The organism is Erythrobacter sp. SN021 (assembly GCF_021864455.1).
The window spans coordinates 114,733-170,443 of sequence record NZ_JAKKUW010000002.1; the positions used below are offsets into that span (position 1 = coordinate 114,733).

Here is a 55,711-nt window from a genome sequence, read left to right on the forward strand (position 1 = left end):
AGTGAACAGGACAGCCGCAGCTCTTTTCAATTTTCGCCTAATTTGGTCGGACATCGGGTCACCTCGATATGACTGACGCATCAGTCAGCGAGGAATTACAGCACAGCGCGCCAAGACGTTCGATAGGGGTCCAAGGGTGTGGCTAGCCGTCTAAACTGAAACCAACAGACGAGGACAATCCTCCAAACAATCAACGCTCAGTTATGACGCGCCCCCCGATTTTCCTCCACAAGCGCTTAGATTCTGGCCTTGAAGGACAGACAATGAAGCGTGCAAGGTTCGTAAGAGCAGATTATCGGGGTTCTGAAGGAGGCCGAGGCGGGTTCGAAAACCGCCGACCTGGCCCGTAGGTACGGCCTATCGGAAGCGACGACCTACCACTGGAAGTCGAAGTATGGCGGGCTGGCAGTCAGGCGACGACGCAGCCGCAGGCGTGCTGTCGGCACGAGAGCGCCTGCTCCGGCGCTGGCGCTGCCGAACCACCGCTGAAGCCTCGACTTCGTTCACGAGTAGGTGGCTTCGCGAAGACGGCTCCGCGTGCTCAACGTAGTCGATGACGTGACGAGGGAGTGCCTGGCAGCGGGACCGGACACCTCGATCTCGGGCCGCCGTGTCGTGCGCGAACTGACCGAGCCGATCACCCGGCGTGGCAAGCCCGGCATAATCGTCAGCGATAATGGCACCGAACTCATCAGCAATGCCATGCTGGCATGGTGCGGCGAGATCAGTGTCGAGTGGCATTACATCGCGCCGGGAAGGCCGATGCAGAATGGTTATGTCGAGAGCTTCAACGGACACATGCGCGACGAGCGTCTCAATGAGACCCTGTTCCACAGCATGGCCCACGTCCGGGTCGAGATCTCGGCATGGGTGGAAGACTACAACCGGGAGAGACCGCACTCCTCCCTCGAGAACGAAACCCCGGCGGCGTTCGCCGCCAAACTGGATAAGCAATGGCCTGCTTCGCTACGCCCTACGGGCTCCGCTACGCAGCCCATTTCGGACCAGCTCTACGCAACATTTGCCATTTTGCTCGATCCCTCAATCGCGACTGTCGTGTCGGACATCGTGGTAGTCCTGCTGATGACCTACCTCGTGACGTCGGCCGACAGCGCAATCCTGATCGTGAACACGATCAACGGCGCTGGCGAAACCGATGGCGAGCGCAGGCATCATACCATTTTCTGAAGAGCGGCGCTCGCCTTCGTCGTGGGCAGCATGCTCATCCTTCGAGGCATCGATGCAATCCGGATCACGATGATCATCGGCGCGCTTCCGTTCTCCTTCGTCGTCGCGATGATGGCCGTTGGCATCCTCAAGGCGATTGCATTCGACCTCGTTCGTAAACGCCACCGAGTCCCCGCTACTGCAGAGGGTTGCGCCGCGATGGCTAACGCCAAGTAACAGCCAAACAACAGGTTAACCTATAGGGTTGACGCCCACTTTGGCATACTTCAAGAACTAAAAAGACAGAAATCAGCAAAACTCTGAATAAATTATGGAAATATTTTAATACTCTTGAAAATTGTCAGAAATATAGAGTCGCATTTGTCATATTGTTGACTCCTTGCAATACTGAAAATGGATTTCAAGGAGTCTCAGAGCGCCTGTGGTGGTCCAGCAATTCGGTGGTCATTGGAAAATTTCGGTGGAGATTTCAGGATTTCTGCCGGTTGAACTTATTCCTATCCGGATTTTATTCGGATTCTGACTAGTCAAGAACCGAGGGGGCTCTCCAGTCATGAAGTATCTCGTAGTCGGCGCATCCGCCGGCGCAATTGCCATCGCCATGGCTGCGCCAGCAGTCGCCCAGGACGCGCAAACTGCCGATGACGGGCGTAGAGGCGGCGTCGATATCCTCGCGCTCGCGCATCGCCTGCGTTGGCGCAAGGTCGCGCAATCCTGAAATCCTGCATGAGCTGACCTCGGAGCAGATCGACAACTTCGGTGAGAAATTCATCGAAGACACACGTATCCATCGGCAGGGCGCGCCATTTTTCATCGACAAGATGCCGAACAATTTCCGCCATATTGGGCTGATCCACCTGATACTGCCCAATGCCAAGATCATCGATGCCCGCCGCGATCCGATGGACTGCTGTTTTTCGGGCTTCAAGCAGTTGTTCGCGGAGGGCCAGGAGTTCACCTACGGCCTGACCGAGATCGGCCGCTATTATGCCGATTACGTCGACCTGATGGACCATTGGGACCGCGTGCTACCGGGCAAGGTCCTGCGCGTGAAGCACGAAGACGTGCTCGACGATCTCGAAGGACAAACCCGGCGGATGCTTGGCTATCTGGAACTACCGTTCGAGGAAGCCTGCCTCGATTTTCACAAGAGCGAGCGCGCGGTTCGTAGCGCCAGCAGCGAACAGGTGCGCCAACCCATCAACCGCAGCGGGCAAAATGCCTGGAAGCCGTTCGAGCCTTGGCTCGATCCGCTGAGAGAAGCGCTCGGCTCTCTCACCTCCTAGGCCATTCGTGCGCCATTGGACACTTCGCCATCGGGCGCGGCGAGCACGATCCGCCCTTCGGCATCGGTAAAGCCCAACACCAGCACCTCTGACATGAACGGGCCGATCTGCCGCGGCGGAAAATTCACGACAGCCATGACCTGTCGACCGACAAGATCTTCCGGCGCGTAAAGATCGGTAATCTGCGCAGAGCTCTTGCGTTCGCCGATCTTCCCGCCGAAATCGACCCACAGCTTGAGCGCGGGCTTGCGCTCTTCGGGAAAAGGTTCGGTGCGAAGGACGCTGCCGCAGCGAATATCGATCTTGAGGAAGTCTGAGAACGTGATTTGATCCATCGTCTCAGCCTATTGGACAGCCGAACGCTTGTCGAACCTCATTCAATCCCGAACTCCCTTATAGAAGTCGAGCCGAGAGATTTGACCAAGCTCGAAAATGCTCATTCCATGCTGGCCGACTGACAAGCAATATTGTCTGCTTTCAGGACCCAGGAACTCGGGAGCCAAGGCCTCGGATATGGCCGCGAAGCGGTCATTTCAGGAGACAAAGGGCTGGGTCCTCCCCTGCCCCAATTCGGTCGCTTCTGCTCGGATCCTCAGGCGGGACTCGAACTCAAACAGTAAATTGGGGCCCTTGCGAAGGATCCGTTGGGGAATGCCCTCAACAAGCGATTGCACAGGCGAGAAAAGCCGCCCCCCCGGCTCGACCGCGCAGTTGGGGGCATCGCTTGATTCCACGAAGACGAGAAACACGCCCAAGGCCCCGGCTTCAGGCGAACACATGCGGACGCATACGGCCCCAAGCGGACTGGCGTGGTAGCATAACTGTCATTGTAATCAGTGATTTGAGTCGAAAATCCGGACCCATGCGGAAGCAAGCGAACCGATGCGGATTCGAGATTGGTAGCGGAGGAGGGACTCGAACCCCCGACACGCGGATTATGATTCCGCTGCTCTAACCACCTGAGCTACTCCGCCCCGAAGAGGCCTGCCGGGGCAACAATCCGCTCGGCAGGCGGCGCATTTAGGGCGGTCGGGGCATGTGGTCAACCGCGCAATTGCGTGTCGCTCGCCTTTTCTGTGATGGGCTGCGAAACGGCTTCGTTCACGCGCCCGGTCCCGGTCACCAGCCCGCGACCAAACACCTCGGGCGAGGCCGTGTTCAACCGGGCATGGAAAGGGGCGCCATGCGCCTGCGCATAAGGATCGATCGTCGCTACCCGCAAACGCGGCGCGCCGCCGTCCGTCGCTGAGCTACTATGCCCCGCCGCTCCCCCTGAACGCAAAATCCTTCACCGCCTCCCAGGGTCCCCCGCGATAGCGGAACAGAGCAAGGCCGCGAAAGACAAAGGGGCGCGGTTCGATGGTGCCTGCCAGCGCCGTCTGCAAAGCGCGTGCTTCCTTGACGGCAACCTTGTTCTGGATCGTGACATGAAGCGCGGGACGATGCCGATCCTGACCGGTGAGCATGCCATGGAAATGGTCCGCGATCATGTCGCGCAGATGAAGCATGTCGGGGCTCGACAGCTTGATTGCGGTACCGCCGCCGAGCGGCATCAGGCCATCGACCTGTCCCATCACGGGCGCGAATTCGCCGGCAATCCTCTTCAGATGGCTGCACAGCTCGGCCTCGCACATTGCAGGCAAGGCGTGAAACAGCGTCACATGGGCTTCGAGATAGTTGCGCTCCGGCGGGAAATGCATGTCCCTCAGGGCGGTAAAGCGGGCGTGTAAATCCCGCGGAAGCTGCGCGGTAAGGATTAGCGGCGCGTCACCGGCTTCGCTCACATTTCCCCACGTTCGCGGCGGATCTCGAACCACTTTGCCACATTACGGTTATGCTCTTCCAGCGTTTCGGCAAAGGCATGGCCGCCCGTGCCGTCCGCGACCATGTAGCGCGCGCTCGTTTTGGCGGGATTCAGCACCGCTGCAATCGCCTCGCGGCCCGGATTGGTGATCGGCCCCTTGGGCAACCCCACCATCGTATAAGTGTTGTAATCGTTGATCGCGGCGATTTCCGATTGGCGGATGCGGCGGCCCAGAGGCTTACCCTTCGTGATCGGATAAATGATGGTCGGGTCGGCCTGCAGCAACATGCCGTCCCTCACGCGGTTCGAATACAGCCCTGCGACCATACGCCGCTCGCTCGGCTTTCCGGTTTCCTTTTCGACGATCGAAGCCAGGATGACGGCGTCCCTGATATTATCGACAGCGATATCGGCAGAGCGCTTGGGCCACGCTTCGGCGAGGTAATTCTGCATCGCCGCCTGCATCCGTGCGAGCACCGCGCTACGCGCCTCGCCGCGCTCGAAATCGTACGTATCCGGCAAGACAGAGCCTTCGACCGGAACGGGGATTTCGCCCGTCAGATACTCCTCCGCCATCAGGCGCTCATGTACCAGGATCGAGGGCATGCCTTCGGGTATCGTGACGAACCGGCGGATTACCTCACCATGCTGGAAGGTATCGAGAATCGCGGCATTGCTCACGCCAGCGGGAAGTAGAAACTCGCCCGCCATAATCGGATCGGACGATCCGAATATCTTGGCCCGAATCAGAAAGCCGTCGGCGTCGCCGATCAGACCTTCATCCGCCAGCTTTTCGGCGACCGATGTCAAGCTTGCGCCCGAAGGGACGATGAAGCTCGTATCCTCTTCGACCTCTGCATCGCCCCACCAGCCGGAAAGGAACCAGATCGCACCCACCGCCAAGAGCAGCGCGAGGACGCCTGCCACAAGGCAGCCGACTTTCTTCACATCAATCGACCTTCTTGACGATCAGCGACGCATTGGTGCCGCCGAAACCGAAGCTGTTGTTGAGGGCTGCTTTTACCTCGCGCTTTTTGGCCTGAAGCGGTACGAGATCGACGCCCTCGGTGCCCTCATCGGGGTTGTGAAGGTTGAGCGTGGGCGGAACCACCTGATCGCGGATCGCGAGGATGCAGAAGATCGCCTCTACCGCGCCCGCTCCGCCGAGCAGGTGGCCGATGGCCGACTTGGTGGAACTCATCGAAGCGCCGCTGAGATCGTCGCCCAAAACGCGCTTGACCGCACCCAGCTCGATCGTGTCGGCCATGGTCGAGGTGCCGTGCGCGTTGACATAGTCGATATCGGTCGCGTCGAGCCCCGCCTTCTTCAACGCCATGCGCATGGCGAGTTCCGCACCCTTGCCTTCGGGATGCGGCGCGGTGACGTGATATGCGTCGCCCGACAGGCCATAGCCGACCACTTCGGCATAGATCGTCGCGCCGCGCGCCTTGGCGTGTTCGTATTCCTCCAGCACCACGACACCGGCGCCCTCGCCCATGACGAAGCCGTCGCGATCCTTGTCATAGGGGCGGCTTGCTTCGGTGGGGCGGTCGTTCATGCTCATATTGAGCGCACGCGCCTGTGCGAAACCGGCAACACCCAGCGGATTGATCGTGCTTTCCGCACCGCCAGCGAGCATCACATCCGCATCATCGAGCGCGATCATGCGTGCCGCATCGCCTATCGAATGCGCACCGGTCGAACACGCCGTTACCACGGCATGGTTCGGCCCCATCAGCCCGTATTTGATCGAAACCTGGCCACTGATGAGGTTGATCAAGCGCCCATGGACGAAGTGCGGAGAAACTCGGCCCGGGCCACGCTCGTGCAGGACGATCGATTCACTCTCGATCCCGGGTAGGCCGCCGATGCCCGAACCGATCGATACGCCGGTCCGCAGCTTGAGATCGTCGTCCATCTCGGCAAGCCCGGCATCTTCGAGCGCCTGGCCGGCGGCATCGATACCGTAGACAATAAACGGATCGACCTGGCGCTGGACCTTGTGATCGACGCGCTTATCCGGATCGAACCCGTCCTCATGGTCTTTCGGCTTCACCTCGCAGGCGATGGTGCATTTCTGCCCGGTGGTATCGAAACGGGTAATAGGCCCCGCCCCGCTCTTGCCCGCGATCAGGTTCTTCCATGAGGTCTCTACGTCACCGCCCAGGGGAGTGACGAGGCCAAGTCCGGTTACGACCACACGACGCATGTAATTCTCCGCAGATAAGACAACAGGCCCGGCCCGTTATCGGGTCGGGCCTGTCCGTTCCCGCAACAAGCGCGGGTTCTGAAAAGCGCTGGGTTTAACCCTTGTGCTCTTCGATATACTTGGTCGCGTCGCCGACGGTGGTGATTTTCTCGGCCGCATCGTCGGGGATTTCGACGCCGAATTCTTCTTCGAACGCCATCACCAGCTCGACGATGTCGAGGCTGTCTGCGCCCAGATCGTCGATAAAGCTGGCTTCCTGGGTGACCTTGTCGGCCTCGACGCCGAGGTGCTCGACGACAATCTTCTGCACGCGGTCGGCAGTATCGCTCATTTTTGTCCCTCTCAGATTTGGGGGTTATTGAATTGCCTGTCGCCCTAATGAACGGCGCGGCGCAGCGCAAGGGCAACTCGTCCGATAGCTCGAACCCATGGTCTCTCCCGGCCGTTTATTCGATATGCACGACACTGCAAAGGGAAGCGAAATCATGGCAAGTACCGTATTCAAAAGTCTCACCGATACCACCTTCGACTCGGTCGAAGGTTATCGCCAAGCTGCCGAAAAAGCCGATAGCCCGCAGCTCAAGCAGGCCCTCAACCAGCGCCTGCAACAACGTGAACAGACGCTTGCGCAGATGAACGCCGAGCTCGAGCGGCAGGGCGACGAACTTACTACCAAGGGCACCCTGACTGGCGAAGCGCACCAACTGTGGCAATCGATCACCTCGGCATTCGAAAGCAATGACGAAGCCGCCGCCGAACGGGTCGAAGAAGGCGAGGATTACATCAAGGGTAAGTTTGAAAAAGCGTTGGAAAGCGGCCAGCTCGAAGCGCAGGAACGGACCATCGTACAACAGTGCTACAGCGAGATTTGCGAAGGCGAGCGTTTCGGCGACATGATCGAGAAACAGTACGACTGATCAAGGCTCGACTTAAAGAAAAAAGGCGCGGATTCCTCCGCGCCTTTTTGCTCGTCAGCCGTTCTCGTCGCGCCCTAGCTCGTCACGACTGGCGGCATTTCCATTTACGTCGGTGGCTTCGGCGGCATTACCGGATGATACCGCTTCGCGCGCCTGCTGGGATAGCTGAATGTTCAATTCGCGCAATTGTCGGGGCGAAACGATGCTGGGCGCGCCCATCATCAGGTCTTGCGCGCGCTGATTCATCGGGAAAGCTATGACTTCGCGGATGTTCGGCTCGTCGGCCAGCAGCATTACGATACGGTCGATACCCGGTGCCGAGCCGCCATGCGGCGGCGCGCCGAGCTTGAACGCCTCGATCATACCGCTGAAGTTCTCATCGACATCGGCTTGGCTGTAGCCCGCGATCTCGAACGCCTTGTACATGATGTCCGGGCGGTGGTTACGGATCGCGCCCGAGGAAAGCTCGTAGCCGTTGCAAACGATATCGTACTGCCAGGCGAGGATATCGAGCGGATCCTTGGTTTCCAGCGCGTCCATCTCCCCTTGGGGCATCGAGAACGGGTTATGGCTGAAGTCGATCTTCTTCAGCTCTTCGTCATACTCGAACATCGGGAAGTCGACGATCCAGCAGAACTTGAAGCAGCCTTCCTCGATCAGTTCGAGCACTTCGGCGACGCGGGTACGCGCGGCGCCGGCCAGCTTGGCGGCGTCCTTCTCCTTGCCCGCGGCAAAGAACAACCCGTCATTCTCGCCAAGGCCCAGCTCGGCATAGAGCTTTTCCATGCCTTCGGTGCCGTGGTTCTTGGCGATCGGGCCGCCGAACTCGCCGCCCTTGCGGGTGACGTAGCCGAGGCCTGCGAAGCCTTCCTTGCGCGCCCAGTCGTTCATCTCGTCGAAGAACTTGCGGCTCTTCTCATGCGTGTCCGGAGCAGGGATCACGCGGACGCGGCCGCCGCCACCGACGATCTTTTCGAACAGGCCGAAGCCCGACTTTTCGAAATGACTGGTGACATCGGAGATGATGAGCGGGTTGCGCAGATCGGGCTTGTCGGTGCCGTATTTCAGCATCGCTTCGGCATAGGGGATGCGGGGAAATTCACCCGCCGGTGTCACGCTCTTGCCGCCGGAAAACTCCTCGAACACCCCTGCGAGCACCGGTTCGATCGCTTGGAAAACGTCTTCCTGCGTGACGAAACTCATTTCGAAGTCGAGCTGGTAGAATTCGGGGCTGCGATCGGCGCGCAGGTCTTCGTCGCGGAAGCAGGGCGCGATCTGGAAATAACGATCGAACCCGGCGACCATCAGGAGCTGCTTGAACATCTGCGGCGCCTGGGGGAGCGCATAGAAGCGGCCTGGGTGAAGGCGGCTGGGCACAAGATAGTCGCGCGCGCCTTCGGGGCTGGAAGCGCCCAGAATCGGGGTCTGGAATTCACTGAAGCCCTGGTCGGTCATGCGGCGGCGCAGGCTGGTGATGACCTGGTTGCGCAGCATGATGTTGTTGTGCACCCGCTCGCGGCGCAGATCGACGAACCGGTATTTGAGGCGCGTCTCCTCGGGATAGTCTTCCGCCGAATTGACGATCAGCGGCAAATCGTCCGCGCGGCTCTGTACGCTCACCTCGCGCGCGAACACCTCGATTGCGCCGGTTGGCAGGTTCGGGTTCACCGCAACGTCGGCGCGCGCCTTGACGGTTCCGTCGATGGTGACGACCGATTCCAGCTTGATCTTGTCGAGGATCGGGAGCGCCGGGCTGTCTTCGTCGGCCACGATCTGGGTGATGCCGTAATGATCGCGCAAATCGACGAACAGCACGCCGCCATGGTCGCGCTTGTTGTGCACCCAGCCGGACAGGCGGACGGTTTCGCCGACATTGTCCTTGGTCAGCGCGGCACAGGTATGGGTACGGTAGGCGTGCATGAAAAGCTCGATCTTTCTGCCGGAAATTGATTGGGGCCGCGCGCGCATCCGGGCGCCGCGCGAAAACGCGCCCCTAACAGCCATCGGGGGCCGATTTGTCAAGATTCGTCTGGCCTGGAACTAGGCGATACGGGCGCGGCGCAAGGCCCGCAACGTCCCGGCCCTGACCCAAGGCCGTGCGCCAGGTGTCGGCACCCGCACCCCGCAACGAGCCAGAAGCCCATTCATCGCCCAAGCGTCATCCTGCAGCAGGCTGTCGCGTGAGCGCCAGGTCACCGAGAGCGAGATCGATGGGGCATCGCCAACCGTCACCGTATGCGCCGCCTTGAACGGGACATGCAGGGCATCGCCCGGCCCCATATCGAAATGAAGCGCGCTTTCGGCCAGCTGCGGCGTCCACGGCAGGAGATTGTCGCCCGTGCGATGAAACCGCTCATTATCGGCCTTGCCGGGCAGCCCGCATTCCGCCGGGATCACGCTGAAGCGCTTGCGCCCCGCGATCTGGAACAGAATGTTGTATTCGGGATCGAAATGCAGCGGAGTGAGCAGGCCGGGCGAGCTGACGAAAAGAAACGCAACAGGCTTGAGCAGATCGCCCGTCACGGGGCCTGCGACAGGGGCAATGCCCGCCAGCACTTCCTCGACCAGACCCTTGAACTCGGGCCAGCGCCCCAGATCGCGCAGCATGATCCAGCGCTTCGCTTCGCCGAGCGAGGAGACCAGGGGGCTGAGTTTCGCTGGCAATTCGGCGAGCGGCCTGAAACGCCCAGCCGGACCGTCTTCGCGAATCTCGATCAGCGATCGGTCGCCCTCGTCGATGACAGTGCCGAGATTCTCCCATGCGAAGCAGCGCTCCGTCGCGAGCGTATGACCAAGCAGTTGCGCAGCGTGAGGATAGGCGAGCCGGAAGCGCGCATGATCGAACGGCCGGCCTGCCGCCTGCGCGTGGAAATGCTCGAGTGAATCGATCCGTCCCATGCGCCGCAGCGATAGCTCGCAAGCGTTAAGACTCGCTTGACCGCGCATATGGCAGGTCTAAAGCGGCGCGCGTCGCGGCGGTGCATAGCGCCGCCCGCGCGATTGCAGGCCGGGCGCAAATCCCGCTACCTTGCGCATGCGGGATGACCCCGCGCCACCGTATGGGCTTTGCCCCGGGGGCGGCACTCCGCCCGACAGAACACGAAAAGACACGATGAAAATACACGATCTGATTACCGAGACCGAACCGCTCGCCGAATTGTGCGAGCGTCTGGCGAAAAGCGATTTCGTCTGCGTCGATACGGAATTCATGCGCGAAAACACCTATTGGCCCGAACTGTGCCTGGTGCAGATCGGCAATACGGAAGAAGCGGCGGCGATCGATCCACTGGCCGACGGAATCGACCTTGCCCCGCTGTGGGATCTGATGTGCGACAATGACGACGTGCTCAAAGTCTTCCATGCTGGCGGGCAGGATGTCGAGATCGTCTACAATTTCACGCAGCGGACACCGCAGCCGATCTTCGACACGCAGATCGCGATGATGGCGATCAGCCAGTCGGAACAGATCGGCTATGCCAATCTCGTCGAAAGCTGGCTTGGCCTGACAATCGACAAGGGCGCGCGCTTCACCGACTGGAGCCGCCGTCCGCTGACCGACCGCCAGATCGAATATGCGATCGGCGACGTGACCCATCTGGCGCAGATCTTCCCGCGCATCCTCAAGAAGCTGATCAAGACCGGTCGCGGGGCCTGGCTCGACGCCGAGATGGAAAAGCTCGCCGATCCTGAAAATTACGCCAACGACGCGGGCAAGGCTTGGCAGCGCATCCGTTCGCCGGGGCGCAACCCTGCCGTGCTCGGGCGTCTCAAGGCGCTGGCCGCCTGGCGCGAGAGCGAAGCGCAGCACAAGAACATCCCGCGCGGGCGCATCATGCGCGACGAAACGCTGGCCGATATCGCCAGCCACCCCCCCAAGAAGCAGGCCGATCTGACCAAGGTTCGCGGCTTGTCGAATGCGTGGAAAGACAACGACATCGGCAAGCGTCTTATGAAAGTGCTCGAAAAGGCGGAGCCGCTGCCGAAAGACGAGATGCCCGATAAGCCGAAACGCGGTGCGCCGTTGGGCAAGGAAGGCGCGCTGGTCGCCGATCTGCTCAAGCTGCTGCTCAAGATCCGCGCGCGCGAAATCGATGTCGCTGCCCGTCTGCTGACCAAAGCCGACGAAATGGAAGCGCTTGCCGCCGGCGTGCGCGACCTCAAGATCCTCGAAGGCTGGCGCTACGACGTCTTCGGCAAGGATGCGCTCGAATTGGTCGAAGGCAGGCTCGCTTTCGCGGTCAAGGACGGACGGTTGCTGATGACCCATGTCGACGAAGTTCATGCGGGCATGGTCGAAGCGCAGGCAGCGGAGTGAGCACCTACCTTCCGACCCTCAAGCAGCTCCAATATCTCGTCGCGCTGCATGAGCACGGCCATTTCGGCCGCGCGGCGGAGGCCAGCTTCGTGTCGCAATCGACGCTGTCGGCGGGCATTCGCGAGCTAGAGTCGCTGCTCGGCGTGACTCTGGTCGAGCGCAGCCGCCGCGTTGTGCGCTTCACGGCGCTGGGCAATCAGGTGGTCGACAAGGCGCACCGCATCTTGCGGGAGGCCGAGGAACTGGCCGACCTGGTCCAGGCCGCGGGCAAGCCACTCGCCGGGCAGCTACGCATGAGCGTCATCCCGACAATCGCGCCCTTCCTGCTGCCGCGCTTTCTGCCGCGCCTGCGCAAGGAACGGCCCGACCTTGAGCTGTTCCTGCGCGAGGAAACCAGCCAGGACGCGGTCGAATCGCTCCAGCACGGGCGCGTCGATTGCGTTCTGCTCGCCCTTCCCTTCGCCACCGGCGAGGTCGAGAAGGCGCATATCTCGGATGACGAACTCTATGTCGCCTTCCCGAAGGACGATCCGCGCGATCCGCCCGACATCATTCCGCCGAGCATGATCGACGAAGGGCGCCTCCTGCTGCTCGAAGACGGCCATTGTCTCAAGGATCACGCGCTGGCCGCCTGCAACCGCCCCGAATTGCGCGCTTCTGCGACGATGATCGGCACCAGCCTCCATACGCTGGTACAAATGGTCGACAACGATCTCGGCCTGACCATGCTGCCCAAAATGGCGGTGGATGCGGGCATTCTCAACGGCACGGAAGTCGTCGCTCGCCCGCTCAAGAGCAAGAACGCCACGCGCGAAATCGCCCTGATCTGGCGCAAGAATTCGCCCCGCCGCGACGATTTCGAACTGTTGGCCGAAGAACTGCGCGCGGGTTAGGCTCCCGCCGCGAGGGCCTTCAATCCATGTGTTTGAGGCCGACGCGCAGATAATCCCAGCCGGTAATTACCGTCAGCACGGCAGCCGCCCATAGCGTCGTGAGCCCTACAGTATGCGGGACATTCGCTTCCACTTCGCCCAGCATCACGGCCCATCTCGGCAGGCCCTGACCAAGGATCAACGAGCCGAGCGCGACCATCTGGAAGGTCGTTTTCCACTTGGCGAGCTTGGACACGGGCATCGACACCTGCAATGGGCCGAGGAATTCGCGCAGGCCCGACACCGCAATCTCTCGCATCAGGATAATCAGCCCGGCGATGACATGCATGTCGCCGACATAGGGACCGCGCAGCACGCCCTGCGCCGCCAGGACGAGGATCACCGCGGCGACCATGATCTTGTCGGCGATCGGATCGAGAAAGATACCCAGCTTCGACACCGTCCCGCTTGTCCGCGCGAGATAGCCGTCGAAATAGTCCGTAATGCCCATCAGGCAGTAAAGCCCGAAAGCGATCAGATAGCCCGCTTCCCAGCCCGGCCACCAGAGGAAATAGGCCAGCAGCGGGATCGCGAATATGCGCGAAAGCGTAAGGATGTTGGGCAGGTTCAGCATCGTGTGGGTCTGCCTAGCGGCATTCGCCCCGTCGCAAAAGCCGCTCAATTTCCTTGTCCGCCACGGCGAGGTCACTAGAGTCGATCGGAAGAATGGGTTTCGCCCCGGGGGGTCATGCTTACATCCACGCATTTGCTGCGCCGCAGGCGGTTCCTGCCGCTGTTCGTCACGCAGTTGTTCAACGCATTCAACGACAATCTGTACAAGACCACCATGGTCCTGTTCGTTGTGTATGCGGTCTACAGCGACCCGGCCACCGAAGCGAGTTTCAGCGGCCTGGCCTCGGGCCTTTTCATTCTGCCGTTTTTCATCCTTTCGGCGCTCGCGGGACAACTCGCCGACATGCGCGACAAGGCGAAGATCATCCGCACGGTGAAACTGTGCGAGATCGGGTTGATGATGATCGGGGCGACCGGCCTCTACATGGCCTGGCAGGGCATCCTCGTCCACACGGTGGCCATCCCGCTGCTGCTGCTGGCCCTGTTTTTGACCGGGGTGCAGTCGACCTTTCTCGGCCCGATCAAATACGCGATTCTGCCGCAGCACCTGAAGAAGGACGAGGTTCTGGCAGGCACCGGGCTGGTCGAAGCGGGCACCTATATCGCAATTCTGATGGGCACGATCCTCGCCGGCCCGCTGGCAGTCGATTACACGGGGTGGGCGGCGATCGGGATCATCGTGATTTCCTGTATCGGCTATCTGGTCAGCCGCCAGGTGCCACCCGCTCCGCCCATGGGCGAGGTCGAGAAGCTCGACTGGCACATTCTGCGCGCTTCGGTGAAGCTGGTGCGCGATACGATGCACAATGCGGAAGTCTATTACGCCATCCTTGCGATCAGCTTCTTCTGGACGATTGGCGCAGTGCTGTTCATCCAGTTCCCCCCGCTGGCCAAGAACACGATCATGGCCAGCCCCGAAGTGGCGAGCTTGTTTCTCGTGGTCTTCTCGGTCGGCGTGGCGATCGGATCGGTGGCGGTCAATGCGCTGCTCAGGGGACGGGTATCGGCACGGTACTCGCCGGTTTCGGTCATCGCGATGGGCGTCTTCGTCGTGGCCTTCTACGTCGTCGCGAAGCTGTGGGAGGCCGACCAGCCGAGCCGCCTGCTGAGCGTCGGTGAATTCGTTGCCTGGCCGATGGCCAACGTCCTCTTGCTGTGTCTGCTGGGAATTTCCGTCGCAGGCGGGATGTTCGTGGTACCGCTTTACGCCTTCCTCACCACACGCGTTTCGCCCGACAAGGCCTCGCGCACCATCGCGGCCAACAATATCGTAAACTCGGGAGCAATGGTGGTCGGGTCGCTCGTGGCCATGGGCTTGAGCGCGGCAGGCGTGCCGATAACCGAACAGATCCTGCTGTGCGCAGCCATGTGTCTGGTCTCGGCATGGCTGGCGAAGCGCCTGATCGCCGCAGAGAACGAAGCCGCCGAAGCGGTTGCGACAGTCAGAGTCTGAAACCTAGACGATGAAGGCCAGCACCGCGGCCACGGTGGCGAAATAAGTCGTCGCCACGCCGCGCACATCCTCGGCGGTCAGGCGCCAGTCGATCGTCTTGTCCTGGGGTAGATCCGCGAAACCACGGCGGCGCTGCGGCAGGCTGGCCCGGAACCAGTGCCGGTTGCCGTCGCTCGTCAGGACCAATGCGCGTCTCATGATGCCGGGTTAACGAAATTTTAACCATTCGGTATCCTCTCGAGTCCGGCCTGTCCCCAATTGGCACGCTTTGGCAAAAATTAACCATGTTTGCAGCGATTGCACCGCTCCGATTGGCGAGCTAATCGCCGCTGTCATGACAGCGCCCGACACACCGCAAGCCGCCCAACTCCTGATCGATTGCCTGACCAAGCAGGGCTGCGATCGCATCTTCACCGTTCCGGGAGAAAGCTTCCTGCAAGTGCTCGACGGGCTCGGTCGGCAGGATGCGATCGATGTGGTCACCTGTCGGCAGGAAGGCGGCGTCGCGTTCATGGCCTGCGCAGACGGGGCAATGACCGGCCGGCCCGGTGTAGCCTTCGTCACCCGCGGGCCGGGGGCGACGAATGCCAGCATCGGTGTCCATGTAGCGATGCAGGATTCGCAGCCGATGATCCTGTTCGTCGGTGACGTCGATAGCGAAATGCGCGATCGCGAAGGGTTTCAGGAAGTCGATTTCAGCGCCTTTTTCGGCCCCATCGCCAAATGGGCGGCACGGATCGACAGCGCGGATCGCATCCCCGAATATGTCGCCCGCGCCTACGCCACAGCAATGTCCGGTCGCCCCGGTCCCGTGGTGCTCGCTCTACCCGAAGACATGCTGAGCCGCGATACGGATAGCAAGCCGCGCCCGTGCGTCGCACGTCCCGCGCAGGCCCCCTGCCCCGATGCGATGCAGGCGATGATGGCGCTGATCGCCGATGCCGCTTCACCCATCGCGATCATCGGCGGGGCGGGCTGGAACGCGAAGGCACGCGAGAACTTCCAACTCTTCGCCGAGCGCCTCGGCATCCCCGTCGCAACGGCCTTCCGGCGGCAGGATGCGATTTCGCCCTCGAGCCCGGTCTATGCTGGCAATCTCGGCTATGGCCCTAACCCCAAACTCGTCGAACGGGTAAAGAGTGCCGATCTTGTCCTCGCCATCGGCGCACGGCTCGGCGAGGCCACCACCGACGGCTACACGGTACCCCCGCTTACCGCATCGGATCGCAAGCTAGTCCATGTCCATCCCGATGCGAACGAGCCGAACAGCGTGTACCCGGCCGATCTGGCGATCTGTGCGAGTATGGACGAATTCGCGGAAAGCGCGGCTCTGTGGGACCAGGGCGATGCGATCGATTTCGACGCGGGTCGCGAGGCCCATGCCGAGTGGGAAGCCTGGGCGACCGCGCATCCGAACGATCACGCGCTCGACATGGGTCAGGCCGTTCAGTTCATGCGCGACACGCTCCCCGCCGACACGATCATCTGTAACGGCGCGGGCAATTTCTCCGGCTGGTGGCACCGCTACTGGCGTTACGAGGGCCTTCCGACACAGCTCGCGCCGACATGCGGCGCGATGGGCTATGGCGTTCCCGCAGCGGTCTCGGCCGCGCTGCGTTTCCCGCAGCGCACGGTCGTCGCCGTGGCGGGCGACGGCGATTTCCTGATGAATGGACAGGAACTGGCAACCGCCGTCCAGCATGGCGCGAACCTCATCGTCATCGTGGTCGACAATTCCGCCTACGGGACCATCCGCATGCATCAGGAACGCGAATTCCCGGGCGAGGAGCGAATTAGCGCCACCCGCCTCGCCAATCCCGACTTTGCGGCATTGGCGAACGCTTTCGGCGGCTGGTCTGCCCGCGCGGCGACCACTCAGGAGTTCAAGGATGCGCTGGTCGATGCGCAGGGGCGTGGCGGATTGCGGCTGATCCATTGCACGATCGATATCGAGCAGCTCGCCGCAAGCGGCGCGAGCGTTAGCGGATTACGCAACCGCTAGGTCAAGCGGCGGAACCTCGCCGCGGAGGGAGCTTCGCTCTTGCACGCGCCCGCCTCCTTCTTTCGGCTGGCTCTGTCAGATCCCCGCCATGGCGCAGATCACCGACCATTCGTCGGGCTTGATTTCGGCGACCGAGAGGCGCGACAGCTTGACCAGTTCGCAATCCGCGAGCTTGGGTTCGGCCTTGATTTGCTTGAGGGTTACCGGGTGCGGCAGTTTGGTCTTGGGTTTGACCTTGACCGCCGCCCACTTGCCTTCGGGATCGGTCGGATCGGTAATCCCCGCGACGCTCACTTCGCAGATGCCGACGATTTCGAGGCCTTCCCGCGAATGGTAGAAGAATGCCTGATCGCCCACTTCCATCGCGGCGAGGTTGTTCTTGGCGCGATGATTGCGCACTCCGTCCCAAGTCCCCTCCTCTTCGGCGACGAGATCGTCCCAGCTATATTTGAAGGGTTCGGATTTCATCAGCCAATAGCGCATCGGGAAAGCTGCTCCTTCAATTTCGGTTCCGTAACGGCGCGGGTAACGCGCCCTGCACACGATGGCCAGACCGTGTAACCGGCCCCCCGCGAAAAACACCCGATTAACGGGTTTTTAGGCGATAAGCCCTATCGGTCTCTGCGTGACACGGTCCCACGGGACGGTTTGGTCGGGAGGAGCGCAAATATGGCCAGTAATGGACCCGCCGGAACGGGCAAAGCCAGCGCTCGTCAAGATCACGACCTCGTCACGCTGGGAATCGCGTTCGCGGCCATAATCCTCTTTGTGGGCACGGCGGGAATAGTCGTGCCAAACCTCGTCAAAGCATGGAACGGTCAGGCCGCTTCGCCCGATGTGGCACTAAGCAATGCTCTTCTGCTGAATATCGCGCTGATTTTGCTGGGCTGGAATCGTTACAAGGCGCTGACCGAAGAACTGCGAACCCGGCGCGTATCCGAAGAGGAAGCGCGGCGCCTTGCCGAGATCGATCATTTGACGGGCTGCCACAACCGGCGGAGCTTCACTGGGGTATTGGCCGATCTTCTCGTCGGTCTGGAACGCCGCGAACGGGCGCTCGCCGCGATCGCTATCGATCTCGACAACTTCAAGCAGGTCAATGACCTTCATGGCCACCAGGCGGGCGACGAAGTGCTGCGGAACACGGCTGCGCGGATCCAACGGATACTCCCGGAGGGCGGTGTGCTGGCACGATTGGGCGGCGACGAATTCGTGTGCGTTGTCCCTTATCATCCGCAAGTACCCAACCGCATCGACCAGCTCGCCACGCGGATGATCCAGCATGTCGCGCGCCCGGTCGCAAGCGGAGAAGCGACGATCGACGTAACGATGTCGCTTGGACTGGCGTCCAGTATGCAACTCGATAACGTGCGCGAAGGCACTTCATCGGCGCAGGACCTGATGCACAAGGCCGACATCGCCATGTATCATGCCAAGAAGCAGGGCAAGAACCGCTTCTACTGGTTCGAACCGTCGATGGAAAACGAGCTACGCTTCCGCAATGAACTCGAGGCGGGCATTCGCCGGGGAATCGCGAATGGCGAATTCCGCCCCTATTACGAACAACAGATCGATCTGGAGACCGGCGAACTGGTCGGGTTCGAGATGCTGGCGCGTTGGGAATCGCCCGAAATGGGCGTGGTCGGCCCCGACATCTTCATCCCGATCGCCGAAGAGATCGGCGTCATCGGCGACATGAGCGAAGCGCTCATCGCGCGGGCTTTCGAAGATGCCCTGTCGTGGGATCCCAAGCTGACCCTCTCGGTCAACATCTCTCCCGTGCAGATGCGCGATCCGTGGTTCGCACAGAAGCTGCTCAAGCTGCTTGTCGGCCACAATTTCCCGCCCCACCGGCTGGATATCGAGATTACCGAAAGCTGTCTGCACGAGAATGTCGGCATGGTCCGTTCGATGATCAGCAGCCTGCGCAATCAGGGTGTAGGCGTGAGCCTGGACGATTTCGGCACCGGCTATTCGAGTCTGGCGCAATTGCGCAGCCTGCCATTCGACCGTCTCAAGATCGACCGCGCGTTCATTTCCGAACTCAAGGACCAAGAGCACGGCGCCAAGCTAATCGACGCCATTTTGACCATGAGCGACGGGCTCAAACTGCCCGTTACCGCCGAGGGTATCGAGGACGAAGTGGTTCTCGAGGCGCTCAAGCGCATGGGCAAGATGAAGGGCCAAGGCTATCACTATGGACGGCCCGAGCCGTCCGAACAGGTCATCGAAAGGCTGCGGGCCAAGAACCTTCTGGCCAAGGACGGACACGACAACGTCACGAAGGTCGATTTCACGTCTCGCGAAGCGCGAAGCGGGGGCGGCAAGCTCACGGGCTGACGCATACACTGGACGCTGTGGCGCCAAGTGCATAGATGCAGCGGCGCAATGCGCGTCGATTTCACAAAAATGCACGGACTGGGCAACGACTTCGTCGTGCTCGATGCCCGGGTGCACCCCATTCCCGCTATCGATACAGCGCTAGCGCGCGCCCTCGCCGACCGGCGCACCGGAATCGGCTGCGACCAACTGATCCTGCTCGAGCCCAGCGATGCTGCCGATTTCCGGATGCGAATATTCAACCATGATGGCGGCGAAGTGGAGGCATGCGGCAATGCCAGCCGTGCCGCCGCACTGCTCCACGGATCTGCTGCGAGCGTGGAAACGTCCGGCGGGACGATCCATGTCGAACCGACAAATGGGGGCGCAAGCGTGGATATGGGCAAACCGCGCTTCGACTGGGAAGCGATCCCCCTTGCCTATGGCATGGACACAGCGGTCATGCCGGTCGGCTGGGAAGGCTTGGACCGGCCCGGCGCGGTCAATGTCGGCAATCCGCATGTAGTCTTCTTTGTCGAAAACACCGATGCGGTTCCGCTCGACGTGATCGGACCGCAGATCGAAACCGATCCGCTGTTCCCGCAGCGCATCAACGTCAATGTCGCCACTATCGAGAACCGCCGGCATATCCGCCTGCGGGTATGGGAACGCGGTGCCGGTCTCACACGCGCCTGCGGAACCGGCGCCTGCGCAACCGCAGTACACGCCATGCGCCGCGGCCTGGTCGAGCGCGAGGTGACAGTGACCCTGCCCGGCGGCGATCTGATCATTGGATGGGACGATAGCGAGCGCATCCGCATGACCGGGCCGGCCAGCGAAAGTTATCGCGGCAGTTTCGAATGGGACGATTTCGCGTGAGCGAGGCGCAGGTCATTTCGCTCGGTTGTCGGTTGAATATCTCCGAAAGCGAGCAGATCCGCGCAATGGTTTCGGCGGAACGCGATCTCGTGGTCGTCAATAGCTGTGCGGTAACCAGTGAAGCCGTGCGCCAGACTCGCCAGGCGATCCGGCGCGCCCGGCGCGCGAATCCCGATGCGCGGTTGCTTGTCACGGGCTGCGCCGCCGAAATCGAACGCGGCCAAATCGCCGCCATGCCGGAAGTCGACGGCCTCGTCGCCAACACGGCCAAGCTCGATCCGCGCGCCTGGAACGTCCCTTCCGAAGCGCCCCCTGCCCCGCAGGACCGCACCCGCGCCTTCATCGCGGTGCAGAATGGCTGCGATCACGCCTGTACGTTCTGCGTCATCCCTCAGGGGCGCGGGCCGAGCCGCTCGCTATCCATCGCGCAGGTGCTTGCCGAGGTGGAACGCCATCTCGACTTTGGCGCGCGCGAAGTGGTGCTGACCGGCGTCGATGTGACATCATGGGGGCACGATCTACCCGGCACACCTGCGCTGGGGAAGCTGGCTCTCGCAGTGCTCGACACCTTCCCGCAACTTGGGCGGTTGCGGATGTCGTCGCTCGACGGGATCGAAATCGATCCGCTGTTGTTCGAACTGTTCGCGCACGAACAGCGCCTTATGCCGCACCTCCACCTTTCGCTGCAGCACGGGCACGACATGATCCTGAAACGGATGAAACGCCGACACCTTCGCGGCGATGCGGTGGATTTGATTACCCGTCTGAGGGAACTTCGTCCCGATCTGGCGGTGGGTGCGGATCTGATCGCGGGCTTCCCAACCGAAACCGGCGCGCATCACGCGGCAAACCTCTCGATCATCGACGAGTTGAAAATCGTGCACGGACACATCTTCCCCTATTCGCCCCGCCCAGGCACGCCCGCCGCGCGCATGCCGCAGGTCGAGCGTGGCGAGATCAGGCGCCGGGCCGCCGAACTGCGCGCGGCGGTGAGTGCAAGGCGCGATGAGTGGCTGGCGTCGCTCGTCGATAAGCCGAACGCGGTCCTCGCCGAACGCGACGGGACCGGCTACACGCCGCATTTCGCTCGTGTTTCCGTGCCCGAGGGCACTCCCGCCGGTGACCTGGTCACTGTGACGCCGACCACATTCGAGAATGGCCTTCTGCAATGAGTGACAAGCAAAGCTGGACCGACCGGCTGTTCGGAGGGTTTCGCAAGACCTCCGAAAAGCTGACGAGCAATCTCACCGAGGTCGTAGGCACGGCCAAGCTCGACGATGCGACACTGGACGATGTCGAGGACGCGCTGATCCTGTCGGACCTCGGCCCTTCGGCTGCCGCGCGTATCCGCGAGAGGCTGCGCGATAAGCGCTTCGGTCTGGAAATCAGCGAGACGGAACTCAAGGAAGCCGTTGCCGAGGAAATCGCCGCGATATTGCGCCCTGTCGCCAAGCCGCTCGAAATCACCGCTTTCCCGCGCCCGCAAGTGTTGCTGGTGATCGGCGTCAATGGCAGCGGCAAGACCACCACGATCGCCAAGCTCGCCCACCTGTTCCAGGAAGACGACTATGCGGTGATGCTGGCGGCGGGGGACACTTTCCGCGCCGCCGCCATCGGCCAGCTACAGACTTGGGCCGACCGTGTCGGTGTGCCGATCGTGCGCGGGCCGGAAGGCGGCGATCCGGCCAGTATCGTTTTCGATGCGGTCAAGCAGGCGACCGAGATCGGTACCGACGTACTCATCGTCGATACCGCAGGGCGCCTCCAGAACAAGCGCGAGTTGATGGACGAACTGGCCAAGATCAGGAAGGTCCTCGGCCGTCTCAATCCCGAAGCGCCGCATGACGTTGTGCTGGTGCTCGATGCCACCAATGGCCAGAACGCCTTGAACCAGATCGATGTGTTCAAGGAGGTCGCAGGCGTCAGCGGCATCGTCATGACCAAGCTCGACGGTACGGCGCGCGGCGGCGTATTGGTGCAGGCGGCCGAGCAATACGGCCTGCCAATCCATGCCATCGGCGTGGGAGAAAAGATCGACGATCTGCGCCCCTTCGATCCGGACCTCGTCGCCCGTGTGATCGCGGGAGTGGCATGATGGGTCCTTTCAGCGTCATTGCGAGCGGCGCGGCCGCGCGGCAATCCATCACCCGGGAACGTGCGGCCTCCGATGCACCATGGATTGCCGTGTCACCTGCAGCTCCTCGCAATGACTGATTGGGAAGAAATGACCGAAGCTGAAACCAATCCCAAACCGAAATCGGGCTGGCTCAACATCCTCGTCGACTATGGCCCGTTGCTGGTCTTCCTCGGCGTCTACAAGTTCTACCAGCCGCCGGAGACTTCGACCTTCGGCGAGATCGCCGCGGTGATCTACGGCACCATCGCCTTCATGATCGCGGCTGTCGCGGCGCTGGTTTTCAGCAAGTTCAAATTCGGCCATGTCAGCCCGATGCTGATCCTTTCCACCGCGCTGATCGTGGGCTTCGGCGGCCTGACCATCTGGTTGCAGGACGAAAAGTTCATCCAGATCAAGCCGACCGCGATCTATCTGCTGTTCGGTGTGCTGCTGATCGGCGGCTGGCTGCGCGGCAAGGCGCTACTGCAAATCCTGCTCGAGGCCGCCTTCGAAGGATTGAACCGCGAAGGCTGGCTCAAGCTGTCGCGCAACTGGGGTCTGTTCTTTTTCTTCATGGCGGGCCTCAACGAAGTCCTGCGCATGCAGTTGAGCTTCGAAAGCTGGCTCTGGGCCAAGCTGTGGGTGTTCATGCCCCTCTCGTTCCTGTTCACCTTCACCCAGATCCCGATGCTGCTGAAGCATGGCCTGGCGCTGGCGGAAAAGGACGAGGTGCTAAAGGACGAACCGCCGACGGCGTGACCGCAACCGGGAGCGTACTTGAATGTCGATTGAAGTTTACCTGACACCGCCCGATGCCGTCGCACAGGCCCTGAGCGATGGCATCGCCACCTTCAATCGCAGCGCAATTCCCGATCTTGAACCGAATGAGGATGAGGTTCGGTTTCACGTCGTCGCATCAAACGAGATGGGTCAGGTCGTCGGCGGCCTGCGTGGAACCTGTTACTGGAACACGCTGCACATTGAATTGCTGTGGCTTTCCGAGGATGCACGCGGATCGGGGATCGGCGCGCAACTCGTCGAGCGAGCTGAGACACTTGCACGCGAACAGGGCTGTGAGTTGGCGCTGGTCGAGACGACGAGCTGGCAAGCCAAGCCGTTCTACGAAAAAAGCGGTTACGAGCTTATGGCAACATTGGAAGGCCGCCCCAGAGGACACGCCTCGCATTATCTGCGAAAATTCTTGGTACGACCAAGCCGTTAAATCTCCACCTGGCTGCCCAGTTCGACCACACGGTTGGTCGGCAGGCGGAAGAAATCCATTGCCGTCGCCGCGTTGCGCAGCATCCAGGCGAAGATTTTCTCGCGCCAGATCGGCATGCCGGGCTTGTCGCTGGCCAGCAGCGTCTGGCGCGACAGGAAGAAGCTGGTGTGCATCATATCGAATTCACCGCCACAACGCTGCATCTTCTTCAGCCCCTGAGGCACGTCGGTCTCTTCCATGAAGCCATAATGCAGGATGGCGCGATAGAAGCCGTCGCCGAGATCGTGATATTCGCAGCGTTCCTCGGGATCGACATAGGGTGCATCGGCGATCAGCACAGTCAGGATCACCACTCGTTCGTGCAGCACCTTGTTGTGCTTGATATTGTGCAGCAGGGCGGAAGGCACGCCGGCCGTCTGGCTGGCCATGAAGATGGCGGTGCCCGGCACGCGGGTGGCGGAATTCTTGGCGCTTTTGGCGAAAATTTCGATCGGCAGCGCGGTTTCGCTCATGCGGTCGCGCATCAGTTTGCGCCCGCGCGCCCAGGTGGTGAGCAAGGTGAAGGCGACAAGGCCGACGACCAGCGGGAACCAGCCGCCATCGGGAACCTTGAACAGGTTCGCCGCGAAATACGCCCCATCGATAATCAGGAAGAAGATCACGACCGGCGCCGCGTACCACCACTTCCATTTCCACACCCCCACGAACAGAACGCCCATCAGCAGCGTGTCGATGGTGACCGCACCCGTTACAGCGATACCGTAAGCGCTCGCCAGATTGGATGAGCTCTGGAAAGTGAGCACCAGGATGACAACCGCCACCATCAAGGCCCAATTCACCACTGGAATGTATATTTGCCCGGCCTCGGTCTCGCTGGTGTGGCGAATCGACAGGCGCGGCATGAAGCCCAATTGCATCGCCTGATGGGTGATACTGAAGGCACCCGAGATCACCGCCTGGCTGGCAATGAAAGTGGCGACCGTGGCGAGAATCACCAGCGGCAGACGGAACTCCTCGCTGGCCAGGAGGAAGAACGGGTTTTTGACCACTGCCGCCGCCTGCTCCGGCGGAAGGCCCGCGATCATCGCGCCCTGCCCGAAATAATTGAGCAGCAGACACGGCATGACGAAGCCAAACCACGACAAACGCATCGGCCCGCGGCCGAAATGCCCCATATCCGAATAAAGGGCTTCAGACCCCGTCACCGCCAGGACCACCGCGCCCATCGCGAGAAAGGCAATGAACCCATCGGTTACGAAAAACATCACCGCATAATAGGGGTTGAGCGCCCACAGAATATCGGGGTTCTGAACGATCTGGTTGAGCCCGAGACCGCCGAGCGTAAGGAACCAGACGATCATGACCGGCGCGAACAGAGCTCCGACTTTCGCGGTGCCCCGCCGTTGCAGAAGGAACAGGCATACGAGCAGGACGAGGGCGATGGGGATGACGTAGGAGGTCAGACCTTCATCGACCACGGTTAGCCCTTCGACCGCCGAGAGCACCGAAATCGCGGGCGTAATCATGCTGTCGCCATAGAACAGCGAGGTCGCGAACACGCCCAGAAGTACGACCAGCCAGCCCCAGCGGGACTTGCCGATATGACGGCTGAGCAGCGCCACCAGGGCCAGGCTGCCGCCCTGCCCCTTATTGTCCGCCCGCATCAGGATGGTGACATACTGGATCGCCACCACGATCAGCATCGACCAGAAGATCAGGCTGACCACGCCAAGCACGTGCATCCGGTCGATCGCGATATTCGCCGCGCCGGAAAAGGTTTCGCGAAAAGCATAAAGCGGGCTCGTCCCGATATCGCCGAAGACGATACCGATCGCCCCGATCGCCAGTGCGCCTTTCGACGCACCGTGCCCATGGCCGTGCCCCGCTTTGGAAAGCCTACCTTCGGGGACCGGGTCTTGCGCTTGCGCGGTATCATTCATGAAAGATTGGGTTCCGACAGCATCGTGTCACTCAGCCATTAGGGCGAAGGCGCGGGCGTTAGCAGCCTAGGTTTGCGCTCGCAACATATCGCGCAAAGCGCTGTTTTTACTCCTGCTCTTCCGCCGCTCCACGAGGCGAAACACCCAAAAGGCCTTCAAGGCGTGCGAGTCGCGCGGCAAGCGGGAGACGCCATTGCGCATCGGCGGGAGCGGATTCGAGCAATTCGCGCCACAAGGAAAGCGTCTTGCCCGGCTCTCCCGCCCGCAGGTAGGACAGGCCGAGAAAATATGTCGGTGCCGGATTGTTCGGTGCTACCTGCTCGGCCCGCGAGAAGGCATAGAGGGCCGCTGCGGTGAGCCGTCCGTCGGCATGTTCCACCAGGGCATTGCCCAGCGCGACCCATGCTTCGCCATCCCCGGGATTCTCAGCCACGGCATTGCGCAGGAAATTCGCCGCCTGGTCATGCTGGCCGCGGCGCGTGAACGCGTCGGCGGTCACGACAAAACGGGAGGGCGCTCGGCCGCCTCCGTAGAATTCGCGGCGAGCCTCGACGAGCAGTTCACCAGTTTCCGGCGCCGCCGCCAATGCGGCCCCGGCGGGAGCGGATGCCTGGCCGGGATTGCCCTGTGTGGCGTAGCCCGCAAGCCCGAAGAGCAATGTCGAACCGAACAGCATCCACAGGCTGCGGCGCAGTTTAAGCGCATAGATCGCCAGTACGAAGACCAGGAGCGCGAGGACGAGGATCGGGAGCCAGTTCACGCCCGCCTCCGGAACCGACCGAGCAGGACAGCGCCCACGACAAGCACGAGCAGCAGCGGGATGGCGAATAGCGGCCAGGTGGTCGAACTGACTTCGGGCTTGTAGCTGACATAATCGCCATAGCGCTGCATCAGCCAACCGCGAATTTCGCCAGGGCTTTCGCCTGCGGCGATGCGGATGCGGACCTGGTGACGCATGTCGCCCGCCATCGGCGCGTCGCTATCCGCGATCGATTGCGATTGGCATGTGAGGCAGCGCAGCGTTTCCATCAGTTCCTGCGCCGCCGCCTCCTGTGCCGGATCGTCGAGCTGACGGTATGCATAGGGCGCCGGCGGCATGGATTGCTGCGCGGCGAGCGGGATCGCCAGAGCCAGAACGATTGACGAAACGAGTGCGCGGATCATCGCACTTTCTCCAGTTCGGCGAGCAACACCGACACATCGTCGGCACGAATGTCGCCGATATGCTGATAGCGGATCACGCCCTGGCCATCGATCACGAAGGTTTCGGGCACGCCGGACGAACCGATGGCAAGCTGGACTTCGGATAGATCGTCACGCCCGATCCGGCTGTAGGGATTGCCATGCCGGGCAAGGAAGCGCGCGATGTCCTCGGGCCGGTCGCGGATCGCGACGCCGACGATTTCGGCCCCCTGCTCTTTCAGGCTTTCGAGATGCGGCGCCTCGGCGATGCAGGGCAGGCACCAGCTCGCCCAGATGTTGAGCAGACGCGGCTTGCCATCGGCGAATGTCGCGTTCGAGACGCCCTCGACACCCTCCATCGCCGGCGGAAGATCGAAATAGGGCAACTCTTCGCCGACCATACGACTCTCGACGAAATCGTCTTTCGGCTGAGTGAGCTGATAGGCGGCAAGGCCGACGAACAGCGCGAAAACGAATAGCGGAACCCACAAGCGCCAGCTCATGCTATGGCCTCCCTATCGGCGCGCCGTTCGGCAATACGCGCCGCCAGGCGGCGATGGCGCAGGTCGCTCAATAACCGGCCGATCAACGCCAGAACACCGCCGAGCGCGACAAGTAGCCCGCCATACCAGATCAGTGTGACGAAGGGCTTCCACCATAAGCGCAACTGCCACCGGCCATCAGCCGCGCGATCGCCGACCACGGCATAGAGCTGGCCGTTCCAGCGTGCGATCAGCGCGCTTTCTGTCGTCTGTTGCGGCGGAGCCCAGAAGTTGCGGGCCTGCGGGGCAAGGACCTTCGCTTCACCGCCATTATAGCTTGCCGCGAGACGCCCCTCGATCGCCGTCCAGTTGGGGCCGGCGACGGGTTCCACGCCTTGCAACACCACTGTCCACGGACCAACCGTCGCGCTTCCCCCCTCCTCAACCGCCGCAAGCCGTTCCTCGGTAAAGGCGCTTTCGCTCGCCATGCCGATCAGGGCGACGGCGATGCCGAAATGGGCAACGACCATACCCCATGTCGCGAGCGGTGTACGCGAGAGTTTGCGCCCGCGCAGCGGCAGCAGGCTCGCAACCGCAAGGCCAAGGCCGAGCGCCAGCCCGAGCAGTGGGAGCAGGGCAATATCCGCCAACAGGCTGAACAGAATCAGCGCGGCCAGCACCAGCGCCGCGAAAAGCGCAATCTCCTTGCCGATCCGGTCCACCCGGTCCTGCCGCCAGCGTAGCAGTGGCCCGACCGCCATCACCGCCAGCATGGGGATAGTGAAAATCGCCCCAACCGGGTTAAAATAGGGCGGCCCGACCGAAACGCGTACATCGAAGGCCTCGGTCAACAGCGGATAGAGCGTGCCGAGGAGCACAATGGCCAGGATCGCGCTCAGCATGACATTGTTGAAAACCAACGCCCCTTCGCGGCTGGCAAGCGCGAAGCGCTGCCCCTCGTTGATCGTATTCGCGCGCATCGCGAACAGGAGCAGCGCGCCGCCGATGAAGATGCCGAGCAGGACGAGAATGAACGTCCCGCGTTCCGGATCGACGGCAAAGGCGTGGACGCTTGTGAGAATGCCCGAACGCACGAGAAAGGTACCGACCATGCTCATCGAAAAGGCGACCACGCCGAGCATGATGGTCCAGGTCCGCAGCGCATCGCGGCTGGCCAGCACGCTGGCCGAATGGAGCAGCGCGGTCGCGGCTAGCCATGGCATCAGCGAGGCGTTTTCCACCGGGTCCCAAAACCACCAGCCGCCCCAGCCCAGCTCGTAATAGGCCCAGTAACTGCCCGCCGTGATGCCGATCGTCAGCAGCACCCAGGCGCCCAGCACCCAGGGCCGCATTGCGCGTGCGAAGTCCGGTGTCACCTGCCGCGTCAGCAGCGCGCCGACCGCGAAGCTGAAGGCAACCGACAGGCCGACATAGCCCAGATAGAGCGTCGGCGGATGGAAGACGAGGCCGATATCCTGCAGCAGGGGATTCAGTCCCATTCCTTCCGCCGGCGGGTTGGGCATGCGCTCGAACGGGTTCGAGCTGAGCAACAAGAAGGCGTAGAAGCCAAGCGCAACCACCCCTTGCGCGGCGAGCGTGGCGTTCATGGTGCGCTCGGGGAGGCGTCGCTCGACCAGCGCGATCAGCGCGCCCGCCAAGCCCATGACCATGACCCACAGCAGCATGGAGCCCTCATGGTTGCCGAAACTGCCCGACAGCTTGAAGATCAACGGCTTCATCGAGTGCGAATTCGATGCAACCAACTTCACCGACAAATCGGTGATCGCGAACAGCCAGACGAGCATGGCGAACGATAGAGTCACCAGCACGCCCTGCATGATGGCCGCAGGGCGGATCAGTCCGGCCAGTTCACCCTTGCCGTCATCGCGCACCGCCATGAAGCCGGCGATCATCTGCAACGCGGCAAGCGCGGCGGCGAGCCACAGGGCGGCAAGACCGAGTTCGGCGATCATTCGAGGCCTACGGTAGTTTCCTCGGCCATTTTGGCCGCCTGATGCTGTTCCATTTCCTGCAATTCGCGCGGAACGTAGTTCTCGTCATGCTTGGCGAGGAGATTGTCGGCGACAAAGGTGCCATCGGCGCCCAGGCGCCCCTCGGCCACCACGCCCGAGCCTTCGACGAACAGGTCCGGCGCGATCCCGCTGAAGCGTACCGGTACGCGTGACCCATCGTTGCCGGTAACGGCAAAGGTCAATGTGATCCCGTCATCTGCGGTTTGAAGAGACCCCTCTTCGACCATTCCGCCAAGCCGCACCGCCTGCCCCACTTCGGGCGGGTCGGCCAGCATTTGCTCGGGGAGGTAGAAATAGCTCGCCTGACTGCGCAACGCGTAGGCCGCCAGCAGCCCCGCGCCGACCAGCGCGACGAGCGCAAGAACGACCAGTACGAGACGCTGATGCTTGGGTTTCAATGCGCTCATTTACGCCTGCTCTCTTCGCGGCGCTTCTCCGCGCGCTTCATGTCGATCCACGCCCAGGCGATCATGGCGAGTGTGCCCACCACGCCAACCGCATAGGCCGCGATCACGAAATCCCACTGGTCGAGCGCCTCGCGCATCACGCAGCCTCCATCGCCTTGCGGCGCAGGCGCGCCTCCGCCTGAATATCGGCGAGCAGCGCCCGCATGCGGGCCAAAACCACGCCGCCGAACAGCAGGGAAAACCCCGCGACGGCGACCAGCAGGGGGACGAGAAACTCGCCATCGATGGCGCTCTTGCCCATGGTGATGCTGGGCGGTTGGTGGAGCGAATTCCACCATACCACGCTGCGATTGATAATGGGGATGTTGATCGCCCCGAGCAGCCCGAAAATCGCCGGAATGCGCGGGGATACGCCTTCACGCTCAGCCGCCTGCGCCAACGCCATATAGGCAAGGTAAAGGAAGGCAAGCACCAGCATGCTGGTCAACCGCCCATCCCACACCCACCAGGTGCCCCAGGTCGGCCGTCCCCAGATAGAACCACTGGCAAGACAGATTAGCGTGAAAACGAGGCCCGGCACCGCTGCGGCGCGTGCGGCCAGCGCGGCCAGGGGATGACGCCAGACCAGAAATACGAGGCTGGAAACGGCAATGGCGGTCCACCCCCCCATCCCCAGCCACGCGGTGGGAACATGGAGGAAGAGAATTCGTACTGTCTCGCCCATGAGACGGTCCGGTGGAACGCGAAACAGCCCCCAGTAGAGCGCAGCCGCACTCACCAGCAAACCGGCGACCAGCAACAGCGGGGTCAACCAGTTTGCGAGCGAAAGGAAGCGCTTGGGATTGGCGAAGCCATGCATCGAAATATACCGTCCAGCTCCGCTTTGGCAGCGCTCATCCGGCCTCGCAAGAGCGCAGTTCAGCGACCGATCAGTTCCTGGGCCATACGGTCGGCAACCTGATCGGGCGAACCGCCACCGCGATCGCTTTCCTGCCAGATCCGTTCGAGCCGGCCTGGGATCAGCGCGATGCGCTTGCGCACCTCGTTGATATCGCAGGGCGCCTTGTCCTGACGGCACAGATATTCGAGCGTCACCGAGATGATCCCGCCCGCATTGATGACGTAATCCGGCGCGTAAAGGATACCGCGCTCGGCAAGCATCGGGCCGTGTTCGGGACGCCGCAACTGGTTGTTCGCGCCGCCTGCCACAATCTGGCAATCGAGCCGCGCGATACCCTCTTCGTCGAGAATCGCCCCCAAGGCATTCGGGCTGAACACGTCGCAGGCCACCGACATGATCGCATCGGGTGCAGCGGTGGCGGCACCCAGTTCGGCGGCCAGCGCTTCGGCGCGGTCCTGGTGGATGTCCGACAGGGTCAGCTTCGCGCCGTCGCGGGCGAGCAGGCGCGCGACGCCGCCGCCGACGCTGCCGGTGCCCTGCAGCGCGACATGAACACCCTCGACGCTGTCCTTGCCCAGCTTGTGCCGCACCGCAGCCTTGATGCCGAGAAAGATACCCAAGGCGGTAAACGGTCCGGGATCGCCGCCCGCCGTATCCTCTCCTTCCACGGGAAGGCCGGAAACATGTTGGGTGCGCTGGGCCACGGCGGCCATATCGGCTTCCGAGATGCCCACATCCTCGGCTGTGACATACCGGCCGCCCAGCGCTTCGACCGCATCGGCGAAAGCCGCAAGCATTTCCGGCGTCTTCGTCTTGTCCTTGTCCGCCAGGATCACCGCTTTACCGCCGCCCATGGGCAGTCCGGCCATCGCGTTCTTGTAGCTCATGCCACGCGACAGGCGCAGCGCATCGCGCATGGCATCGGCCGGTTCCGCATAGTGCCAGAAACGGGTCCCGCCCGCGCCCGGGCCGAGGTGAGTCGAATGAAGTGCAATAATGGCAGTCAGACCGCTTTTCGCGTCTCGTACAACCTGTACGAGTTCATGGTCATCGAAATCCGCTTCGGTCCAGAAAGCCGTCATGCCTTGCGTGCCCCCAAAGAGCTGTGAAGGACGGCTGCGACAGGGGGAAAAGATGGGGCGATCGACGGGGTTCGAACCCGCGACCTCCGGTACCACAAACCGGCGCTCTAACCAACTGAGCTACGATCGCCACATGCCCCCGGAACCGTCCGGGAAGGGGCCTGATACGCATGAGTGTGGCAGCGTCAAGCCGCCCTGCGTAACGGCGCGTGCCTGTTGCACAATGAGCGGGGATTGGGAAGCGAAAAACGTCAAAGGCGCAATTGCGCGCAATTTTCTTTCGCAGTTGTGCGCGTCATCGCCGGCGCTATCCTTGCAGCCATGAAGAGACCGGGCGAATCTTCCGTCGAAAAACTGCTCGAGCGCGACGGTCTACAACGTGTGCCGAGTGACAAGCTCGACCTTTTCCAGTTGCGCGATTTCGTGCCCCCGGAACTGCGGGCCGAACTGATTCGGCTCATCGAACGGGGGCGGCGGCCCTCCACCCTCGCCGACGCCGGCGACGACCGTTACTTTCGCACCAGCGAGACATGCGACCTCAATGGAGATGAAGCGGCGGTCGAACGGCTCGAGGCGCTGCTGTTCGATCTCAATGGCATCGATCCCGCCTATGGCGAGCCTCTACAGGGACAGCGCTATGATGTGGGGCAGGAATTCAAGCCGCATTGCGATTACTTCAATCCCGGCGGGGCCGACTGGGCGCGATACTGCTCGGTTGCCGGGCAGCGCACCTGGACCTTCATGATCTATCTGAACGAGGTCGAAGCCGGTGGCGCAACCCGCTTCAAAGCGGTTCGCAAGACTTTTCAACCCGAAGCCGGGAAGCTGGTCTGCTGGAACAATCGCCGCCCCGATCTCAGCGAAAATCCGAACACGATCCATCACGGAATGAAAGTACGCAAAGGGCTCAAATACGTGATTACCAAATGGTACCGCGAAAAGCCCTGGGGGTGGTGAGATGGCCGAAGGCGAAGCACCGCTTCTGCCGCAAATGTGGCATCCATCCCTTTCATCAGTTGCGATCGGAGCCCGATCGTTGAGGCCTAAACCTGGCCTGTGGCAACGGCATGACATCTATGACCTGCCCGAGATTCCCGTTTTCGATGGACAGAGCCATCCGGCGAATGGCTGGGCTTATCCATATGTAGGAGTCATGCGTTTCGAGCCGAATGAAAATTGATGCAGGACAAATTTCATTCCCGTATTTCGTGTTAGTTTGATCCCCAGACACGATAATGGGAGTGCATTCATGACCGAATACAGCGACATCCGCGAAAAATTGCAGAACCGACTAGGGGATTTGCTGGAGCGTGCCGAAGTCATCGAAGACGACTTGCGCCATCCGCTCGAAGCGGATTCGAGTGAGCAAGCCGTCGACCTTGCAGATGACGAAGCGCTTGAGGGTATCGATGAAGTTCTGCGCCAGGAAATCGCGCAAATCCGCATGGCTTTGTTGCGGATCGAAAACGGCACCTATGGCATTTGCGGCCAGTGCGGCAAACAGATCGCGCGCAAACGCCTGGAGGCCCGCCCTATCGCCACGCGTTGTATCGATTGCGCCGAATGAACCCTTAACGCAAAAAGGGCGGCCCGGCAGGACCGCCCTTCGCAATGCCATCGAGGCTTGCCGCGCTCAGTTCTTCTTGAGCGACAGGCCGCCGAAACGCTTGTTGAAGGCTGCGACGCGGCCGCCTTCCTGAATCTGCTTGGTACCGCCGGTCCATGCCGGGTGGCTGGTCGGGTCGATATCGAGCGTCAGCGTATCGCCTTCGCTGCCCCAGGTGGAGCGCGTCTGAAATTCGCTGCCATCGGTCATCTTGACCGTGATCATGTGGTAATCGGGGTGACCTTCGGCTTTCATTGTAAACGTCCTTCTAGCCTCGGAACGGTTCCGACCGGTCCAGCTGTGTTGTGGAGAAGGCGCGCGCATAGCGGCGAGCGCCGAATTTGGCAACCTTATTCGGGCGCGTCCGCGATCATGGCGGTAAACTGAACTTCGCAGGTCACTTTGCCGTCGACCGAAGCCTCGCCCGCGAATTTGCACACACGGGCACGTTTCTGGACAAATTCGGCCTTGAGATCGAGCAGCACGCCCGGCATCACAGGCGCTCGGAACTTCGCATTCTCGATCGCCATGAAATAGACGAGCTTGCCCGAGCCCGCGAGGCCGAGGCTTTCCACCGCGAGCACACCGGCGGCCTGCGCCAACGCCTCGATCTGGAGGACGCCGGGCATAATCGGCGCGCCGGGGAAATGCCCCTGGAAGAAATCCTCGTTGAAGCTGACCGCCTTGACCGCGTGAATACGCTCGTCGGCGACCAGTTCCGCGACCCGATCGACTAGGAGCAGAGGATAGCGATGCGGTAACCGCTTAAGCACCTCGACGATGTCGAAACCAGTCTCGCTCATCACCCTGCCCCCGTCGTTCTTTATCGTTAGCGTCCGGTCGGCTGGGCCGTTTGCTGCTGTTGCTGCTGAGCAGCCTGCTGCTGGCGCGCTGACGCGATCATGAGAATCTGCTGGACTTCCTGGTAGATACCGACCGCCTGCTGCGCCGGTTGCCAGCCTTCGGGCGGCGTGATCTGGACGGAAGGTACGCGCTGATTAAGCACGGCGACTACCTTGTCGTTCATATTGGCCGCCGGATCGGTGTAGATCACGGCATCGGGCGCGAGGATCATTTGAACCGAGTTCTGCGAAGCGACGGTTTGCAGGCTGGCGCTGTACTGCTGCAGAATCTGCTGAATGGCATAAACGCGCGCCGATTCGACCTGGTTCGAAAGCTGGGCGATTTCCCGCTCGAGCGTCTGCAATTGCTGTGCCTGCGGCGCGCTCTGAGCGGCCTGCTGCTCTGCCTGATCCAGGCTGCCGTCACCATTCGTATCGAGCTGGCGCAACAGAGTCTGAACCTGCTGCTGCTTTTCCTGAATTTGGGTGATCTGGGCCGAATAGGTCGTGCCGATCTGCTGGAAGGCGGTACGCAGCGCGTCGCTTGCCGCGATGGTCGCTGGCGCATTCACGATGCCGATATTGCCGCTGATCTGCGCCGCGGCGGGAGTGGCGATGGCGGCAGCGCCGGCGATGGCCGCGACTGCCATGGTCTTGCTGAAAAGTTTCATCAGAATTGTGTTCCTACATTGAAGGAAAAGGTCTTTGTGTCGTCGCCAGGCTGCTTCTTGATAACCTGCGATATATCGATCCTGAACGGACCGAAGGGCGAGTTCCAGTTGACACCGATACCCGCCGATATGCGCGGACTGGCCGAATCCCCGACAAACACCTCCCGATAGAAGCTCGATTCCGGAATGAGTGGTTCATTGGGCGTCCCGTCAGGCGCGGTAGGATCGAGTGTTTGGCCAGTGATCGGTGTGCCATCGGGCCTGAGCCGCGGGGTACCGTCTTCGTTGAAGAGCGGACCGATGAAAAGCAGTTGGTCACCCAGGGTTGCCTGCCTGCCATTCGGCTGGTTGACGAGCAGGGGCTGCACAATCGAGAACAGCGAACCGACATCCACCCAGATCGATGGGCGTATACCCATCTCACGAGCCCCGCTGCCGAGCGGAATCTCCAGCTCCGCGCGGCCAAGATAATAGGCTTTACCACCCACCGCGTCGTCGAAACGCTGCTTGGATGCGAGAGCTTCCTCCAGCGGCGTGAGAATGCGCGGACCATTCGAATTGTCCGGATCGGGTATGTAATTGAGGCGAACGATACGCGGTCCGATACCGCGAATGTCGAAGCCACGCATTTGCGGCTCGCCTAGGAAAAAGCGGTCGGTCAGGCGCACATCGTCGACACCCGGCCGATTGCTGTCCTCGAGGCCGCGAATCCAGCCGCCTTCTCCTGCCAGCGAGAAAACGAAGCCGCTGCCCAGCGGCCAGTATTTCGCCATGCGGGTACGCATGCGCACATATTTTTCCGAACCGCCCAGACCAGCGAATTCCGTAGTCCAGCTAATGGTTTCACCGCGGCTCGGACGCAGACGGCTGTTGAGGGTATTGTAGTTGAAGGTCAGACCAAGGATCGAACTCGAACGTTCGCCGATTGCTTCGCATAGGAAACGGCTGGCCCGCGTGATGTCGCATTCGCCGTTGGTGAAGAACTGGTCCCCGAGCGACACATCGTCATAGTTGAATGTGTAGCTGCCGATCGCACTCAGATACTCCGTCAGCGGTACACCGGCACGGACAGAGAAGCCGGTCGTCGACTGCTCATACGTTGTATTGCGTTCCTGATTGCGGAAGTTGAAGCTGTTGAGATCGCGGCGATAGATATCGACGCCGGCCGAAATGTTGCGATCGAACACATAGGGTTCGCTGAAGCTCACCTGCGCCGATTTGGAATAGCGCGAATAGTTCAGGCTGAGGCCGATGGTCTGGCCGCGACCGCGGAAATTGCGCTGACGGATCGAGCCCGCGAGAATGAAATTCTCGATGCTGGAAAAACCAGCCGAGAGCTGCAGCTCGCCAGTCGCCTGTTCCTCGACATTGGCCTCGAGCACGATCCTGTCGGGCGCGCTGCCCTCGACCTGATTGATCTCGAAGTTTTCCTGAAAATAGCCGAGCGAATTGATGCGCGCGGCCGAACGGGCGACCGACAAGGAATTGAACGCGTCGCCTTCGGCGAGACGGAATTCACGCCGCACGACCTTGTCCTGCGTCAGCGTATTGCCGTTGACGTCGATCCGCTCGACATAAACACGCGGAGCCTCGCGCAGGACGAAGTTGACCTCCATCGTCAGGTCTTCAGCGTTGCGCTGAAACTCGGGTTGCACTTCGGCAAAGGCATAGCCGAAAGTACCCGCCAGCTCTGTAAGCTGCTCGACCGTATCCTCGACCAGCTTGGCGTCGTACCAGTCGCCAGCCCGCATCGGCAGCCGGGCCGCCATCGCGTCATCGTCGAAATCGCGGATCTGGGAATCCACGGTCACGTCGGCGAATTTGTACCGCTCACCTTCTTCGACGACATAGGTGATGATGAAATCGCGCTTGTCGGGCGTCAATTCGGCGACGGCCGAAACGACGCGGAAGTCGGCATAGCCTTCCGTCAGATAGAACTGGCGCAGCTTCTGCTGGTCGAAGGCCAGCCGGTCGGGATCGTAACTGGTGTTCGAACTGAGGAAGCTGGTCAGCCGCGCCTGCTTGGTGACCATTTCGCCACGCAATTTGCCATCGGAAAAGGCTTCATTGCCGATGATGTTGATCTGGCGGACCTTGGACTTGGGACCTTCGCTGATCTCGAACACGATATCGACGCGGTTCTGCGACAACTCGACCATCTTCGGTTCGACCGTCGCCGCGAAACGGCCCTGACGCTTGTACAGCTCGACAATGCGGGCCACGTCCGCACGCACCTTCGACCGGGTGAATATCTGCCGCGGAGACAATTTGATCTCGGGCAGGATCTTGTCGTTCTTGAGGCGCTTGTTACCTTCGAGAATGATGCGGTTGATAACCGGGTTTTCGACGATGGTGATGACTACATTGCCGTCATTGTTCACCACGCTGACGGTGGAGAACAGCTCGGTCGCGTAGAGATCTTTCAGGACCCCGTCGCCAGCAGCCTGAGACCAGGCATCGCCCGGACGAAGCTTGATGTAGGACAGAATGGTCTGCGGTTCGAGCCGCTGCGCGCCGCTGACGGCAATCGTTTGGACGATGTCCTGCTGGACCGCCGGAGCCGCAGCTTCGGCAGCTTCTTCCTGCGCGAAAGCCATTGTCGGCACCCCGGCAAGCATGGTCCCGGCCAGCAACCCCATGGCCAGCCGCGCGGCAGGATTCTTGCGTCGCGTGGCGGCATAAGCAAAATTAGTCATCGACAAGGAGATTCCCGTCCTCGTTTCCATATAAGCAGATCCGGCTGTCGCAGCCCCGATCCGGCGTCAGGCCGCACAGTGCGGGGCGGCCATGCCGTCCCCTGCCCGATGCGTCTCCACCAATCAAGCTTTGCTGCGGCGAATTGCCGGTATCCCGCTCCCTTTCCCCGGCTAATTCCCGAATACGGGAAGCGTCACCAGATCGTTGATCGTGACGAACACCATCAGCATAAGCACGAGGGCCACGCCGGCGCGGTACGCCACTTCGGTTCCACGGGGACCCACCGGCTTCCGGCGAACTGCTTCCGCCGCGTAGAAAGCCAGGTGCCCGCCGTCGAGAGCGGGGATTGGCAGGAGGTTGATGAATGCCAAGTTAAGCGAAATCAGTGCGACGAAATTGATAAAGGCCATGGCCCCAAGGCTGAGCTGCTCGCCCGAAAACTTGGCGATCTTGACCGGGCCGCCAAGCTCCTGAACCGAACGCTCGCCGGTGAAAATCTGGCCGATCCCGGTGACCATCATGTCGACGATGCCGATGGAATGGTCGACAGCCAGCCCCAGCGAGGAGGCGATACCCTGTGGTTCGAACTCGAAACCGGCTGCACCCGAGGCGACCCCGATCAGCCCGACCTTCGACACATTGCCGAAGCGATCCTCCATCTCCACGCTGCGCACGGGCACCGCAAAGGTCTGTTCGGCACCGTCGCGTTCGATCGTGATGTCGAGCGTGCGACCAGGATAGAGCATGATCGAATCCTGCACATCCCGGAAATCCTCCATCCGCTCACCTTCGACCGCCACGATCCGGTCACCCACCTCGATCCCGGCTGCACGTGCGGGCGATATCTCGGCGAACCGGGCGACGGTGAGCTGGCCGTCCGCATCGGCCGGAACCGGCTTGCCGTAGAAGGCGAAAAACCCCGCGAAGATCGCCAGGGTGAGAAGAATGTTGGTCGCGGGTCCCGCGAATACGATCAGCGCACGCTTCCACAGCGCCGCATGGTGAAAACTGCCCCGGCGCTCTTCAACGCTGGCCTGCGCCACCGCCTCGGCATCGGGAATACTGGCGGGGTTCATATCGCCCTTGAACTGCACATACCCCCCCAGCGGGAGTGCGGAAAGCTTCCACCGCGTGCCACGTTTATCGGTGAAGCCCCAGATTTCCTTACCGAATCCGACCGAGAACGCTTCGGCATGAACGCCGAACCAGCGACCGACGATATAGTGACCCAGCTCGTGAATCGTGACGAGCGGCCCAAGCAGCAACGGAAACCCGATGACATAATAGAGCCAGAGAGGCAGGTTCACTTCCACGGGTCAGACAGGCTCCAGAATACGGGTGGCGCGGCGGCGTGCATCCTCGTCAACGCGCAAGACCTCTTCGAGGGTTCGCGGTGCATCGGGCAGATCGTTCTGGTTCAGAACGTTTTCGACCAATACCGCGATCCTGCTGAACGCAATCTTACGATCGAGAAAGGCCGCCACCGCGATCTCGTTTGCGGCGTTGAGCACTGCCGGGGCGGCCCCACCCGCCTCAGCCGCCTCGCGCGCCAGTCTGGTCGCGGGGAAACGTACCTCGTCCGGGGCGAAGAAGGTCATCTCGCCGATGGCAGGCAGATCGAGCGGCTCCATCGGCGTATCCATCCGCGCGGGCCAGGCGAGGCATGAAGCGATGGGAACGCGCATGTCCGGCGGGCCAAGCTGGGCCAGCGTCGACCCGTCGCGGTATTCTACCAGAGAGTGAATCACGCTCTGCGGATGGACAACAATGCGAATTCGGTCGAGCTTGAGCGGGAAAAGGTGATGCGCCTCGATCAGCTCGAGCCCCTTGTTGAACATGGTCGCGCTATCGACACTGATCTTGGCGCCCATGTCCCAATTGGGATGCGCGATGGCCTGTTCGGGCGTCACGGCGGAAAGGTCTTCGATCATGCGCAGCGGGCCGCCGCTGGCGGTCAGCGTGATCGACCGGACATCCCCAATCTCGCCACCCTGCAGGCATTGAAAAATCGCATTGTGTTCGCTGTCGACCGGCAGCAGCGTCGCACCGTGTTTCGCAACAGCCGCGGTCATCACTTCGCCCGCCGAAACCAGCGCTTCCTTGTTGGCGAGCGCGATTGTCCCGCCCTGCTCTATCGCCGCCATGACGGGGCCGAGCCCGGCACAGCCGACGATCGCCGCCATGGTGATGTCGACCGGGCGCGAGGCCGCTTCGCACAGCGCAGCGCGGCCGGCGGCCGCCTCGATCCCGCTTCCCGCCAGGGCATCGCGCAGGTCGCCGAGATAGCGTTCGTCCGCCACAACGGCGATATCCGCGCGGAATTCGCGCGCCGCCCTGGCAAGCTCGGCGACGTTCGAATTGGCGGTCAGGGCGGTCACCTTCCAGCTCTCGGCATTGCGGCGCACGAGATCGAGCGTCTGTTCACCGACCGAACCGGTCGCGCCAAGGATCGAAATCGAACGCTTCACCGCGCCGCGCCCAGCAACGCGCCCGCCAGCAACACTACGGGGATCATCCCGTCAGTCCTGTCGAACACGCCGCCATGTCCCGGTATAAGCTTTGAGCTGTCCTTGACCCCGGCCTTGCGTTTGAGCCAGCTTTCGAAAAAATCGCCAGCCTGGGCAGCAACCGCCGTCACTGCCCCAAGAGCAAGAATCTGCCCCGCTTCGGCAAGATCGAAGAACATCGTACTGTCGCCCGACGTCGCTCTGGCCACGAAATAGATCCAGCCCGCGATCCACACCGACGCTCCGACAATGCCGCCCAACAATCCGGCCCAGGTCTTCGACGGGCTGATAGAGGGAGCGATTTTCGGCCCGCCGAGCGTGCGGCCGAAGAAATAGGCGAAGGTATCGACGGAGACGACCGCGCCAACAACGCCGACGACGATCGGGATCGGAAACCGCGAGAGCATATAGCCCGCTATGCCGATATAGATCGCACCGGCCAGTATCCCTGCAAGGCGATAGGACACGTTCGGCGTAGCCTTGATCACGAGCAGGACGAATTCGAGCATGGTGACGAGCGCCACTGCAAGGATGAACCAGCCAAACCATGGAGCGCCCGCCAGCAATGCCCCGACCGCAAGCGCGATCATCACCGCGGCGGAAACGATCCGCACGGGAAGATCGGGGTTTTTCCGGACGGTCTCTTCCGCCACTGTCTCAGCGTCCGCCAAATCGCCTCTCCCTCTCCGCGAAGTCGGCCAGCGCGCGTTTCAGGTGATCGGGCGTGAAGTCCGGCCACAGCACGTCGATGAACAGCATCTCTGCATAAGCCGCCTGCCACAAGAGAAAATTCGACAAGCGTACTTCGCCGCTGGTGCGGATCAGCAGGTCCAGCGGGGGGAGCGGGGCACTGTAGAGGTGACGCTCGATCGTCTCCTCGGTCACTTCGCCTGCTTCCGCGGCCTTGCGCGCCGCCTGCGCGATTTCGGCCTGGGAACCGTAGTTCAAGGCGACTGCCAGCGTGCGTGACCCTTTCGACGTCTTTTGCAGCGCATCTTCGAGCATTTCGACAATATCCGGCGCAAGCCCCTGCCAATTCCCGAGAATATGGAGTTTTATGTCATTGGCAATGAATTCGGGCAGATCCGATTTGATGAACTTGCGCATCAGGTTCATCAGATCATCGACCTCGTCTTCGGGTCGCTTCCAGTTTTCGGACGAAAACGCGTAGAGTGTCAGGCACTCGATCGACGTGTCCTTAAGGCTGCGCACGAGTTCGCGCACTGCCTCCACACCCTTGCGATGCCCCATCGCCCGCGGGAGGTACTTGCGCTTCGCCCAGCGGCCATTGCCATCCATGATGATGGCGACGTGACGAGCGGTTCTGTCAGGGGACCTCACGCAAATTTCCGTTGATATCGAGCGGTTGCGAAACACAGCCTCGAGAGGAGCTCGAGACACATTTGCGCCGACGCCTCTCGGCTTCGCCCGAGGCGAATGGAGGCGGGGAGCAAACCGTTCACTGCGACAGGATTTCCTGTTCTTTCTTTTGCACCGTGGCATCGCATTCGGCGACATATTGATCGGTGAGCTTCTGCACCTCGGCCTCGCCGCGCTTCTGCTCGTCTTCCGAGATTTCCTTTTTCTTCTCGTCGTCCTTCAGCGCTTCCATACCGTCGCGGCGTACATTGCGGATCGCGATCTTGGCCTTCTCGCCGTATTCTCCCGCGACCTTGGCGAGTTCCTTGCGGCGTTCCTCGGTCAGATCCGGCATCGGCAGGCGCACATTCTGCCCGTCGATCATCGGATTGAGTCCGAGATTGGCCTTGGCGATACCCTTTTCGACCGCAGTCACATTCGCTTTGTCCCACACCTGCACGCTGAGCATGCGAGGTTCGGGCGCGCTGACGGTGGCGACCTGATTGAGCGGCATCATCGAACCATAGACCTCGACCACCACGGGATCGAGAAGGCTGGTATTCGCCCGCCCCGTCCTCAGGCCCGACAAATCGCCCTTCAGGCTTTCCACGGCGCCCTTCATGCGGCGCTCGATATCGGTCTTGTCGTATTTGGCCATGGCGGTTTCCTCTATCTCTCTGAATTGTCTCAGTTCTGCACGATCGTCTGTGTGCCCTCACCCGCGATGACCCGGGCAAGGTTGCCCTTCTCGCGGATCGAGAAGACGACGATCGGGATATTGTTGTCACGGCACAGGGCGACCGCGCTGGCATCCATCACCTTGAGATTATCGGCGAGGACTTTTCCGTAGGTCACCGTGTCGTAGCGCTTGGCATCGGCGTTTTTCTTGGGATCGCTGTCGTAGACCCCATCGACGCTGGTTCCCTTGAGCAACGCGTCGCAATTCATTTCCGCAGCGCGCAAGGCCGCGCCGCTATCGGTGGTGAAATAGGGGGCGCCGACGCCCGCGGCGAAGATCACGATGCGACCTTTTTCAAGGTGACGTTCGGCGCGGCGGCGGATCACCGGCTCGCAAACCTGATCCATCTGCACAGCACTCTGCACGCGGGTCTGAACCCCGAGCTGCTCCAGCGCGCTCTGCATTGCCAGCGCGTTCATCACCGTGGCAAGCATACCCATGTAGTCGGCCTGGGCACGGTCCATCCCCTGAGCCGCGCCGGCCATCCCGCGAAAGATATTGCCCCCGCCGATGACGAGGCAGAGTTCCAGCCCGGTTTCCTTGGCCGCTTTCACTTCCTTGGCCAGTTCCATGACGAACGCCGGATCGATCCCGAACTGCTGATCGCCCATCAGCACCTCGCCCGAAAGCTTCAGCAGGACACGTTTCATGGTCGATAAGGGCATGGATTCTCGCTCGGCATCAAGTTTGCGCGGCCTTAGAGCCCCAGCGGGCTGCTGCCAAGTGCGCCAGCGGTAAGTGGACTGTGGGCCGGACGATTTCCCCGACCCACGCGCCTGCGACGATCCCGCTGGTTTTTCGCCGGTTGCGATTCGCTGTTGGCGCCGTGAACTCCACGCTGGCAGCGAAAGGCTGCAGATCGAAAGCGCCTACCAAACCCGCATAAATCCGTCCGTAGACACGAAAACGGTCGCCGCACCGAAGCACGACGACCGTTCCCGAATACGAGCGACCCGAAAAGTACGGGCCGGGCTAATTGGTCATACTCGGAGTCTTTTTTCCAGTCCGGTATTTTACACAGTGCCCAAGATTATCCAGCAACGGCCGCCGCGACTTCCGCTGCGAAGTCCGATTCTTCCTTTTCGATGCCTTCACCGAGCTGGAAACGGACATAGTCCACCAGTTCGACTTTCGCGCCGATATCCTTGGCGGCCTGCTCGACGACTTGCGCGATGGGGGTTTTGTTGTCCATCACGAAGACTTGGCTGAGCAGAGCGTTTTCCTTGGCGTATTTAACAATCGCGCCTTCGACCATCTTTTCCTGGACGTTTTCGGGCTTACCGCTCTCGGCAGCCTTTTCGCGGGCGATCGCGCGCTCACGCTCGATCACGTCGGCATCAAGGCCTTCGGCGGTCAGCGCCTGCGGGAAGGCGGCGGCAATGTGCATGGCCAGCTTCTTGCCGAGCTCTTCGAGCTTGGCGGCATCGCCTTCGCTCTCGAGCGCGACCAGAACGCCGATCTTGCCGAGGTCGGGTGCGACCGCGTTGTGCATGTAGGGCACGATCACGCCGTTGGTGACCGAAACGGTCTTCATGCGGCGAACCTGCTGGTTCTCGCCGATGGTCGCGACATTGTCGGTCAGCTTGTCGGCAACGGTTCCACCATCGGGATAGGCGGCGGCCTTGAGTGTTTCGACGTCGTCATTCGATGCGTTGAGCGCGACCTGCGTGGTCTTGCGCACGAAATCCTGGAACTTGTCGTTCTTGGCGACGAAGTCGGTTTCCGAGTTCACCTCGACGGCGACGCCCTTGGTGCCTTCGACGGCAACGCCGACGAGACCTTCGGCGGCGGTACGGCTCGACTTTTTCTGAGCGGTGGCGAGGCCCTTGGCGCGCAGCGCGTCGACAGCGGCTTCGATATCGCCATTGGCGCCTTCGAGGGCCTTCTTGGCGTCCATCATGCCCGCGCCGGTCTTTTCGCGCAGGGCCTTCACGTCAGCGGCAGTGAATGCAGCCATGATAATTTCCTTCGTATAAAATCAGTGTGCGGGCACCGGGCCTGCCCTTCTCGAGCCGCCCGGCGCGTAGATCGCTTGTGTGACGGGGAGATTGCGCTCCCCGGCCACATTTCCGGGCCTCAGGCCGCTGCGGTTTCTTCCGGCGGGTTTTCCATGGCGCCGACATCGGCACCCGAATCCTGGATGCCTTCGCCCTTGCCGCTCTTGGCAGCTTCGGCGACCGCTTCGCAGTAGAGGCGGATAGCGCGGGCAGCGTCGTCGTTGCCCGGGACCGGGAAGGCGATACCTTCGGGATCGACGTTGGTGTCGAGCACGGCGACTACCGGGATACCGAGGACGTTGGCTTCCTTGATGGCCAGGTCTTCCATGTTGGCGTCGATCACGAACATCACGTCGGGAATGCCGCCCATGTTGCGGATGCCGCCGAGCGACATTTCGAGCTTGTCCCGCTTGCGGGTAAGGTCGAGCACTTCCTTCTTGGTCAGGCCCGCAGTGTCACCCGAGAGGCGCTCGTCGAGCGACTTGAGGTGCTTGATGCGTTCGCTGATGGTCTTCCAGTTGGTCAGCATGCCGCCGAGCCAGCGGTGGTTGACGTAGTGCTGGCCCGAAGCGAGCGCAGCTTCGCGGATCGCGTCCTGCGCCTGGCGCTTGGTGCCGACGAACAGCACCTTGCCGCCCGAACGCGCGGTCTGCTGCACGAAGTCGAGCGCGCGGGCGAAGAGCGGCACGGTCTGCGACAGGTCGATGATGTGGATGCCGTTGCGCGCGCCGAAAATGTACGGCTTCATGCGCGGGTTCCAACGGTGGGTCTGGTGGCCGAAGTGCGAGCCGGCCTCGATCAATTGCTGCATCGTGACGGTAGGAGCCGCCATAGTCATATTCCTTTCCGGTTATACCTCTGGAAAGCTGGAACCCGAATGCGGTCATGTCCCGCGGCGGGCACCGGTATGTGCGCCTTCCATGTGGATTTGCCCGCATGAAACCGGTCGGGAATCGACCCATTCTCTGCGGACCGCGCGCCTTTAGCCTCGTCGAAGAGAGAAATCCACCCTCGATTCACCGCAAAAATCTGGAATCCGGACGCGAAAAGCGCTTGACACTCAGGAACAAAAAGAGAACATTGTTCTCCTCGCCGGAACTGGCGGCGGCGATGACGGGTTTGTCCACCAGGTTTCCCCGCGCTGTCAACAGCTTTGTCGACAGCCGGGAAAGGAGAATTGAAATGTTCGCACTGTTGCTCATCACCCTCTTCGCCGCCGCCGCGGTGGTGGTTGCGGGCGTGCTTGCCGACAGCGGATTGCGCTGGTGGTCCGCTTTCGGCACGCTTCGGCGCGAATTGAACGGCGAGAACGCCCCGCTTCTGCCAAGCTTGCGCCCGGCAGTGCCGGTTTGCGGTTCCAGTACCGCCAACCGCTTCGCTCCGGCGCGCAGTCCGACAGGCAGAGTCAGCCGCGCCGCTTGATCCGCGCGTAGCGAAACAACGTATAGGGCAAGAGCAGAAGGTAGCCTGCGCAAATAGCGCTGAGCGTCCACCAGGGCTCGACCAGCAGAGCGGCGAACAGCAGCCCTACCAGCGCCAGCACCTCGAGACGGATTCCGCGGCGTGGACGAATCGATGTCCAACTCGGCGTCGCCATGTTGGAAATCATCAGCAGCGCGATAGCGACCAGCCAGGCGCCGACGAAAATCGGATTGCGTAAATCATCGAGCCCGGTCGCCATCCACAAATAGAACGGCGCAAAGGCCAGCCCTGCCCCCAACGGCGCAGGCACACCGGTCAGAAAACCGAGCGATTTGTGCGGTTGGTCGGACACGTCGATCTGCGCGTTGAACCGCGCGAGCCGCAAGGCACAGCAGATCGCGAACGCCAATGCCGCAAACCATCCGATGCGCGGCTCCGCCGATAGCGACCAGAGAAAGATGATGATGGCGGGAGCCGTGCCGAAACTCAATGAGTCGGCAAGGCTGTCGAGTTCGGCCCCAAACCGCGATTGCGCCTTGAGCGCCCGGGCGATCCGACCGTCGAGGCCATCGAGCAAGCCCGCAATGATCACCGCCACCACGGCAGCGCCCCAGTTGGCGTCGATGGCAAACCGGATTCCGGTCAAGCCGGATCCCAATGCGGCAGCGGTGATAGCGTTGGGTATCATGGCACGCAGCGTCAATGCGCGCGTGTGAACCTGGGTCGGCTGCTCGTCCTCGCTCGCCTTCGGCCCGAGTCGGCTACCGCCGTGTGGATCGTCCGACAGTCCATTCATTGAGAAACACCTTCGATCAGTTTTTGCGAGCCGATCTCCGCCAGAACCGTCTCGCCCGCGACGGTCCGCTGGCCGAGCAGGACCTTGGAATCGGTGCCGGAGGGAAGATAGACATCGACCCGGCTACCAAAACGGATCAGTCCGACGCGCTGGCCAATGCCGACCATATCGCCGGGTTTCACGAAAGGCACGATCCGCCGCGCCAGGAGTCCGGCGATCTGCGTGAAACCGATCTTGAGCCCGTCCGTCCGCTCGATCAGAATGTGCTGCCGTTCGTTTTCCTCGCTCGCCTTGTCCAGACCGGCATCGACGAAGCTGCCCGGTATATAGACTGCCCGCAGGATCGTCCCGGCGATCGGCGCGCGGTTGATATGGACGTCGAATACCGACATGAAAATCGAAATACGGGTGACCTTGCCCGGTTCGAGCCCGGCATGCCCGCTGCCATCATCGACGATCATTTCCGTGGGAGGATCGACTTCGGCAATCAGGGTCACGAGCCCATCGGCCGGCGCGACGATCAGCCCGTCGTCCTGCGGGACCACGCGTTCGGGGTCGCGAAAGAAGGCGAACACGCCCAGCGACAGCAACAATAGCGGCCAGCCCACGATTTCCCAGTCGAGGCCGATCAGGAAGACCAGGCTGATGACCACGGCAATGATGCCGAACTTGCGTCCCTCGGGATGGATCGGAGGCCATGACCAGCGAACATCGCCACGGCCACGATTATCGAGAAGGTTACCTGCCATTGCCGAGACCTAGGCCCTGTGGCGAAGGGTCACAAGGTGTCATGCCATCTTGCGGACGAACACCGCACCGGCGGAATAGCCGGCCCCGAAACTGCAGATCAGGCCGACATCGCCTTCCGCAAGGTCTTCATTGTGCTTGTGGAAGGCGATGATCGAGCCTGCACTCGACGTGTTGGCATAGGTGTCGAGCACGGTCGGGCTTTCGTCCGGGCTGGCCTCGTGCCCCAAAACACGCTGCGCGATCAGGCGGTTCATCCCTGCATTGGCCTGGTGCAACCACAAACGCCGGAGCCCCCGGGGGTCGAGGCCGAGCTTGTCTGCCTCGTTCACGATCATCTCGGCGACCATCGGAACGACTTCCTTGAACACCTTGCGCCCTTCCTGGACGAACAGCTTGTCCGCCTTCCCCTGTCCTTCGGGAGAGGCGCGGTTGAGGAAGCCGAAATTGTTGCGGATGTTGTTGGAAAAGACCGTCTTGAGCCTGGTACCGAGAATATCCCAGTGCCCGTCGGGAGCCATTGCGGCATCTTCGACCAGGACCGCCGTCGCCACATCGCCGAAAATGAAATGGCTGTCACGATCGCGCCAATTGAGGTGCCCGCTGGTGATTTCCGGGCTCACGACCAGGACGCTTCTGGCATTGCCCGAACGGACGTAATCCGCCGCCGTCTGAATACCGAAGGTGGCAGAGGAACAGGCCACATTCATGTCGAATCCGAAACCGTCGATGCCCAGTTCCCGCTGGATCTCTATCGCCATGGCCGGATAGGGCCGCTCCATATTCGATGCGGCGCACAGCACGGCATCGACATCGGCGGCATCGCGCCCGGCGCGCTCCAGTGCCTGACGCGCAGCCTTCACCCCGATTTCGGCCAGAATCGAAAGCTCCTCGTTCGACCGTTCGGGCCAGCGCGGCGCCATGACCTCGGGGTCGAGGATCGGGTCTTTCGCCATCACATGGCGCGCCCTGATCCCGCTGGCCTTTTCGATGAATTCGACCGAACTCGGCTGGAGCGGTTCCATCTCGCCGGCATCGATCGCTTGCGCATTTTGCGCATTGAACCGCTCGACATAGGCATTGAAGCTTTCGACCAGCTCTTCGTTCGTGATGGTCTCTTCAGGCGTGAAAAGCCCGGTGGAAGATATGACGGGGCGCCCGGTTAATTCGATCTTCTTGGTCATGACGGTTGACTAGGCGCGCTCTGGCCCGCCCGCAAGCATGAGGAGCGTGCGATCCGAAACACCCACTTCACATAGCCCTGGGCAACGGATACTGCTGGGACGATGCACGACACGCAGAATCCCCTTCCCAAGAGCTATTGCGACGCCTGTGCCATTCGCAACCGAGCGATCTGCGCCGATCTCGACGAGCGCGAAATCGCCCTGCTCAACGGAATCGGACGGCGCCGGAAACTGTCTGCCGGCGAGCAGTTGATGTGGGAAGGCGACGAGGCAGTTCTCGTGGCCAATGTTATCGAAGGCGTTTTGAAGCTCTCTTCGCATTCCGCCGATGGCAAGGAACAGATCCTGGGGCTCGTCTATCCTTCCGACTTCCTCGGTCGTCCCTTCGGTAAAACCTCGCCCTATGGGGTCGAGGCGCTGACCGATGCTCATATCTGCGTTTTCGAACGGACGGATTTCGACCGTTTTGCCCGCGAACATCCGCGTCTCGAGCATAAATTGCTCGAAAGAACCCTGAGCGAACTCGATCGGACCCGGCGTTGGATGCTGCTTCTGGGTCGAATGAATGCCGAACAGAAAGTCGCCAGCTTCCTGCTGGAAATGGCCGAACGGCTCGGCACGAACCAGGCTTCGGGGCCGGAAACCACCGTATCCCTGCCGCTTTCCCGGCAGCAGATCGCCGATGTGCTCGGCCTCACGATCGAAACGGTCAGTCGGCAACTGACCCGGTTGCGCGGTGCCGGGGCGATCGATTTGCCGTCCCGCCGGGAAATTGTCCTGCGCGACACGGCCGACCTGGAAGCGCGAGCGGGCTGACCCCGATATTCGTTGCCGCATCGATGGGATGCGGGGCGATCAACGCGAAATTAACCAAGTTTTGCGACAGCGGCAGAATGTCGAGCGAAGGTCGAACCCACGCCTGCCCACCGGCGCCTTCGCGAAGGCGGCGAAAGCAAAATCTCCCTGCATCACCAAGGCCAAAGCCATGAGCACAAGCGCCAGGCCCCACCGTGCGCGAATGATGGGTCATATCGTTTGGATCCTGGCCCTTTGGGCCGTTCTACTCAACCTGTTGACCTTCAATGGATATCCGATCGATACTGGCGAAGTCGCATTGGCTTTTCTGGGATTGGGCGCCATCGGTGCGGCGCTCGGAGTGCTCACTCAAGAACTCGGGCCAGTCCTCAGACACGTTTTGACTCCCCTTTTCGCAACGATAGGGATCGACCTCGGTTTTGGGATCGATCCGCTTCATTTCTTCATTGCGTTTGCTGCCCTCGCGCTCATTTCCTACCTTTGGTACGATCTCTTCCTGACGGTCTTCTTCTCTGCGTCGCTGTCGATCATCGTGTTTCAGGTGTTCGGCATGGCGTCCGCCGATCATGGTGCCGGTGATCCCTCCAGGGAGACGGCAGCCACCCAGCAACGGCCGAACGGGCCGTCGGATCGCCCCGCCCTGATCCACATCATCTTCGATTCCTACCTCGGTTTGGACGGGATGGCCTTAGGCCCGCAATATTACAGGGATCTCCGGGAGGAGCAGGCGGATTTCTTCATCCGCGAGGGCTTCCAGGTCTATCCCCGTGCCTACAGCCGTCATGCCAGGACGCTGAACTCCCTCCCCACTCTCTTTACCTATGGAACGCGGAAAGATTCCGAATTTGCAGCCGGCGTGCAGTATGTCGCTCCCGCCCAATTGCCGTATTTCACCGACCTCGATCAGCGCGATTACGCTATCAGCGCGGTCCTTCCGGCCTATTTCGACCTTTGCGTAAATCAGAAGATGAGCCAGTGCCGGACCTTCGAAAGTTCGCATCTCACGTCCATGCTCGATACCGATTTGAGCATGACGGATCGCATCAAGGTTTTCGGATACACGATCCTCAACCTCTCGCAGACCGTCAGAATGGTTGTAAGCGTGTTCGAGGTCCTCAAGGAAAACCGGGGTGGGAATAACACCCGACTGCTAGCAAATCGCAGTGAGCTGTTTCCCCTCGCATCGCTCAAAATGCTCGACACCTTCATCGACGATCTGGCGACCTTGCGCCGTGGCGAGGCACGCTTCGCTCATATTCTATTGCCACACGATCCCTATATCCTCCGGCCCGATTGCACGGTCAAACCGGAATCCGAATGGCTGGACGAACATGGTCCGGGCGCAACGAGCGCCAGAGAACGCGCTTACGCCGATCAGGTCCGCTGCCTGCAGACAAAGCTGGGCGACCTTCTGAACGAACTCGATCGAACACCGGCGGGACGCGAGGCCATAATCCTGTTTCATGGGGATCACGGGTCGCGGATCGCGCCTAGCCAGCCGATAGTCGACGCGCCACCACTCTCACCGCGCGAAGAGATCATGTCGTTTTCGACATTCTACGCAATTCGTATCCCCGGCGAAGCGTCCGGCGAAATCCCGGGCACCCATGCGCTCGACGAGCTGATGGCGGACTTCCGGAACCGGGATTTCGCATCCGCCCCACGGCCACCCTCCACCGCGCCGAGCGCCGCCTATATCGACGCTATGGGTACACCGAAAGAATGGCGGGAATTACCGAGTTTCGAACCCTGACTTAAGGAGATGTTAGGTGATTTCGTTCATATTTCGGGCGAATTCGAACTGTTCCAACGGGGTTTCCAATGCAGACTAAAGTTCTCATCTCGATCACGGGCGGCATGGCAATCTTGAGCCTCTCCTCACCGGCTCATGCCTATATCGATCCCGCTACCGGCAGCATTATTCTGCAAGCCGCGATCGGGGCAGTCGCCGGTGCTACCCTGTTTTTCCGAACGTCGCTTTTCAAAGTCAAAGCGCTGTTTTCCCGCAAAGACACGAGTGTCGATGAATGAATCCGGCAGTCAGTGTCGAAGCGGGATCGTTTCGCGATCCCAGCGGCCGGGTAATATATGCGGATGACAGGGTGTTTCGCACGGTCATGGGGACCGCTGCCGATAGCTTTCGCCAGGCTGAAACATCGGGCATTTTCCGCAAGCTCATCGCCGATGGGATGCTGGTCGACTTCGCGGATATAACCGACCAGGCTCCGGCATGGGGCCTCGAAGAAGCCGACATGCTCCTGGAGCACCCTCGCCTCCCCTTCGTATCGTACCCTTATGAATGGAGCTTCAGCCTGCACAAGGCAGCCGCACTGGCACATCTGGACTTGCATTTGGACTTGCTGAGTTCGGGGTTCACGCTCAGCGATGCAACGGCATACAATATCCAGTTCGATGGCGTCAGACCGAAGTTCATCGACCACCTTTCCATCCGGCCTTACGAGGATGGGGAAATCTGGGCGGGGCACCGTCAGTTCTGCATGCAGTTCCTCAACCCTCTGCTCATGTGGTCCGTGCTCGACGTGCAGCCCAATCACTGGTTTCGCGGTTCGCTTGAGGGGATAGCCCCCGAGGATCTGGCCAAGCTGCTCCCGTGGAGCAAGCGGTTCAACTGGACAATTCTAACCCACGTAATTGCCCAGGCGGCGATGCAGCGCCGATATTCGAATTCGGCCGCCAGTTCGGCGAAATTCGGCAAATCGCGGCTGCCAAGGCAAAGTTTCGAAGCGATGCTGCGCGGCTTGCGGTCGACGATCGCGAAACTGGATGTGCCGTCTCACAAAACGGTTTGGAACGATTACGCCCAGAATACCAGCTATGCCGCGCCCGAAACGCAGGCCAAGCATGAATTCGTCCAGGAAATGGTCGCCAAGGTCGAACCCGACCTGTTGTACGATCTGGGATGCAACAGCGGAGACTATTCGAAAGCCGCGCTAAATGCGGGTGCGAAGAGAGTGATCGGCCTGGATTTCGACCACGGTGCGCTGGAAGTCGCCTATCGCCGTGCCCAATCCGAGGGCCTCGATCTACTCCCGGTGTGGCTGGACGCGGCGAATCCCAGTCCGAACCAGGGCTGGGGCCAGGCAGAGCGCAAAGGCCTCGCGCAAAGGGCCACACCCGACGCCCTTCTCGCCCTGGCGTTCATCCATCATATCGCGATCGGACGAAACGTCCCCCTGGATATGGCCGTCGACTGGCTGCTCTCGCTCGCCCCGACCGGAGTGATCGAGTTTCCCCATAAGGACGACCCGATGGTGCAGGTGCTGCTCTCTCAACGGCCGGATATATTTCCAGAATACCGGAACGACATGTTCGCCAAAGTACTTTCCGCGCGCGCTCGGATCGTCAAGACAGTCGATGTCCTGCCCACCCGCACTCTCTATTGGTTCGAGCGAAGCTAAGCCCGGTCTCGCCACGCTGGAAATGCGAACGTGGTCGGAGACGAACGGGATACCCGAAATGCTACCGTCCTGCCGCAGGGTGCCGCATACCCCTCAATTCCAACCCGAAATGGCGAATTCCGGTTCCGATCCGCATCGACGCCGGCACCGACGTTTTCCTAGCTGCGCGAACGTTGAAGAAGAAAGCGCCCCGCCGGTTCGACACCGACGGAGCGCAAAGGAAAGAATCGCCAAGAAGCCTCAGAACCGGACGCGCGCACCCACGTAAAATTCGCGGCCCAGAACATCGGCAAGGCTGTTCGAGAGATTGTAGCTGGACCCGTAATTCGCCCCGGTCGGGACAAATGCGCCGAAATCGTCGAAGAGGTTGTTGACCCCGCCATAAATGCGGAACCTGTCGTCCTTGCCGAAGTCGTAGGCCATGTAGATCCGGTGGAAGTCCTGATTGCCGACCTTGAAGTAGCGATCATCCGTCGGATTGGCGTTCTGCGCGATATCGTCGACCCCGCCGCCGAGGAAAGTCATCGTGTAGCTGAACCGGAAGCCGCCATTGCGATAGCCGAGACGGAGCCGGAACTCGTCCTTGCCCGAACCGATCTCGCCCAGGGGCGACGATGTGATCGTCTGCCCACCGATCCCTTCGAAGGACACTTCCTGCTCGAAATAGTGCGTGTAGCGGAAGTCGAGATCGAACCGGCCCGGAATGAATTCCGGATCCACGCGATAAAGGACCTGCGCATCGATGCCGGAGACCACTTCGGTATCCAGATTCTCTTGGAAGTTGATCACCTCCGTAATCGCCCCAACCCCATCGCGAGTGATGACGTCGCAGAATTTGTTGTTGGGAAAATCGGAGGCTGAATAGCACAGCGAAACCGTGTTCTGCGTCGAGATGGAAGTGATCGCGTCCTTGATCTTGATCCGATAGTAATCGGCCACAATTGTCAGCCCGGGAATGAACGAAGGCGTGAACGCAAAGCCTGCCGTGATGGTGTCGGCAGTTTCTTCCTGCACGTTCGGATTGCCAGCATTCGGCCCCTGGGTGCCGGTCTGATCGTCGGTGAATGGTTCACCGGCATTGTCCGGATCGGCAAAGAATGCCTGAATACCCGGTTCGGTCAGACAATTCGCTGCAACTACAGCCAAATCTGCATTCTCGGCACCATCACCGACAATGCCGGTGATGCCCGACCCGTCGGGCAGCAGTCCTTCACATGGATCGGATAGACCGTCCGCATCCGGCCGCGGAGGCGAAAAGATCTCCGTCAGGTTGGGCGCGCGCTGCGAGCGCGAATACTGCGCACGCAGGCCAAAGTCATCGCTGACCTGCCAGACCGCCCCCGCATTGTAGCTCACGATCGTCCCGACTGTGTTGTAATCGCCTATGCGACCGGCAATCTGGACATTGAAGCCATCGAATACCGGAATGTCGAGTTCGGCATAGGCCTCCACGACCTCATAGCTTGCCGAAACGCTAGGAAAGGTTGCCAGCGATGTGACGTCGAAATCGGTGTCGGGCGCGAAGTTCGGGGTATCGCGCGTGGCGCCGTCGTTTAGGTCGCGGATCCCATTGGCACCGGCGAAGAGATCGCCATCGGGATCACCCATGGTGCTCTGGCTTTCGCGGCGCCATTCCACGCCAGCCGCGAACTTTACATCGCCAGCCGGCATTTCGAACAGCGTCCCGGAGATGAAGCCGCCCGCAGTGTATTGTTTGCGGGTCTGTTCTCCATAACCATTGTAACGGATGTAATCGGCAGCGGCGTCGCCGATGGTTCCTTCACCGAAGATATTGAGCGGAACGCAGCCATCGGCACGGGCGGCAGCATCGACACAACGGAAGCCGCCGGCGCCATCGGGTTCGATGTCGAGCGCGAAGCGTGCTTTCTGGAAGTTGTATTCGTTGGGATTGTTCTGCTTCTGGTCGAAGCGCCCGAATGTACCGAAAATCTCGTACTTCAGATTATCGCTCAGATTTCCGCTCACATCGGCAATCAGGCGCACCGTCTGACGGTCGTTGATACGCGCCTGTTCACCCAGCTCGATCAGGCGCCGGTTGAAGCTCACCGAACCGCTGCGGGTCTCCTCCACTTCGGGCGGGATAAAGGGATGGTTCGACGCCATATTGCCGATCCGCGTCCCATCCCCCAATGTGTCGCCGCTGTTGAGCGTCTCGTAGCCCGTGTAATAGGTCGTATCCACGTCCGAATAAGCGGCCGTGAACGAAAATGCCGCAGCATCGGAGAAATCGAACGAGGTAGTCAGCGCCAGATTGAGTATTTCACGTTCCGGCAGATTGGACCGTCCCGGACGGAAGTTCCAGCCATCGAAATCGGTGTAGAAATCCGACCCGGCAGGCCGGTTCGATGGGCGCAGCGACAGGTCGTTGAACCACTGTCCGTCGACGAACCAGGCATCACCTTCGAATACGCCGCCGGGGGTGGAACTGCTGAAGCTGGGCAGCAGGCAATGGCGTTCTGTATCGACCCCGAAACAGCCGGGGTAGTTGATCTCGTCGGTCCAGCCATCGCTGCCGGTCGACGGGATCGGATCGTCGAATTCGAGCGGCGCAATGGTTAGGGGCCGCGTGCTGTCGGCAGCGACTTCGTTCTCGTTGCGGTATTCGACACCGAACAGGACGTAACCCCTGCCATCGGCGAATTCCGTGCCGGCGAGGCCATTAATCCGGAATTCCTCGCCACCGCTCGCATCAGGGGTCGAAAAACGTCCATCGATCTGCAGACCGGAGAAATTGTCCTCCAGGATAAAGTTCGCAACACCCGCGATCGCGTCGGAGCCGTAGACTGCCGACATCCCGCCGGTAAGCACCTCGGTACGTTTGACGAAGCCGGCCGGAAGCGTCGACAGGCTGACGCGATCCGAATTGCCCGAGTTCGAAACGGCTCGCTTACCATTGATGAGAACGAGGGTGCGATCATCCCCGAGCCGCCGCAGGCTGATCGTCGACAGACCACTCGTCTGGATCAGATTGTTGGAGCTCTGCGGCGAAATCGATTCAGAGACGCCGGGCAGTTGCAGCACAGCTTCGGCAAGGTCGGTGGTGCCTGACTCGTCCAGATCCTGGGCGCCGAGAACCTGGATCGGCACGGCGCTCTCTTCGATCGTGCGTTCGATACGACTGCCGGTGACGACGATCCTGTTCTGCGTCGGATCCGTCGCGAGCGTCGACTGATCGGTGACCACCGTGGCATCCTGCGCAGAAGCCTGCCCACCCATGCACAATGCGAGCGCAAGCGCCGATGTGCTTACAGCTACCGTATGCGATCGTTTCATCTTACTATACTCCCTGTCCGACATTCATTGGCCAGCCCCGAGCGGAACCCGTCGCTGGTTCCGTCCGAACAAGACTGACCAAAACCCTGAACCTCATCTAATTCCGAAAAAGCGGAAGGTGATGCAGAAAACGCAAGACGTTCAAACTGAAAGATAATATCTTAAGAATGCAAGGCTGCGCGCGTGAAAATGCGTTAGCTGCGACAAATTTGTCATAATATGTCTGCGGCATTGATAAGCGACAGGTCTTCGACCTGCGCGGGCGTGGCGCCGTTACCATATTCGTCGATCGACACGCAGGCGCCGGTTTTTATGGCTAGCGCCCGCGCAAAAGCGTCATCCTCGAAATGCAGCGCCGTGCCGTCTTCGAGGG

The 55,711-nt window shown here is 61.2% G+C and carries 57 protein-coding genes, 2 tRNA genes and 2 pseudogenes (2 of these 61 running past the window's edge); 21 read left to right on the top strand and 40 right to left on the bottom strand.

Annotated elements, in window-relative coordinates; all coding sequences use genetic code 11:
* Positions 1–81, bottom strand: partial view of a TetR/AcrR family transcriptional regulator gene (locus L5849_RS05115; protein WP_236924704.1) — the 5' portion only. It extends 564 nt beyond the left edge of the window; only the first 81 of its 645 coding nucleotides appear in the window; the start codon lies at positions 79–81; the stop codon falls past the left edge of the window.
* A gap of 182 nt (positions 82–263) precedes the next feature.
* Here L5849_RS05115 and L5849_RS05120 point away from each other — a divergent pair.
* From L5849_RS05120 to L5849_RS05130, 3 genes and pseudogenes are all read left to right on the top strand, one after another.
* A pseudogene (locus tag L5849_RS05120) lies at positions 264–1,002 on the top strand (IS3 family transposase); the annotation flags it as partial.
* A gap of 207 nt (positions 1,003–1,209) precedes the next feature.
* Positions 1,210–1,404: a hypothetical protein gene (locus L5849_RS16055; RefSeq protein WP_306664122.1), complete on the top strand. Its 195-nt coding sequence runs from the start codon at positions 1,210–1,212 to the stop codon at positions 1,402–1,404.
* Positions 1,405–1,852: 448 nt separating this feature from the next.
* A pseudogene (locus L5849_RS05130) lies at positions 1,853–2,474 on the top strand (sulfotransferase); the annotation flags it as partial.
* Here the strand turns inward: L5849_RS05130 and L5849_RS05135 are convergent.
* From L5849_RS05135 to L5849_RS05165, 7 genes are all read right to left on the bottom strand, one after another.
* Complete coding sequence (locus L5849_RS05135) at positions 2,471–2,809, bottom strand: tRNA-binding protein (RefSeq protein WP_236924705.1); 339 nt, start codon at positions 2,807–2,809, stop codon at positions 2,471–2,473. The pseudogene L5849_RS05130 and the gene L5849_RS05135 overlap by 4 nt on opposite strands.
* Before the next feature lie 562 nt (positions 2,810–3,371).
* A tRNA-Met gene (locus L5849_RS05140) sits at positions 3,372–3,448 on the bottom strand.
* Positions 3,449–3,516: 68 nt separating this feature from the next.
* Positions 3,517–3,696: a hypothetical protein gene (locus L5849_RS05145; protein ID WP_236924706.1), complete on the bottom strand. Its 180-nt coding sequence runs from the start codon at positions 3,694–3,696 to the stop codon at positions 3,517–3,519.
* A 31-nt stretch (positions 3,697–3,727) separates the two neighbouring features.
* Positions 3,728–4,258 (bottom strand): 2'-5' RNA ligase family protein, encoded by a 531-nt coding sequence (locus tag L5849_RS05150; protein ID WP_236924707.1) that lies wholly within the window; start codon positions 4,256–4,258, stop codon positions 3,728–3,730.
* The gene (mltG, locus tag L5849_RS05155) at positions 4,255–5,226 is read right to left on the bottom strand and encodes an endolytic transglycosylase MltG (protein WP_236924708.1); all 972 of its coding nucleotides are present in this window, start codon (positions 5,224–5,226) and stop codon (positions 4,255–4,257) included. The genes L5849_RS05150 and mltG overlap by 4 nt, the downstream gene beginning before the upstream one ends.
* Before the next feature lies 1 nt (position 5,227).
* Entirely contained in the window at positions 5,228–6,487 is a 1,260-nt protein-coding gene (gene fabF / locus L5849_RS05160; protein ID WP_236924709.1) for a beta-ketoacyl-ACP synthase II, read from the bottom strand.
* 94 nt (positions 6,488–6,581) lie between these two features.
* Positions 6,582–6,818, bottom strand: coding sequence for an acyl carrier protein (locus L5849_RS05165; protein ID WP_006834437.1), 237 nt, complete (start codon positions 6,816–6,818; stop codon positions 6,582–6,584).
* 97 nt (positions 6,819–6,915) lie between these two features.
* Between L5849_RS05165 and L5849_RS05170 the strand changes: the two genes are divergently transcribed.
* Entirely contained in the window at positions 6,916–7,404 is a 489-nt protein-coding gene (locus L5849_RS05170; RefSeq protein WP_236924710.1) for a PA2169 family four-helix-bundle protein, read from the top strand.
* A gap of 54 nt (positions 7,405–7,458) precedes the next feature.
* On the opposite strand, the gene aspS is transcribed toward L5849_RS05170, so the two are convergent.
* On the bottom strand, positions 7,459–9,324 hold the full coding sequence (aspS, locus tag L5849_RS05175; protein WP_236924711.1) for an aspartate--tRNA ligase: 1,866 nt from the start codon (positions 9,322–9,324) through the stop codon (positions 7,459–7,461).
* Positions 9,325–9,444: 120 nt separating this feature from the next.
* A complete protein-coding gene (locus L5849_RS05180; protein ID WP_236924712.1) occupies positions 9,445–10,302 on the bottom strand; it encodes a cupin-like domain-containing protein in 858 nt (285 codons plus the stop codon).
* A 214-nt stretch (positions 10,303–10,516) separates the two neighbouring features.
* Between L5849_RS05180 and rnd the strand changes: the two genes are divergently transcribed.
* The gene (gene rnd / locus L5849_RS05185) at positions 10,517–11,719 is read left to right on the top strand and encodes a ribonuclease D (RefSeq protein ID WP_236924713.1); all 1,203 of its coding nucleotides are present in this window, start codon (positions 10,517–10,519) and stop codon (positions 11,717–11,719) included.
* On the top strand, positions 11,716–12,612 hold the full coding sequence (locus L5849_RS05190; protein WP_115416451.1) for a LysR substrate-binding domain-containing protein: 897 nt from the start codon (positions 11,716–11,718) through the stop codon (positions 12,610–12,612). The genes rnd and L5849_RS05190 overlap by 4 nt, the downstream gene beginning before the upstream one ends.
* A 19-nt stretch (positions 12,613–12,631) precedes the next feature.
* On the opposite strand, the gene pgsA is transcribed toward L5849_RS05190, so the two are convergent.
* Positions 12,632–13,225 (bottom strand): CDP-diacylglycerol--glycerol-3-phosphate 3-phosphatidyltransferase, encoded by a 594-nt coding sequence (pgsA, locus tag L5849_RS05195; RefSeq protein ID WP_236924714.1) that lies wholly within the window; start codon positions 13,223–13,225, stop codon positions 12,632–12,634.
* 114 nt (positions 13,226–13,339) lie between these two features.
* On the opposite strand from pgsA, the gene L5849_RS05200 reads away from it, so the two are divergent.
* Positions 13,340–14,677, top strand: a complete 1,338-nt coding sequence (locus L5849_RS05200) for an MFS transporter (protein WP_115416449.1) — start codon at positions 13,340–13,342, stop codon at positions 14,675–14,677.
* A gap of 3 nt (positions 14,678–14,680) precedes the next feature.
* On the opposite strand, the gene L5849_RS05205 is transcribed toward L5849_RS05200, so the two are convergent.
* Positions 14,681–14,875, bottom strand: coding sequence for a hypothetical protein (locus L5849_RS05205; protein WP_236924715.1), 195 nt, complete (start codon positions 14,873–14,875; stop codon positions 14,681–14,683).
* Between the two features lie 136 nt (positions 14,876–15,011).
* Between L5849_RS05205 and L5849_RS05210 the strand changes: the two genes are divergently transcribed.
* Positions 15,012–16,679, top strand: a complete 1,668-nt coding sequence (locus L5849_RS05210) for a thiamine pyrophosphate-binding protein (protein ID WP_236924716.1) — start codon at positions 15,012–15,014, stop codon at positions 16,677–16,679.
* Between the two features lie 75 nt (positions 16,680–16,754).
* Here L5849_RS05210 and L5849_RS05215 read toward each other — a convergent pair whose 3' ends face one another.
* Positions 16,755–17,162, bottom strand: coding sequence for an EVE domain-containing protein (locus tag L5849_RS05215; protein WP_115416446.1), 408 nt, complete (start codon positions 17,160–17,162; stop codon positions 16,755–16,757).
* A gap of 186 nt (positions 17,163–17,348) precedes the next feature.
* Between L5849_RS05215 and L5849_RS05220 the strand changes: the two genes are divergently transcribed.
* The 6 genes from L5849_RS05220 to L5849_RS05245 all read left to right on the top strand — a co-directional run bounded on the left by L5849_RS05220 (position 17,349) and on the right by L5849_RS05245 (position 23,215).
* Positions 17,349–19,019, top strand: a complete 1,671-nt coding sequence (locus L5849_RS05220; RefSeq protein WP_236924717.1) for a bifunctional diguanylate cyclase/phosphodiesterase — start codon at positions 17,349–17,351, stop codon at positions 19,017–19,019.
* Between the two features lie 48 nt (positions 19,020–19,067).
* The gene (dapF, locus tag L5849_RS05225; RefSeq protein WP_236924718.1) at positions 19,068–19,877 is read left to right on the top strand and encodes a diaminopimelate epimerase; all 810 of its coding nucleotides are present in this window, start codon (positions 19,068–19,070) and stop codon (positions 19,875–19,877) included.
* On the top strand, positions 19,874–21,049 hold the full coding sequence (locus tag L5849_RS05230; RefSeq protein WP_236924719.1) for a MiaB/RimO family radical SAM methylthiotransferase: 1,176 nt from the start codon (positions 19,874–19,876) through the stop codon (positions 21,047–21,049). The genes dapF and L5849_RS05230 overlap by 4 nt, the downstream gene beginning before the upstream one ends.
* A complete protein-coding gene (ftsY, locus tag L5849_RS05235; protein ID WP_115416442.1) occupies positions 21,046–21,972 on the top strand; it encodes a signal recognition particle-docking protein FtsY in 927 nt (308 codons plus the stop codon). Before L5849_RS05230 ends, ftsY begins: the two co-directional genes overlap by 4 nt.
* Positions 21,973–22,083: 111 nt before the next feature.
* Positions 22,084–22,752: an inner membrane-spanning protein YciB gene (locus L5849_RS05240; RefSeq protein WP_236924720.1), complete on the top strand. Its 669-nt coding sequence runs from the start codon at positions 22,084–22,086 to the stop codon at positions 22,750–22,752.
* Positions 22,753–22,774: 22 nt separating this feature from the next.
* Positions 22,775–23,215 (top strand): GNAT family N-acetyltransferase, encoded by a 441-nt coding sequence (locus tag L5849_RS05245; protein WP_236924721.1) that lies wholly within the window; start codon positions 22,775–22,777, stop codon positions 23,213–23,215.
* On the opposite strand, the gene L5849_RS05250 is transcribed toward L5849_RS05245, so the two are convergent.
* From L5849_RS05250 to L5849_RS05295, 10 genes are all read right to left on the bottom strand, one after another.
* Positions 23,212–25,155, bottom strand: coding sequence for a potassium transporter Kup (locus L5849_RS05250; RefSeq protein WP_236924722.1), 1,944 nt, complete (start codon positions 25,153–25,155; stop codon positions 23,212–23,214). The two genes, L5849_RS05245 and L5849_RS05250, sit on opposite strands and share 4 nt — an antisense overlap.
* 106 nt (positions 25,156–25,261) lie before the next feature.
* Entirely contained in the window at positions 25,262–25,915 is a 654-nt protein-coding gene (locus L5849_RS05255; protein ID WP_236924723.1) for a tetratricopeptide repeat protein, read from the bottom strand.
* Positions 25,912–26,319: a cytochrome c-type biogenesis protein gene (locus L5849_RS05260; protein ID WP_236924724.1), complete on the bottom strand. Its 408-nt coding sequence runs from the start codon at positions 26,317–26,319 to the stop codon at positions 25,912–25,914. Before L5849_RS05260 ends, L5849_RS05255 begins: the two co-directional genes overlap by 4 nt.
* The gene (locus L5849_RS05265) at positions 26,316–26,840 is read right to left on the bottom strand and encodes a DsbE family thiol:disulfide interchange protein (RefSeq protein ID WP_236924725.1); all 525 of its coding nucleotides are present in this window, start codon (positions 26,838–26,840) and stop codon (positions 26,316–26,318) included. The genes L5849_RS05260 and L5849_RS05265 overlap by 4 nt, the downstream gene beginning before the upstream one ends.
* Positions 26,837–28,792 carry a heme lyase CcmF/NrfE family subunit gene (locus L5849_RS05270; RefSeq protein WP_236924726.1) on the bottom strand — a complete coding sequence of 652 codons (1,956 nt, stop codon included), beginning with the start codon at positions 28,790–28,792 and terminating at the stop codon, positions 26,837–26,839. The genes L5849_RS05265 and L5849_RS05270 overlap by 4 nt, the downstream gene beginning before the upstream one ends.
* A complete protein-coding gene (gene ccmE / locus L5849_RS05275) occupies positions 28,789–29,259 on the bottom strand; it encodes a cytochrome c maturation protein CcmE (protein WP_236924727.1) in 471 nt (156 codons plus the stop codon). Before ccmE ends, L5849_RS05270 begins: the two co-directional genes overlap by 4 nt.
* Entirely contained in the window at positions 29,256–29,396 is a 141-nt protein-coding gene (locus L5849_RS05280) for a hypothetical protein (RefSeq protein ID WP_236924728.1), read from the bottom strand. The genes ccmE and L5849_RS05280 overlap by 4 nt, the downstream gene beginning before the upstream one ends.
* The gene (ccmC, locus tag L5849_RS05285; protein ID WP_236924729.1) at positions 29,396–30,118 is read right to left on the bottom strand and encodes a heme ABC transporter permease CcmC; all 723 of its coding nucleotides are present in this window, start codon (positions 30,116–30,118) and stop codon (positions 29,396–29,398) included. The genes L5849_RS05280 and ccmC overlap by 1 nt, the downstream gene beginning before the upstream one ends.
* A gap of 59 nt (positions 30,119–30,177) precedes the next feature.
* Entirely contained in the window at positions 30,178–31,242 is a 1,065-nt protein-coding gene (locus tag L5849_RS05290) for a Glu/Leu/Phe/Val dehydrogenase (RefSeq protein WP_115416432.1), read from the bottom strand.
* A 53-nt stretch (positions 31,243–31,295) separates the two neighbouring features.
* Positions 31,296–31,372 (bottom strand) — tRNA-His (locus tag L5849_RS05295).
* 191 nt (positions 31,373–31,563) lie between these two features.
* On the opposite strand from L5849_RS05295, the gene L5849_RS05300 reads away from it, so the two are divergent.
* Both L5849_RS05300 and L5849_RS05305 read left to right on the top strand, forming a co-directional pair.
* Entirely contained in the window at positions 31,564–32,199 is a 636-nt protein-coding gene (locus tag L5849_RS05300) for a 2OG-Fe(II) oxygenase (RefSeq protein WP_236924730.1), read from the top strand.
* Positions 32,200–32,491: 292 nt separating this feature from the next.
* Positions 32,492–32,809, top strand: coding sequence for a TraR/DksA family transcriptional regulator (locus tag L5849_RS05305; protein WP_115416430.1), 318 nt, complete (start codon positions 32,492–32,494; stop codon positions 32,807–32,809).
* Positions 32,810–32,875: 66 nt separating this feature from the next.
* On the opposite strand, the gene rpmE is transcribed toward L5849_RS05305, so the two are convergent.
* From rpmE to rpsB, 12 genes are all read right to left on the bottom strand, one after another.
* Positions 32,876–33,103, bottom strand: coding sequence for a 50S ribosomal protein L31 (gene rpmE, locus L5849_RS05310; RefSeq protein ID WP_115416429.1), 228 nt, complete (start codon positions 33,101–33,103; stop codon positions 32,876–32,878).
* A 95-nt stretch (positions 33,104–33,198) separates the two neighbouring features.
* Positions 33,199–33,651, bottom strand: coding sequence for a 3-hydroxyacyl-ACP dehydratase FabZ (gene fabZ, locus L5849_RS05315; RefSeq protein WP_236924731.1), 453 nt, complete (start codon positions 33,649–33,651; stop codon positions 33,199–33,201).
* Between the two features lie 26 nt (positions 33,652–33,677).
* On the bottom strand, positions 33,678–34,361 hold the full coding sequence (locus L5849_RS05320; RefSeq protein ID WP_115416427.1) for an OmpH family outer membrane protein: 684 nt from the start codon (positions 34,359–34,361) through the stop codon (positions 33,678–33,680).
* On the bottom strand, positions 34,361–37,057 hold the full coding sequence (bamA, locus tag L5849_RS05325; protein WP_236924732.1) for an outer membrane protein assembly factor BamA: 2,697 nt from the start codon (positions 37,055–37,057) through the stop codon (positions 34,361–34,363). The genes L5849_RS05320 and bamA overlap by 1 nt, the downstream gene beginning before the upstream one ends.
* A gap of 171 nt (positions 37,058–37,228) precedes the next feature.
* Positions 37,229–38,365 (bottom strand): RIP metalloprotease RseP, encoded by a 1,137-nt coding sequence (rseP, locus tag L5849_RS05330; RefSeq protein WP_115417853.1) that lies wholly within the window; start codon positions 38,363–38,365, stop codon positions 37,229–37,231.
* A 9-nt stretch (positions 38,366–38,374) separates the two neighbouring features.
* Positions 38,375–39,526 carry a 1-deoxy-D-xylulose-5-phosphate reductoisomerase gene (dxr, locus tag L5849_RS05335; RefSeq protein ID WP_236924733.1) on the bottom strand — a complete coding sequence of 384 codons (1,152 nt, stop codon included), beginning with the start codon at positions 39,524–39,526 and terminating at the stop codon, positions 38,375–38,377.
* Positions 39,523–40,236, bottom strand: coding sequence for a phosphatidate cytidylyltransferase (locus L5849_RS05340; protein ID WP_236924734.1), 714 nt, complete (start codon positions 40,234–40,236; stop codon positions 39,523–39,525). The genes dxr and L5849_RS05340 overlap by 4 nt, the downstream gene beginning before the upstream one ends.
* A complete protein-coding gene (uppS, locus tag L5849_RS05345; RefSeq protein ID WP_236925071.1) occupies positions 40,223–40,864 on the bottom strand; it encodes a polyprenyl diphosphate synthase in 642 nt (213 codons plus the stop codon). The genes L5849_RS05340 and uppS overlap by 14 nt, the downstream gene beginning before the upstream one ends.
* A gap of 160 nt (positions 40,865–41,024) precedes the next feature.
* Positions 41,025–41,582 (bottom strand): ribosome recycling factor, encoded by a 558-nt coding sequence (frr, locus tag L5849_RS05350; RefSeq protein WP_236924735.1) that lies wholly within the window; start codon positions 41,580–41,582, stop codon positions 41,025–41,027.
* A 29-nt stretch (positions 41,583–41,611) separates the two neighbouring features.
* Entirely contained in the window at positions 41,612–42,328 is a 717-nt protein-coding gene (pyrH, locus tag L5849_RS05355; protein WP_115416423.1) for a UMP kinase, read from the bottom strand.
* 365 nt (positions 42,329–42,693) lie between these two features.
* Positions 42,694–43,620: a translation elongation factor Ts gene (tsf, locus tag L5849_RS05360; RefSeq protein WP_236924736.1), complete on the bottom strand. Its 927-nt coding sequence runs from the start codon at positions 43,618–43,620 to the stop codon at positions 42,694–42,696.
* A 119-nt stretch (positions 43,621–43,739) separates the two neighbouring features.
* Complete coding sequence (gene rpsB / locus L5849_RS05365; protein ID WP_236924737.1) at positions 43,740–44,492, bottom strand: 30S ribosomal protein S2; 753 nt, start codon at positions 44,490–44,492, stop codon at positions 43,740–43,742.
* A gap of 104 nt (positions 44,493–44,596) precedes the next feature.
* Here rpsB and L5849_RS05370 point away from each other — a divergent pair, with 104 nt between their 5' ends.
* Positions 44,597–45,082, top strand: a complete 486-nt coding sequence (locus tag L5849_RS05370; protein ID WP_236924738.1) for a hypothetical protein — start codon at positions 44,597–44,599, stop codon at positions 45,080–45,082.
* Here the strand turns inward: L5849_RS05370 and L5849_RS05375 are convergent.
* Genes L5849_RS05375 through L5849_RS05385 form a run of 3 tightly spaced genes read right to left on the bottom strand, consistent with a single transcriptional unit; the run spans position 45,066 to position 47,809 of the window.
* Entirely contained in the window at positions 45,066–45,878 is an 813-nt protein-coding gene (locus L5849_RS05375) for a phosphatidylcholine/phosphatidylserine synthase (protein WP_236924739.1), read from the bottom strand. The genes L5849_RS05370 and L5849_RS05375 overlap by 17 nt on opposite strands.
* A complete protein-coding gene (locus L5849_RS05380; RefSeq protein ID WP_115416418.1) occupies positions 45,875–46,627 on the bottom strand; it encodes a phosphatidylserine decarboxylase in 753 nt (250 codons plus the stop codon). Before L5849_RS05380 ends, L5849_RS05375 begins: the two co-directional genes overlap by 4 nt.
* 39 nt (positions 46,628–46,666) lie before the next feature.
* A complete protein-coding gene (locus L5849_RS05385) occupies positions 46,667–47,809 on the bottom strand; it encodes a beta-ketoacyl-ACP synthase III (protein ID WP_236924740.1) in 1,143 nt (380 codons plus the stop codon).
* A 102-nt stretch (positions 47,810–47,911) separates the two neighbouring features.
* On the opposite strand from L5849_RS05385, the gene L5849_RS05390 reads away from it, so the two are divergent.
* The 4 genes from L5849_RS05390 to L5849_RS05405 all read left to right on the top strand — a co-directional run bounded on the left by L5849_RS05390 (position 47,912) and on the right by L5849_RS05405 (position 52,044).
* Positions 47,912–48,625, top strand: coding sequence for a Crp/Fnr family transcriptional regulator (locus tag L5849_RS05390; RefSeq protein WP_236924741.1), 714 nt, complete (start codon positions 47,912–47,914; stop codon positions 48,623–48,625).
* Between the two features lie 169 nt (positions 48,626–48,794).
* Positions 48,795–50,378 (top strand): hypothetical protein, encoded by a 1,584-nt coding sequence (locus L5849_RS05395; RefSeq protein ID WP_236924742.1) that lies wholly within the window; start codon positions 48,795–48,797, stop codon positions 50,376–50,378.
* 68 nt (positions 50,379–50,446) lie between these two features.
* Positions 50,447–50,656 (top strand): hypothetical protein, encoded by a 210-nt coding sequence (locus L5849_RS05400; RefSeq protein ID WP_115416414.1) that lies wholly within the window; start codon positions 50,447–50,449, stop codon positions 50,654–50,656.
* Positions 50,653–52,044 (top strand): class I SAM-dependent methyltransferase, encoded by a 1,392-nt coding sequence (locus L5849_RS05405; RefSeq protein ID WP_236924743.1) that lies wholly within the window; start codon positions 50,653–50,655, stop codon positions 52,042–52,044. Before L5849_RS05400 ends, L5849_RS05405 begins: the two co-directional genes overlap by 4 nt.
* Positions 52,045–52,284: 240 nt before the next feature.
* On the opposite strand, the gene L5849_RS05410 is transcribed toward L5849_RS05405, so the two are convergent.
* Positions 52,285–55,338, bottom strand: a complete 3,054-nt coding sequence (locus tag L5849_RS05410; protein WP_236924744.1) for a TonB-dependent siderophore receptor — start codon at positions 55,336–55,338, stop codon at positions 52,285–52,287.
* Between the two features lie 212 nt (positions 55,339–55,550).
* Positions 55,551–55,711: the 3' end of a Type 1 glutamine amidotransferase-like domain-containing protein gene (locus L5849_RS05415; RefSeq protein WP_236924745.1), read on the bottom strand. Its footprint extends 568 nt past the window's final position; 161 of the gene's 729 nt are visible here — the last part of the coding sequence; its start codon lies beyond the right edge, outside the window — the gene reads right to left on this strand; it ends in the stop codon at positions 55,551–55,553.

What these genes read in the sequence shown, in the direction of transcription:
- L5849_RS05135 (WP_236924705.1), bottom strand. Translation starts at nt 2,809, where the DNA reads ATGGATCAAATCACGTTCTCAGACTTCCTCAAGATCGATATTCGCTGC.
- fabF (WP_236924709.1), bottom strand. Translation starts at nt 6,487, where the DNA reads ATGCGTCGTGTGGTCGTAACCGGACTTGGCCTCGTCACTCCCCTGGGC.
- L5849_RS05165 (WP_006834437.1), bottom strand. Translation starts at nt 6,818, where the DNA reads ATGAGCGATACTGCCGACCGCGTGCAGAAGATTGTCGTCGAGCACCTC.
- L5849_RS05170 (WP_236924710.1), top strand. Translation starts at nt 6,916, where the DNA reads ATGGTCTCTCCCGGCCGTTTATTCGATATGCACGACACTGCAAAGGGA.
- aspS (WP_236924711.1), bottom strand. Translation starts at nt 9,324, where the DNA reads ATGCACGCCTACCGTACCCATACCTGTGCCGCGCTGACCAAGGACAAT.
- L5849_RS05180 (WP_236924712.1), bottom strand. Translation starts at nt 10,302, where the DNA reads ATGGGACGGATCGATTCACTCGAGCATTTCCACGCGCAGGCGGCAGGC.
- rnd (WP_236924713.1), top strand. Translation starts at nt 10,517, where the DNA reads ATGAAAATACACGATCTGATTACCGAGACCGAACCGCTCGCCGAATTG.
- pgsA (WP_236924714.1), bottom strand. Translation starts at nt 13,225, where the DNA reads ATGCTGAACCTGCCCAACATCCTTACGCTTTCGCGCATATTCGCGATC.
- L5849_RS05200 (WP_115416449.1), top strand. Translation starts at nt 13,340, where the DNA reads ATGCTTACATCCACGCATTTGCTGCGCCGCAGGCGGTTCCTGCCGCTG.
- L5849_RS05205 (WP_236924715.1), bottom strand. Translation starts at nt 14,875, where the DNA reads ATGAGACGCGCATTGGTCCTGACGAGCGACGGCAACCGGCACTGGTTC.
- L5849_RS05210 (WP_236924716.1), top strand. Translation starts at nt 15,012, where the DNA reads ATGACAGCGCCCGACACACCGCAAGCCGCCCAACTCCTGATCGATTGC.
- L5849_RS05215 (WP_115416446.1), bottom strand. Translation starts at nt 17,162, where the DNA reads ATGCGCTATTGGCTGATGAAATCCGAACCCTTCAAATATAGCTGGGAC.
- L5849_RS05220 (WP_236924717.1), top strand. Translation starts at nt 17,349, where the DNA reads ATGGCCAGTAATGGACCCGCCGGAACGGGCAAAGCCAGCGCTCGTCAA.
- dapF (WP_236924718.1), top strand. Translation starts at nt 19,068, where the DNA reads ATGCGCGTCGATTTCACAAAAATGCACGGACTGGGCAACGACTTCGTC.
- ftsY (WP_115416442.1), top strand. Translation starts at nt 21,046, where the DNA reads ATGAGTGACAAGCAAAGCTGGACCGACCGGCTGTTCGGAGGGTTTCGC.
- L5849_RS05240 (WP_236924720.1), top strand. Translation starts at nt 22,084, where the DNA reads ATGACTGATTGGGAAGAAATGACCGAAGCTGAAACCAATCCCAAACCG.
- L5849_RS05245 (WP_236924721.1), top strand. Translation starts at nt 22,775, where the DNA reads ATGTCGATTGAAGTTTACCTGACACCGCCCGATGCCGTCGCACAGGCC.
- L5849_RS05250 (WP_236924722.1), bottom strand. Translation starts at nt 25,155, where the DNA reads ATGAATGATACCGCGCAAGCGCAAGACCCGGTCCCCGAAGGTAGGCTT.
- L5849_RS05260 (WP_236924724.1), bottom strand. Translation starts at nt 26,319, where the DNA reads ATGATCCGCGCACTCGTTTCGTCAATCGTTCTGGCTCTGGCGATCCCG.
- L5849_RS05265 (WP_236924725.1), bottom strand. Translation starts at nt 26,840, where the DNA reads ATGAGCTGGCGCTTGTGGGTTCCGCTATTCGTTTTCGCGCTGTTCGTC.
- L5849_RS05270 (WP_236924726.1), bottom strand. Translation starts at nt 28,792, where the DNA reads ATGATCGCCGAACTCGGTCTTGCCGCCCTGTGGCTCGCCGCCGCGCTT.
- ccmE (WP_236924727.1), bottom strand. Translation starts at nt 29,259, where the DNA reads ATGAGCGCATTGAAACCCAAGCATCAGCGTCTCGTACTGGTCGTTCTT.
- L5849_RS05280 (WP_236924728.1), bottom strand. Translation starts at nt 29,396, where the DNA reads ATGCGCGAGGCGCTCGACCAGTGGGATTTCGTGATCGCGGCCTATGCG.
- ccmC (WP_236924729.1), bottom strand. Translation starts at nt 30,118, where the DNA reads ATGCATGGCTTCGCCAATCCCAAGCGCTTCCTTTCGCTCGCAAACTGG.
- L5849_RS05290 (WP_115416432.1), bottom strand. Translation starts at nt 31,242, where the DNA reads ATGACGGCTTTCTGGACCGAAGCGGATTTCGATGACCATGAACTCGTA.
- L5849_RS05300 (WP_236924730.1), top strand. Translation starts at nt 31,564, where the DNA reads ATGAAGAGACCGGGCGAATCTTCCGTCGAAAAACTGCTCGAGCGCGAC.
- L5849_RS05305 (WP_115416430.1), top strand. Translation starts at nt 32,492, where the DNA reads ATGACCGAATACAGCGACATCCGCGAAAAATTGCAGAACCGACTAGGG.
- rpmE (WP_115416429.1), bottom strand. Translation starts at nt 33,103, where the DNA reads ATGAAAGCCGAAGGTCACCCCGATTACCACATGATCACGGTCAAGATG.
- fabZ (WP_236924731.1), bottom strand. Translation starts at nt 33,651, where the DNA reads ATGAGCGAGACTGGTTTCGACATCGTCGAGGTGCTTAAGCGGTTACCG.
- L5849_RS05320 (WP_115416427.1), bottom strand. Translation starts at nt 34,361, where the DNA reads ATGAAACTTTTCAGCAAGACCATGGCAGTCGCGGCCATCGCCGGCGCT.
- bamA (WP_236924732.1), bottom strand. Translation starts at nt 37,057, where the DNA reads ATGACTAATTTTGCTTATGCCGCCACGCGACGCAAGAATCCTGCCGCG.
- uppS (WP_236925071.1), bottom strand. Translation starts at nt 40,864, where the DNA reads ATGGATGGCAATGGCCGCTGGGCGAAGCGCAAGTACCTCCCGCGGGCG.
- frr (WP_236924735.1), bottom strand. Translation starts at nt 41,582, where the DNA reads ATGGCCAAATACGACAAGACCGATATCGAGCGCCGCATGAAGGGCGCC.
- pyrH (WP_115416423.1), bottom strand. Translation starts at nt 42,328, where the DNA reads ATGCCCTTATCGACCATGAAACGTGTCCTGCTGAAGCTTTCGGGCGAG.
- tsf (WP_236924736.1), bottom strand. Translation starts at nt 43,620, where the DNA reads ATGGCTGCATTCACTGCCGCTGACGTGAAGGCCCTGCGCGAAAAGACC.
- rpsB (WP_236924737.1), bottom strand. Translation starts at nt 44,492, where the DNA reads ATGGCGGCTCCTACCGTCACGATGCAGCAATTGATCGAGGCCGGCTCG.
- L5849_RS05370 (WP_236924738.1), top strand. Translation starts at nt 44,597, where the DNA reads ATGAAACCGGTCGGGAATCGACCCATTCTCTGCGGACCGCGCGCCTTT.
- L5849_RS05375 (WP_236924739.1), bottom strand. Translation starts at nt 45,878, where the DNA reads ATGAATGGACTGTCGGACGATCCACACGGCGGTAGCCGACTCGGGCCG.
- L5849_RS05380 (WP_115416418.1), bottom strand. Translation starts at nt 46,627, where the DNA reads ATGGCAGGTAACCTTCTCGATAATCGTGGCCGTGGCGATGTTCGCTGG.
- L5849_RS05385 (WP_236924740.1), bottom strand. Translation starts at nt 47,809, where the DNA reads ATGACCAAGAAGATCGAATTAACCGGGCGCCCCGTCATATCTTCCACC.
- L5849_RS05390 (WP_236924741.1), top strand. Translation starts at nt 47,912, where the DNA reads ATGCACGACACGCAGAATCCCCTTCCCAAGAGCTATTGCGACGCCTGT.
- L5849_RS05395 (WP_236924742.1), top strand. Translation starts at nt 48,795, where the DNA reads ATGAGCACAAGCGCCAGGCCCCACCGTGCGCGAATGATGGGTCATATC.
- L5849_RS05400 (WP_115416414.1), top strand. Translation starts at nt 50,447, where the DNA reads ATGCAGACTAAAGTTCTCATCTCGATCACGGGCGGCATGGCAATCTTG.
- L5849_RS05405 (WP_236924743.1), top strand. Translation starts at nt 50,653, where the DNA reads ATGAATCCGGCAGTCAGTGTCGAAGCGGGATCGTTTCGCGATCCCAGC.
- L5849_RS05410 (WP_236924744.1), bottom strand. Translation starts at nt 55,338, where the DNA reads ATGAAACGATCGCATACGGTAGCTGTAAGCACATCGGCGCTTGCGCTC.